The 57,671-nt window shown below is 32.0% G+C and carries 56 protein-coding genes and 1 pseudogene (2 of these 57 cut by a window edge); 43 read left to right on the top strand and 14 right to left on the bottom strand.

Features of this window, described 5'->3' with window-relative positions:
• The 6 genes from pta to KA926_RS02705 form a co-directional block, all read left to right on the top strand.
• On the top strand, positions 1-777 hold the 3' portion of the coding sequence (gene pta / locus KA926_RS02730) for a phosphate acetyltransferase (RefSeq protein WP_040030111.1). It extends 210 nt beyond the left edge of the window; the window shows 777 of its 987 coding nt (coding positions 211-987); its start codon lies beyond the left edge, outside the window; the stop codon is at positions 775-777.
• Positions 777-1,616: a lipoate--protein ligase family protein gene (locus tag KA926_RS02725; RefSeq protein WP_119535738.1), complete on the top strand. Its 840-nt coding sequence runs from the start codon at positions 777-779 to the stop codon at positions 1,614-1,616. Before pta ends, KA926_RS02725 begins: the two co-directional genes overlap by 1 nt.
• Positions 1,617-2,160: 544 nt before the next feature.
• On the top strand, positions 2,161-3,084 hold the full coding sequence (mvk, locus tag KA926_RS02720; RefSeq protein WP_119535737.1) for a mevalonate kinase: 924 nt from the start codon (positions 2,161-2,163) through the stop codon (positions 3,082-3,084).
• A gap of 4 nt (positions 3,085-3,088) precedes the next feature.
• On the top strand, positions 3,089-4,072 hold the full coding sequence (gene mvaD, locus KA926_RS02715; protein WP_192959396.1) for a diphosphomevalonate decarboxylase: 984 nt from the start codon (positions 3,089-3,091) through the stop codon (positions 4,070-4,072).
• Between the two features lie 12 nt (positions 4,073-4,084).
• A complete protein-coding gene (locus KA926_RS02710; RefSeq protein ID WP_107383643.1) occupies positions 4,085-5,161 on the top strand; it encodes a phosphomevalonate kinase in 1,077 nt (358 codons plus the stop codon).
• A gap of 440 nt (positions 5,162-5,601) precedes the next feature.
• Positions 5,602-5,940, top strand: a complete 339-nt coding sequence (locus KA926_RS02705) for a YuzB family protein (RefSeq protein WP_119535736.1) — start codon at positions 5,602-5,604, stop codon at positions 5,938-5,940.
• A gap of 171 nt (positions 5,941-6,111) precedes the next feature.
• Here the strand turns inward: KA926_RS02705 and KA926_RS02700 are convergent, their stop codons facing one another.
• From KA926_RS02700 to KA926_RS02690, 3 genes and pseudogenes are all read right to left on the bottom strand, one after another.
• Positions 6,112-6,894 (bottom strand): glucose 1-dehydrogenase, encoded by a 783-nt coding sequence (locus KA926_RS02700; protein ID WP_107383645.1) that lies wholly within the window; start codon positions 6,892-6,894, stop codon positions 6,112-6,114.
• A gap of 19 nt (positions 6,895-6,913) precedes the next feature.
• Positions 6,914-8,161 (bottom strand): MFS transporter, encoded by a 1,248-nt coding sequence (locus tag KA926_RS02695; RefSeq protein WP_192959397.1) that lies wholly within the window; start codon positions 8,159-8,161, stop codon positions 6,914-6,916.
• 49 nt (positions 8,162-8,210) lie between these two features.
• Positions 8,211-9,805: pseudogene (locus tag KA926_RS02690) on the bottom strand (xylulokinase).
• Between the two features lie 275 nt (positions 9,806-10,080).
• Between KA926_RS02690 and KA926_RS02685 the strand changes: the two are divergent.
• From KA926_RS02685 to KA926_RS02610, 16 genes are all read left to right on the top strand, one after another.
• Positions 10,081-11,061, top strand: a complete 981-nt coding sequence (locus KA926_RS02685) for a ketoacyl-ACP synthase III (protein WP_107383648.1) — start codon at positions 10,081-10,083, stop codon at positions 11,059-11,061.
• A 606-nt stretch (positions 11,062-11,667) separates the two neighbouring features.
• Positions 11,668-12,603 (top strand): aldo/keto reductase, encoded by a 936-nt coding sequence (locus KA926_RS02680; RefSeq protein ID WP_107383649.1) that lies wholly within the window; start codon positions 11,668-11,670, stop codon positions 12,601-12,603.
• A 403-nt stretch (positions 12,604-13,006) separates the two neighbouring features.
• Positions 13,007-13,549 carry a flavodoxin family protein gene (locus KA926_RS02675; protein ID WP_192959399.1) on the top strand — a complete coding sequence of 181 codons (543 nt, stop codon included), beginning with the start codon at positions 13,007-13,009 and terminating at the stop codon, positions 13,547-13,549.
• Between the two features lie 125 nt (positions 13,550-13,674).
• The gene (locus KA926_RS02670) at positions 13,675-14,154 is read left to right on the top strand and encodes a GNAT family N-acetyltransferase (RefSeq protein WP_107383651.1); all 480 of its coding nucleotides are present in this window, start codon (positions 13,675-13,677) and stop codon (positions 14,152-14,154) included.
• 17 nt (positions 14,155-14,171) lie between these two features.
• Entirely contained in the window at positions 14,172-15,488 is a 1,317-nt protein-coding gene (locus KA926_RS02665; protein ID WP_210143562.1) for an HD domain-containing protein, read from the top strand.
• A 125-nt stretch (positions 15,489-15,613) separates the two neighbouring features.
• Positions 15,614-16,126: a YwhD family protein gene (locus KA926_RS02660; RefSeq protein WP_107383653.1), complete on the top strand. Its 513-nt coding sequence runs from the start codon at positions 15,614-15,616 to the stop codon at positions 16,124-16,126.
• A 300-nt stretch (positions 16,127-16,426) separates the two neighbouring features.
• The gene (locus KA926_RS02655) at positions 16,427-16,840 is read left to right on the top strand and encodes a YwiB family protein (RefSeq protein ID WP_019468431.1); all 414 of its coding nucleotides are present in this window, start codon (positions 16,427-16,429) and stop codon (positions 16,838-16,840) included.
• Positions 16,841-18,508, top strand: a complete 1,668-nt coding sequence (argS, locus tag KA926_RS02650; protein ID WP_107383654.1) for an arginine--tRNA ligase — start codon at positions 16,841-16,843, stop codon at positions 18,506-18,508.
• Positions 18,509-18,661: 153 nt separating this feature from the next.
• Positions 18,662-19,297 carry an endonuclease III domain-containing protein gene (locus KA926_RS02645; RefSeq protein ID WP_107383655.1) on the top strand — a complete coding sequence of 212 codons (636 nt, stop codon included), beginning with the start codon at positions 18,662-18,664 and terminating at the stop codon, positions 19,295-19,297.
• 76 nt (positions 19,298-19,373) lie between these two features.
• Positions 19,374-20,255, top strand: coding sequence for an ABC transporter substrate-binding protein (locus KA926_RS02640; protein ID WP_107383656.1), 882 nt, complete (start codon positions 19,374-19,376; stop codon positions 20,253-20,255).
• A gap of 224 nt (positions 20,256-20,479) precedes the next feature.
• Positions 20,480-21,430 carry a FecCD family ABC transporter permease gene (locus KA926_RS02635; protein ID WP_107383657.1) on the top strand — a complete coding sequence of 317 codons (951 nt, stop codon included), beginning with the start codon at positions 20,480-20,482 and terminating at the stop codon, positions 21,428-21,430.
• Between the two features lie 102 nt (positions 21,431-21,532).
• Positions 21,533-22,231, top strand: coding sequence for an HAD family hydrolase (locus KA926_RS02630; RefSeq protein WP_107386216.1), 699 nt, complete (start codon positions 21,533-21,535; stop codon positions 22,229-22,231).
• Positions 22,232-22,234: 3 nt separating this feature from the next.
• Positions 22,235-23,032, top strand: a complete 798-nt coding sequence (locus KA926_RS02625; protein ID WP_192959401.1) for an alpha/beta fold hydrolase — start codon at positions 22,235-22,237, stop codon at positions 23,030-23,032.
• Between the two features lie 148 nt (positions 23,033-23,180).
• Positions 23,181-23,687 carry an SA0570 family protein gene (locus KA926_RS02620; RefSeq protein ID WP_107383660.1) on the top strand — a complete coding sequence of 169 codons (507 nt, stop codon included), beginning with the start codon at positions 23,181-23,183 and terminating at the stop codon, positions 23,685-23,687.
• Between the two features lie 140 nt (positions 23,688-23,827).
• A complete protein-coding gene (locus KA926_RS02615; RefSeq protein ID WP_192959402.1) occupies positions 23,828-24,538 on the top strand; it encodes a hypothetical protein in 711 nt (236 codons plus the stop codon).
• A 218-nt stretch (positions 24,539-24,756) separates the two neighbouring features.
• The gene (locus tag KA926_RS02610; RefSeq protein WP_107383661.1) at positions 24,757-25,560 is read left to right on the top strand and encodes an alpha/beta fold hydrolase; all 804 of its coding nucleotides are present in this window, start codon (positions 24,757-24,759) and stop codon (positions 25,558-25,560) included.
• Positions 25,561-25,774: 214 nt separating this feature from the next.
• On the opposite strand, the gene sarA is transcribed toward KA926_RS02610, so the two are convergent.
• The 3 genes from sarA to KA926_RS02595 all read right to left on the bottom strand — a co-directional run bounded on the left by sarA (position 25,775) and on the right by KA926_RS02595 (position 28,571).
• Positions 25,775-26,149, bottom strand: coding sequence for a global transcriptional regulator SarA (sarA, locus tag KA926_RS02605; protein ID WP_019468421.1), 375 nt, complete (start codon positions 26,147-26,149; stop codon positions 25,775-25,777).
• A gap of 362 nt (positions 26,150-26,511) precedes the next feature.
• Positions 26,512-27,435 carry an efflux RND transporter periplasmic adaptor subunit gene (locus tag KA926_RS02600; protein WP_192959403.1) on the bottom strand — a complete coding sequence of 308 codons (924 nt, stop codon included), beginning with the start codon at positions 27,433-27,435 and terminating at the stop codon, positions 26,512-26,514.
• Positions 27,436-27,641: 206 nt separating this feature from the next.
• Positions 27,642-28,571: a DMT family transporter gene (locus KA926_RS02595; RefSeq protein WP_107384661.1), complete on the bottom strand. Its 930-nt coding sequence runs from the start codon at positions 28,569-28,571 to the stop codon at positions 27,642-27,644.
• Between the two features lie 249 nt (positions 28,572-28,820).
• On the opposite strand from KA926_RS02595, the gene KA926_RS02590 reads away from it, so the two are divergent.
• Positions 28,821-29,069, top strand: a complete 249-nt coding sequence (locus KA926_RS02590; protein WP_107384662.1) for a hypothetical protein — start codon at positions 28,821-28,823, stop codon at positions 29,067-29,069.
• A gap of 194 nt (positions 29,070-29,263) precedes the next feature.
• On the opposite strand, the gene KA926_RS02585 is transcribed toward KA926_RS02590, so the two are convergent.
• Both KA926_RS02585 and sroA read right to left on the bottom strand, forming a co-directional pair.
• Positions 29,264-29,482: a DUF2922 domain-containing protein gene (locus KA926_RS02585; RefSeq protein WP_019468416.1), complete on the bottom strand. Its 219-nt coding sequence runs from the start codon at positions 29,480-29,482 to the stop codon at positions 29,264-29,266.
• A gap of 14 nt (positions 29,483-29,496) precedes the next feature.
• The gene (gene sroA, locus KA926_RS02580; protein WP_019468415.1) at positions 29,497-29,703 is read right to left on the bottom strand and encodes a sigS mRNA-stabilizing protein SroA; all 207 of its coding nucleotides are present in this window, start codon (positions 29,701-29,703) and stop codon (positions 29,497-29,499) included.
• A 146-nt stretch (positions 29,704-29,849) separates the two neighbouring features.
• Between sroA and KA926_RS02575 the strand changes: the two genes are divergently transcribed.
• From KA926_RS02575 to KA926_RS02535, 9 genes are all read left to right on the top strand, one after another.
• Positions 29,850-30,401, top strand: a complete 552-nt coding sequence (locus tag KA926_RS02575; RefSeq protein WP_107386496.1) for a tyrosine-type recombinase/integrase — start codon at positions 29,850-29,852, stop codon at positions 30,399-30,401.
• 23 nt (positions 30,402-30,424) lie between these two features.
• A complete protein-coding gene (locus KA926_RS02570) occupies positions 30,425-32,821 on the top strand; it encodes a DUF4040 family protein (RefSeq protein WP_107384664.1) in 2,397 nt (798 codons plus the stop codon).
• Positions 32,808-33,233, top strand: a complete 426-nt coding sequence (gene mnhB2, locus KA926_RS02565) for a Na+/H+ antiporter Mnh2 subunit B (protein WP_107384665.1) — start codon at positions 32,808-32,810, stop codon at positions 33,231-33,233. The genes KA926_RS02570 and mnhB2 overlap by 14 nt, the downstream gene beginning before the upstream one ends.
• The gene (gene mnhC2 / locus KA926_RS02560; RefSeq protein WP_019468411.1) at positions 33,230-33,577 is read left to right on the top strand and encodes a Na+/H+ antiporter Mnh2 subunit C; all 348 of its coding nucleotides are present in this window, start codon (positions 33,230-33,232) and stop codon (positions 33,575-33,577) included. The genes mnhB2 and mnhC2 overlap by 4 nt, the downstream gene beginning before the upstream one ends.
• A complete protein-coding gene (gene mnhD2 / locus KA926_RS02555; RefSeq protein WP_107386494.1) occupies positions 33,567-35,069 on the top strand; it encodes a Na+/H+ antiporter Mnh2 subunit D in 1,503 nt (500 codons plus the stop codon). Before mnhC2 ends, mnhD2 begins: the two co-directional genes overlap by 11 nt.
• Entirely contained in the window at positions 35,069-35,551 is a 483-nt protein-coding gene (gene mnhE2 / locus KA926_RS02550) for a Na+/H+ antiporter Mnh2 subunit E (protein WP_040029960.1), read from the top strand. The genes mnhD2 and mnhE2 overlap by 1 nt, the downstream gene beginning before the upstream one ends.
• Entirely contained in the window at positions 35,548-35,850 is a 303-nt protein-coding gene (gene mnhF2, locus KA926_RS02545; RefSeq protein WP_019468408.1) for a Na+/H+ antiporter Mnh2 subunit F, read from the top strand. The genes mnhE2 and mnhF2 overlap by 4 nt, the downstream gene beginning before the upstream one ends.
• The gene (locus KA926_RS02540) at positions 35,825-36,274 is read left to right on the top strand and encodes a Na+/H+ antiporter subunit G (protein ID WP_019468407.1); all 450 of its coding nucleotides are present in this window, start codon (positions 35,825-35,827) and stop codon (positions 36,272-36,274) included. Before mnhF2 ends, KA926_RS02540 begins: the two co-directional genes overlap by 26 nt.
• Positions 36,275-36,642: 368 nt before the next feature.
• Entirely contained in the window at positions 36,643-38,694 is a 2,052-nt protein-coding gene (locus KA926_RS02535) for a cation:proton antiporter (RefSeq protein ID WP_107384667.1), read from the top strand.
• A 387-nt stretch (positions 38,695-39,081) separates the two neighbouring features.
• Here the strand turns inward: KA926_RS02535 and mntC are convergent, their stop codons facing one another.
• From mntC to KA926_RS02520, 3 genes are read right to left on the bottom strand one after another with little or no spacing between them, the layout of a single operon-like run.
• Positions 39,082-40,014, bottom strand: coding sequence for a manganese ABC transporter substrate-binding lipoprotein MntC (gene mntC / locus KA926_RS02530; RefSeq protein ID WP_107385982.1), 933 nt, complete (start codon positions 40,012-40,014; stop codon positions 39,082-39,084).
• Positions 40,014-40,844 (bottom strand): metal ABC transporter permease, encoded by an 831-nt coding sequence (locus tag KA926_RS02525; RefSeq protein ID WP_107385981.1) that lies wholly within the window; start codon positions 40,842-40,844, stop codon positions 40,014-40,016. The genes mntC and KA926_RS02525 overlap by 1 nt, the downstream gene beginning before the upstream one ends.
• 21 nt (positions 40,845-40,865) lie before the next feature.
• On the bottom strand, positions 40,866-41,600 hold the full coding sequence (locus KA926_RS02520) for a metal ABC transporter ATP-binding protein (protein ID WP_107384670.1): 735 nt from the start codon (positions 41,598-41,600) through the stop codon (positions 40,866-40,868).
• Between the two features lie 121 nt (positions 41,601-41,721).
• On the opposite strand from KA926_RS02520, the gene KA926_RS02515 reads away from it, so the two are divergent.
• The gene (locus KA926_RS02515) at positions 41,722-42,366 is read left to right on the top strand and encodes a metal-dependent transcriptional regulator (protein ID WP_107504939.1); all 645 of its coding nucleotides are present in this window, start codon (positions 41,722-41,724) and stop codon (positions 42,364-42,366) included.
• A 173-nt stretch (positions 42,367-42,539) separates the two neighbouring features.
• On the opposite strand, the gene KA926_RS02510 is transcribed toward KA926_RS02515, so the two are convergent.
• Positions 42,540-43,289, bottom strand: coding sequence for a M50 family metallopeptidase (locus KA926_RS02510; protein WP_107504938.1), 750 nt, complete (start codon positions 43,287-43,289; stop codon positions 42,540-42,542).
• A 255-nt stretch (positions 43,290-43,544) separates the two neighbouring features.
• On the opposite strand from KA926_RS02510, the gene tarA reads away from it, so the two are divergent.
• A complete protein-coding gene (tarA, locus tag KA926_RS02505) occupies positions 43,545-44,291 on the top strand; it encodes an N-acetylglucosaminyldiphosphoundecaprenol N-acetyl-beta-D-mannosaminyltransferase TarA (RefSeq protein WP_107384673.1) in 747 nt (248 codons plus the stop codon).
• A gap of 160 nt (positions 44,292-44,451) precedes the next feature.
• On the opposite strand, the gene tagH is transcribed toward tarA, so the two are convergent.
• Positions 44,452-45,246 (bottom strand): teichoic acids export ABC transporter ATP-binding subunit TagH, encoded by a 795-nt coding sequence (tagH, locus tag KA926_RS02500; RefSeq protein ID WP_107384674.1) that lies wholly within the window; start codon positions 45,244-45,246, stop codon positions 44,452-44,454.
• A gap of 366 nt (positions 45,247-45,612) precedes the next feature.
• On the opposite strand from tagH, the gene KA926_RS02495 reads away from it, so the two are divergent.
• From KA926_RS02495 to tagD, 4 genes are all read left to right on the top strand, one after another.
• Complete coding sequence (locus tag KA926_RS02495; RefSeq protein ID WP_107385249.1) at positions 45,613-46,413, top strand: ABC transporter permease; 801 nt, start codon at positions 45,613-45,615, stop codon at positions 46,411-46,413.
• Between the two features lie 129 nt (positions 46,414-46,542).
• Positions 46,543-47,634 carry a teichoic acid glycerol-phosphate primase TarB gene (tarB, locus tag KA926_RS02490; RefSeq protein ID WP_107385250.1) on the top strand — a complete coding sequence of 364 codons (1,092 nt, stop codon included), beginning with the start codon at positions 46,543-46,545 and terminating at the stop codon, positions 47,632-47,634.
• Positions 47,631-48,689: a glycosyltransferase family 2 protein gene (locus KA926_RS02485; protein WP_192959404.1), complete on the top strand. Its 1,059-nt coding sequence runs from the start codon at positions 47,631-47,633 to the stop codon at positions 48,687-48,689. Before tarB ends, KA926_RS02485 begins: the two co-directional genes overlap by 4 nt.
• A gap of 91 nt (positions 48,690-48,780) precedes the next feature.
• The gene (tagD, locus tag KA926_RS02480; protein ID WP_019468395.1) at positions 48,781-49,179 is read left to right on the top strand and encodes a glycerol-3-phosphate cytidylyltransferase; all 399 of its coding nucleotides are present in this window, start codon (positions 48,781-48,783) and stop codon (positions 49,177-49,179) included.
• A gap of 202 nt (positions 49,180-49,381) precedes the next feature.
• Here the strand turns inward: tagD and pbp4 are convergent, their stop codons facing one another.
• Positions 49,382-50,674 (bottom strand): penicillin-binding protein PBP4, encoded by a 1,293-nt coding sequence (gene pbp4, locus KA926_RS02475; protein WP_107385252.1) that lies wholly within the window; start codon positions 50,672-50,674, stop codon positions 49,382-49,384.
• A gap of 241 nt (positions 50,675-50,915) precedes the next feature.
• Between pbp4 and KA926_RS02470 the strand changes: the two genes are divergently transcribed.
• The 5 genes from KA926_RS02470 to KA926_RS02450 all read left to right on the top strand — a co-directional run.
• Positions 50,916-52,634, top strand: a complete 1,719-nt coding sequence (locus KA926_RS02470) for an ABC transporter ATP-binding protein (protein WP_107385975.1) — start codon at positions 50,916-50,918, stop codon at positions 52,632-52,634.
• Positions 52,635-52,972: 338 nt separating this feature from the next.
• On the top strand, positions 52,973-54,202 hold the full coding sequence (locus tag KA926_RS02465; protein ID WP_107384948.1) for a NupC/NupG family nucleoside CNT transporter: 1,230 nt from the start codon (positions 52,973-52,975) through the stop codon (positions 54,200-54,202).
• Positions 54,203-54,801: 599 nt separating this feature from the next.
• Positions 54,802-55,638, top strand: coding sequence for a YitT family protein (locus KA926_RS02460; protein ID WP_107384949.1), 837 nt, complete (start codon positions 54,802-54,804; stop codon positions 55,636-55,638).
• 315 nt (positions 55,639-55,953) lie between these two features.
• Positions 55,954-56,757, top strand: a complete 804-nt coding sequence (locus KA926_RS02455; RefSeq protein ID WP_107384950.1) for an ABC transporter ATP-binding protein — start codon at positions 55,954-55,956, stop codon at positions 56,755-56,757.
• Positions 56,758-56,765: 8 nt separating this feature from the next.
• A protein-coding gene (locus KA926_RS02450) for a FecCD family ABC transporter permease (protein WP_107384951.1) crosses the window boundary here: on the top strand, positions 56,766-57,671 show its 5' portion. 96 nt of this gene lie beyond the right edge of the window; the window shows 906 of its 1,002 coding nt (coding positions 1-906); the start codon lies at positions 56,766-56,768; the stop codon falls past the right edge of the window.

Genomic DNA, 57,671 nt, shown 5'->3' with positions numbered 1-57,671 from the left:
CCTGAAACGAGTGAGTTGAAACAAGAGTTAGTGACAGCTTTTGTTGAACGTCGTAAAGGGAAAGCAACTGAAGCCCAAGCTCAAGAAATGTTAAAAGACGTAAATTACTTTGGTACGATGCTAGTATATACTGGTAAGGCTGAAGGTTTAGTAAGTGGTGCTGCACATTCTACAGGTGATACAGTTCGTCCGGCACTACAAATTATTAAAACAAAACCAGGTGTAACTAAAACATCAGGTATATTCTTTATGATTAAAGGTGAAGAACAATATATCTTTGGAGATTGTGCAATTAACCCTACATTAGAAGCGCAAGATTTAGCTGAGATTGCAGTAGAAAGTGCAAAATCTGCGCAAAGTTTTGGCATGTCACCACGTGTAGCAATGTTAAGTTTCTCAACAAAAGGTTCTGCAAAATCAGATGATGTTGAAAAAGTTTCAAATGCTGTAGCGTTAGCACAAGAAAAAGTTGAAACTGATCAACTTAAAGATGTAGTTATTGATGGAGAATTCCAATTTGATGCTGCAATTGTACCGGAAGTTGCTAAGAAAAAGGCACCAGATGCACAAATTCAAGGCGATGCAAATGTATTTATTTTCCCAAGTTTAGAAGCGGGTAATATTGGATACAAAATTGCGCAACGTCTTGGTGGTTATGATGCAGTAGGCCCAGTATTACAAGGTCTTAATTCACCAGTAAATGATTTATCTCGTGGTTGCTCAATAGAAGACGTGTATAATTTATCAATCATCACTGCTGCGCAAACATTACAATAATGGATCTAGCAAGTAAGTATTTTAATAGTGCCACTTGGCGTTATGTAGACCATTCTTCTGGATTAGCACCGATGCAGTCATTTGCATTTGATGATACTTTGTCAGAAAGTGTCGGAAAAGACTTATCAAGTAGTGTGGTACGTACTTGGATACACCAACATACAATCATTTTGGGTATCCATGACTCAAGGTTACCGCATTTGCAAGATGGTATTCGCTATTTAACCGAAGAACGAGGGTATAATGCGATTGTGAGAAACTCAGGTGGTCTAGGTGTCGTACTAGACCAAGGTGTGCTCAATATATCACTTATTTTTAAAGGCAAACATGACATTACGATTGATGAAGCATTTTCAGTCATGTACTTATTAGTGGCAAAAATGTTTGAAGATGATGATGTTGAAATTGAGACCTATGAGATTGAACAATCATATTGTCCAGGGAAATTTGATTTAAGTATTAACAGGAAGAAATTTGCCGGTATTTCACAAAGACGTGTTCGAGGTGGCATAGCTGTCCAAGTATATCTATGCGTTGAAGGAGATGGCAGTGAACGTGCTGCATTAATGAGAGCATTTTATGAACGCGCATTACAAGGTGAAAGTACTAAATTTGAATACCCTGATATTGATCCTCAATGTATGGCGTCTTTATCGCAATTATTAGGCAGAACGATAACAGTTCAAGACGTGATGTTCCAGTTGTTATATGCGTTAAAAGATTTAGGCGCTAATTTGACAATGGATGATATTACGGATGATGAGTGGCAGCGATATGAAGGTTATTTTGACAAGATGATTGAACGCAATGCTAAAGTTAATCAAAAAATGGACGAATGAGACAAAGACTAGAAACGATACATTGTATTCGTTTTTAGTCTTTTTATTTATAATTACATAATGGAAGATATTACTATTATTTGTTGAATTATAGTAATTAAATAAGTAATATAGTGAAAGTATACGTTAAAAATCAAAAATAAATTAATAAAATAAAGTGAAGTTTTTGAATAATAGTTCATCGCGTTTTATAATAAAAAAGTATTGTTTATAATTAGTAGCAGGTATTAACTTTTTGCTCATTTTGTTCAATTTTGATACAAATTTTAAAAAAACTATGGCTCGAGTCGTATGTCAATATATGAAATTTGTGAGATAATATAATTTGATTTGTGTAAAATTGATTGAGTTGTGTAAAAAATGCACGTAATTTCTTCTTGATTAAAAATGAAAAGATATGAATACGCTAGCTAAATACTATTAAACACAGAATTTCCTGGGAAATGTTAAGATAACTAGGAATGAAATTAAGATTAACAAAAAAATCGCGGTGCAAAGCATATATTATTTAAATTTAAAGAAAATACTAAAGGTGATTGAAAATATGGCACAACAAGGTTATGGGGAAGCGAATGGCAAGGTGATTTTAATAGGTGAGCACGCGGTGACATTTGGAGAGCCTGCAATTGCGATTCCATTTACGACAGGAAGAGTGAGTGCATTAATTGAATCTTTAAATGTGACTGAATCTTCCTATATCAAAAGTGAAGTTTATGACGGTGAATTGGCTTACGCACCGGAACACTTAAAATCAGTAATAATGAGATTTATTGATAAATATGATATTGAAACACCCATAAAAGTTTCTATAGATACGAACTTGCCACCATCGAGAGGTTTAGGATCTAGTGCAGCAATGGCAGTTGCATTTGTACGTGCGAGTTTTGATTATATAAATAAACCTTTAACAGATGCAGTATTGATAGAGGAAGCAAATTGGGCAGAACGTATAGCGCACGGCAAACCAAGTGGCATAGATACACAAACCATAGTATCTAACAAGCCAGTTTGGTTTCAAAAAGGTGAAGTTACTACCTTGAAACCATTAGACTTAAATGGATATATGGTTGTAATAGACACTGGTATTCGTGGTTCAACGAAACAAGCAGTAGAAGATGTACATAATTTATGTAAAGCAGATAGCGGGTATCTTAGCTTTGTCGAACATATCGGCAAATTGGTACATGAAGCTCGAGATTCTATAGAACACCATAACTTTGAACAACTTGCTACTGTCTTTAATTTGTGCCAAGAAAATTTAAGAACACTCACTGTTAGTCATGAAAAAATTGAACAGTTGTTAGAAGTTAGTGAAAAACAAGGCGCGATTGCTGGTAAATTAACTGGAGGAGGTAGAGGCGGAAGTATGATCGTTCTCGCTTCTACTTTAGAAACGGCTGAAAAAATTGTGGAAAGTGCGCAATCATTGGGTGCACATCATACTTGGATTGAATATTTAGGAGGTTAGTAAGGTGGTTAGTAGTGGCAAAGCACGTGCACATACAAATATTGCACTGATTAAATATTGGGGGAAAGCTGATGAAGCCTATATTATTCCGATGAATAATAGCTTGTCGGTAACATTAGATCGTTTTTATACAGAGACTAAGGTAACTTTTTCTGAACAATATACGAAAGATATATTGATTTTAAATGGACAAACAGTAGATGATTCTGAAGCAATTAAAATACGTCGTTTTATGGATATTGTTAGAGATCTGGGTAAAACATCTATGTACGCACACATCGAAAGTGATAATTTCGTACCAACAGCTGCAGGTTTAGCCTCATCAGCAAGTGCTTATGCCGCGTTAGCAGCAGCATGTAATGAAGCTTTAAAACTTGGTTTAACGGGTAAAGAATTATCTAGACTTGCCCGAAGAGGATCAGGATCAGCCTCTAGAAGTATTTATGGAGGTTTTGTAGAGTGGGAAAAAGGTTATGATGATACAACATCATACAGTTTCCCGATTGATGCAGATCACTGGGAAGATGATTTATCTATGATATTTGTAGTAATCAATAATAAAACAAAAAAAGTTTCCAGTCGTGCCGGTATGTCACATACGCGTGATACATCTCGTTTTTACCAATACTGGTTAGATCACGTAGATGAAGACATAGCGTCAGTTAAACATGCGATTGATGACAAAGATTTTAAGTATTTAGGAGAAGTTATCGAAGAGAATGGTTTGAGGATGCATGCAACAAATTTAGGTTCACAGCCTCCTTTTACATACATGGTAGAAGATAGTTATTTAGTTATGGATATTGTACATCAATGTCGTGAAGCTGGTTATCCTTGTTATTTTACAATGGATGCAGGGCCCAATGTTAAAATTTTAGTAGAAAAGAAAAATCAACAGGCAGTTATTGATGCACTACAAAAATCATTTAATGATGATCAAATTATTGCAAGTGACATTACACGTACAGGTGTTGAAATTATTGAGTAAGGAAGAGATAACATGATTCAAGTAAAAGCGCCAGGTAAGCTCTATATTGCAGGTGAATATGCTGTTACTGAACCTGGATATAAATCTGTATTAATAGCTGTTAATAGATTTGTAACAGCTTCAATTGAGGATTCTAATGCTCCAGAAGGTACAATCCATTCAAAAACGTTACATCATGAGCCAGTTACCTTTCAAAGAGAAGAAGATAAGATAGTCGTATCTGATTTACATGCAGCAAAACAATTAAAATACGTTATCACAGCTATAGAAGTTTTTGAGCAATTTGTGAGCAGCAATCACATTGACTTAAAACATTTTAATTTAACGATAGATAGTAATTTAGATGATGCTAATGGTCATAAATACGGTTTGGGTTCAAGTGCAGCGGTACTAGTATCTGTAGTAAAAGCTTTAAATGAATTTTATGAAATGCATTTATCAAATCTTTATATTTATAAACTTGCAGTGATTGCAAATATGAAATTACAAAGTTTGAGTTCTTGTGGGGATATCGCTGTCAGTGTATACACAGGTTGGCTTGCTTATAGTACATTTGATCATGAGTGGGTATCACAGCAAATTGAAGATACATCTGTTAATGAAGTATTAAATAAAAACTGGCCAGGTTTACATATTGAACCACTACAACCACCAGAAAATATGGAGGTTTTAATTGGATGGACAGGATCACCTGCGTCTTCGCATCATTTAGTTAGTGAAGTAAAACGTTTGAAATCCGATCCTACGTTTTACGGAAAATTTTTAGAACGTTCTCATGCTTGTGTAGAGAAATTGATTCATGCCTTTAAAACTAATCATATCAAAGGTGTACAGCAAATGATTCGTATGAATCGTGAAATTATTCAATCTATGGATAATGAGGCTACAATCGATATTGAAACTGCGCATTTGAAAGTGTTATGCTCTGTAGCTGAAAAATATGGTGGCGCTGCTAAAACATCAGGAGCAGGTGGCGGCGATTGCGGTATCACAATCATTAATAATGAAGTAGATAAACAATCTATTTATAAAGAATGGTTAGAAAATGAAGTGAAACCATTAGAGTTTAGTATTTATCATGGGCAATAAGCTTGAAGGAAAGGGATAAGACAGAAACCCAATTTTTAAATGGTTACGTTGTCTTAACGGACATGGATGGTTAGAGTTGATGCTTTACTGAGCTGAATCTCATGTACAAGACTTACTAAATCAATAAATTGAGAAGTGCAACGGCTGTGACAATTAATTTGTCCAGCCTCTTTTTGGTTTGATTTTTATAATAAATGACAGAAAAGCATATAGCAAAAGTAAGTATCATAAACGTTTAATTATATGCTTTCATGACCATGTTATATACTTTTGAGGAAGAACTTGAAAAAATTCCTAAATAGAGTAAAATAATTAAAGTTGTATTTATCATTATAAACGTATTAATGTGGCTTTGGATAGGCAATTAAGCGCATATTTTACATAGAATAATAAAAAAATGTGTTAATCATTTATGAATGGAAAGGTGAGGGTGATTGATTTTGCAAAATAAATTTTTAATCTGCGATGATTGTCAGGGCGTTAATTGTAAATCTTTGGAGAAAAAACTAACAAAATTAGATCCTAAGGCAGAAATAGAAATTGGTTGTCAATCGTATTGTGGACCTGGTCGACGTAAAACTTTTGCATTTGTTAATAATCGCCCATTAGCAGCCTTGTCTGAAGATGAGCTTATGGAAAAAATTGAAAAACAATTGCAAAAACCAAGGGATCCGGAAGAGGAAGAGCGTCTTAGAAAACGCAATGAGGAACGTAAAAGACGTAAAGAAGAACAAGATCGTAAGCTGAAAGAAAAATTAGCTAAGAAGAAAAGCAAATGATAGACACTCAAATTGTCACATATGAAATGATTGAACTGCGAGATGTAGTTCAATCTTTTTTTGTACTACTGAATAAAAAAACACTTTTGTTCATTTCACCATTAAATATGAGTATTGAACAAAAGTGTTTTTTGATTTTATTGAAATCAGGATCATATATGTTATTGATTTTTAAAGTGCTGTATAACCACCATCGATTGTGAAGACACTACCTTGGGCAAATGAAGAAGCGTCTGAAGCAAGATATACAACGATGCCACCGAGTTCATTTGGTGTGCCTGGTCTACCCATAGGTGTGAATCCCATCCAGTCTTCAATCATTTCTCCACCTTGATCAAAGAATGGTTTCGTAAGTTCTGTTTTCATATAACCTGGAGCTATTGTATTGACTTTAATATTATATTTTGACCATTCCATAGCTAAACTTTTCGTCAACATAATGACACCTGCTTTGGAAGCATTATACGAACATTGTTCTTGTGGTTTATTAGCAATTAGTCCTGACATAGAGGATGTATTAATGATAGAGCCATAGCCTTGTTTAATCATTACGCGACCAACAGATTGGGCAACTAAGAAAATGCCATTTAGATTTAAATTAATGACTTTATTCCAATCTTCAAATGACATTTCTTCAGCTTTTGCGTTAATTGTCATGCCAGCGTTATTAACTAAAATATCAATTTTATTAAATTGTTTTGTAACTTCTTCAACCATTTGATTTACAGCATCTGGATTTGTGACATCCACTTTTAGTGCAATCGCTTCTACATTTTCAGTTTCACTAATTTCTTTAGCGGTATTATCAGCTATCTCTTCATTAATATCTGCAATAACGATATTAGCACCAGCTTGAGCCAATGCGGTAGCCATAGCTTTGCCTAAACCCATAGCACCTCCTGTTACAATTGCTACTTTTCCATCTAATTTGAATTGTTCTAATATATTTGTCATGTTCAAACACCTGTCCTTTTTAATGATTTGGTTGGTTAACTTTCATAAAGAAAGTCAGTATAAATCCTATAAAATAAATGATTGCATAAGTCCAAATAGTTAGTACAGGGCCTCCTATTGGTACTGTTAAGGTTGCGATTGCTGGACCAACAAAGTTACTTAAGCCAGCGGATAAGTTATGAATAGAAACGGCGGCGCCTTTATGATTTGGTTCTAAAATAGGGAAAATGGCTGACATCGGGACAAATGCAGCGACAGCAAAACCGAATACAATCGCCACTGCACCCGCAACCCAAATGTTGGGGCCAGTCCATATTGGTAAATAGTAAAATGCTAATGTAGAAATCACCATTCCTATACAACCAAACCAACGAACTTGGCGTACCCATCCAATTTTATCTCCAACCACACCCCAAAATAGGTTAGTGAATATGGTTACGATATACATTAAGCCCCAAATTCTCAACCATTCTGATGTAGTGAATCCTACAGTATCAGTGAATACGATTGGTATGATAACTACAAGTCCAAACAATGCTAATTGGTTAATGATTCTAACCACACAAGCAATAGCAACTTGTGGGTTTTTTAAAATTGTTATACCTTTAGCGAATTCAAGCAATATCTCTTTTGGTGTTAGTTTATCAGTTTCTTTCTCAGAACCTTTCCTATCTTTAACTAAGAACATAGCCATTAAACCACCGATTAAAATGAATATTATGGATGACCATAATGTCCCCATAAATCCAATCCAAGGTATTGTAAAACTAGGTAGATAGGTTCCTAAAAACCCGATACCTACGGAATACATTGCCCAGAACCAACCCATAGCTGAAGCTAGGCGATGTTTTGGAGCTGAATATGTAATCCAGACGACAAAGCTATAGATAAACATCGGATAGGCAAACCCTCTAATACCATACATAATTAACATCATCGGATAACTATGTTGCTCTAGTCCTAAAGTTAAAAATCCTACATGAAAAACAATCCAAATGATAAACGCAAGCGCCATTATTTTTCTCGGACTAAATATTTCAGCTAAAATACCAGAAAGCCAAGATGCAACTGCAACAATAAGACCGTAAAGTGTTAAGACTGCAGATGCTTGCTGCGATTCAAATCCAATACTAACAATATATTTTGATAAAAAAGCTTGTTCAATACCATCGCCAGTCATGAAAATAGCAACTGCGATATAACCCCAAATTAAAGTTATCGGTAAGCCTAAAAATTGCTTAGAGTTATCTGTACTTAGTGTATTCACAAAAATCTCTCCTAATCTTTAAATATGATTTCTAAAATGTTAATCGTGTTTAAATATATTCATCTATCTGTCTTTGGAGAGGTAATAATGCTTTAAATCTTTGAATATAATTTCTAAAACTTTCAATATCCTGTGGTTTGGGATTTAAAGTGATTTGATCAGTGTTATCAAAAGCTTTAACGTTTAAGTAATTGGCCAAATTTGTATATTGGTTTTCTAATAAATAACGGGATAATATTGCGATACCCCATGCGCCTCCTTCACTAGCAGTCTTCATAACACTTACTGGCGATTCTAATGCTGCAGCTAAGAAGGATTGTGCGATTTTGTCTGTTTTAAAAATACCCCATGCCCTAACATGCTATCAATTTGAATATTCTCTTTTTCTTTTAATAAATCTATGCCAATTTTCAAAGTGCTAAAGGCACTGAAAATATGTGTCTTCATAAAGTTTTCAATATTAAATGCACTATCAACATGACGTAGAAACATCGGATAACCTTGATTGACATCTGTTATGAATTCTCCAGAAATATAGCCATAAGATAATAGTTTCCCTAAGTCTTCATCTCCGCTAAAAGCGCTTTCAAATAACTTAGTGAAAAGTTCATTTTTATCATATTTTACATTCATGGGTTGAAAAACTTCCTCAAACAAATGAATCCAAGCATTGATATCAGATGTACAGTTATTAGCATGTATCATTGCAACATCATAACCATCAGGTGTTGTTACAATATCAACTTCGGGATATACATTGACAATCGGTTTTTCTAGTACAATCATTGAAAATATGCTAGTTCCGGCTGAAATATTTCCTGTTTTTGGTGCTACACTATTGGTTGCTACCATGCCTGTAGCAGCATCTGATTCTGGTGCACACATTGGACATCCTGACTCCAATTCACCATTTGGATCGATGAGTTTAGCGCCTGTTTCTGTTAAATAACCGGCAATTTGTCCAGCTACAATAACATTTGGTAACATATCGCTAATGTCTTGTGTATAACCTAATTTTTGAAATAATGAATTAAAGCGTTTTAATAAATCTTGGCGAAAATACTTACGTTCGCTATCAATTGGGAACATGCCAGATGCATCTCCTATACCTAATACCTTTTTATCTGTTAAATACCAATGAACATATCCAGCAAGGGTAGTTAGATAACTAACTTGTTTGACATGCGCTTCGCCATCTATTGCTGATTGGAATAGCTGAGCGATGCTCCAACGTTCTGGTATATTAACTTTAAAATCTTCGCGTAATTGTTGTGCAGCTTTGTTCGCATTGTTATTACGCCAAGTTCTGAAAGGTACTAACAAATCATCGTTGTCATCAAAAGCTAAGTAACCATGCATCATACCACTAATGCCTAGAGAAGCTAAGGATTTAAGTTGAGTATGATAGTTGTCTTTAATTGATTGTGACATTTCAGAATAACTTTTTTGGATGCCTACCCATACATCATTAATGGAATAAGTCCAATAGCCATTTTCATATTTGTTCTCCCATTCAAAAGAACCTGTTGCAATTGTTTCACAATTAGGTGCGATAGCAATTGTTTTTATCCGCGTAGAGCCTAATTCAATGCCTACAGATAGTTGACCAGATTCAACCAAGTGCTTGATATCATCACTTTCCATTTTGTTGCTCCTTTATTTTAAATAATGTAAACGCTAACAGAAATGAATAATAATTCAAAAATTATGAAAAGTCAATTAAAGATTATTATATTTTTAGTTCATATGATAAATTATAAATGATTATTTAAAATGTTATTTATATTAATTTTACTTTGGAAGTTATTATAGTTTATATAGGTGTTGGATTGATTGTGTTATCATTCGTTGTAAGATGAGTATGATTAAAATAGGATTTTGAAATTTCAAGGTTACAGATTGATAAAAGGAGTTATGATATGAATTCATTTGCAAAAATTACTGCGCAAGGTGCTTATGTACCAGAGAAAATAATGGATAATCAGGATTTCGAGAAGATTGTTGATACTTCTGATGCATGGATCCAACAAAGAACTGGGATTGTTGAAAGAAGAATCGTAGCTGAAGATGAATATACGAGTGATATCAGTTATAAAGCAGTGTTGGATTTACAAGAGAAATATCAAGTGGAATTAAATGATGTTGATATGATCATCAATGCTACGTTGACACCAGACTATAAAACACCTAGTGTCGCATCTTATGTGCAAGCGAAATTAGGATTAAAAAATGCAGGGGCTATTGATATTAATGCAGCTTGTGCAGGTTTTGCCTATGGCTTGAATATCGCTAATGGTCTAATTACTTCTGGCCAAAATAAAAAAGTGTTAGTCATTGGCGCAGAAACATTATCACGAATTACAGATTACACAGACCGCAATACGTGTATATTGTTTGGAGATGGTGCAGGAGTATTTTTAGTAGAATACAGTGAAGATGAAACGAGCTTTATATCTAGTAGTGCTGGCTCGGATGGCGACAAAGGACATCATTTATATTGTTCGGAACTTTCTCATACAATGTTTGGCGAAGATTTACAAAATCCTGGCCATATTGTACAAAATGGCCGTGGGGTATATAAATGGGCTGTCGGCAATGTCCCAAATATTATTGATGATACAATGCGTGATACGAATTATAAAAAAGAAGATATAGATTGGTTTGCACCACACAGTGCCAATGCCAGAATGATAGAATCAATATGTGAAAAGGCAAATCTATCAAAAGATAAGGCGTTAATGAGTCTTAAATATTATGGTAATACGTCATCGGCAACGATACCGTTATCGATTGACTTAGCCGTTCAAGCACATCAACTCAAAAAAGGTGATCTCATGTTATTAGTTGGGTTTGGTGGTGGATTGTCATATGCGTCTACATTAATTAAATGGACACTTTAAAAATGTATCACAACAATCAAATAAACAATGATTCAAAAGTAGGATGTACATACATTGCATCCTGCTTTTTTCAATTGTAATCATTCTTATTAGGGAAGCGATGAAATCTTTTTAATAAAATTAGCTTTCTGTCCAATCTCAATAATGCTTAAATTTTTGCAACTTAATTTTCAAGCATTTTACTTCAAGGTTTCATCGAAAACATGCTAAATTTTGAGTAGAGGTTCAAAAGTTATTCAACAACTTAATGTAGTTATTTCACCACGACGTGTTAAATCATATATGTTTAGAATGAGTCATGTTAGCGATATTTGAAATAACTGAATTACAAGACGATAAATGATTTAGAGTCACTAGTTAACACAATAAATCGTCACGCTGACTTATGAAGTGAATCTGAATATTTAGGTTATGTACATTTATACTATGTGATAACCACGTTATTAAACTGAATGAAAAAGGGTAGAGATATATTATAGTATTCAGCAGTTCATACGTTTGTTGATTGTACGGTTTTACTCTCTTTCAAACAAATGTATACAAAAACACTTTGAGCCAGAGATTCTATAAATATTTCAAAATTAAAATATAAGGAGTTGGATTGTTTTGACGGAAAAAGTTCAATTAGGAAAATCAAATGTAACAGTATCACCGATTGCTTTAGGTACAAACGCTGTTGGTGGACATAATTTTTATAATGATTTAGATGAAGAAAAAGGTAAAGAAACAGTTCGTACTGCAGTGAGAAATGGTATTACATTGTTAGATACAGCATATATCTACGGTCCAGAACGTTCTGAAGAATTGGTTGGAGAAGCGGTTAAAGAATTTGCTAGAGACGAGTTTGCTATTGCCACAAAGGGTGCACATTATTTTGATGAAGATGGTAATGTGAAAATGTCTAATGACCCAGAATTTCTTAAAGATCAGGTAGAAAAAAGTTTAAAACGTCTTCAAGTAGATTATATTGATTTGTATTATATTCATTTTCCAGACGACACTACGCCTAAAGATCAAGCAGTTGCCGCATTAAAAGATTTAAAAGATGAAGGCAAGATTAAAGCTATCGGCGTTTCTAACTTTACATTAGATCAACTAAAAGAAGCGAATAAAGATGGCTATGTTGATGTTGTACAAATGGAATATAATTTGCTAAATCGTGAAAATGAAGATGTGTTTGAATATACAAAAGAAAATCAAATTACATTTATTCCATATTTTCCTTTAGTATCAGGTCTTTTAGCCGGTAAGTATACTGAAAATACACAATTTGATGATATTCGTGCTAAGAATCCAGAATTTCAAGGGGAAAAATTCAAAGAAAATTTAGCGAAAATTGATGAGTTAAGAGATATTGCAGATAATCATAATGTAGATGTTGCACATATTGTACTTGCATTCTATTTAACCCAGCCTTCTTTGGATGTCGTGATACCTGGTGCAAAACAACCACATCAAGTCGTGGATAATTTAACGACGTTAGAGGTTAATTTAACTAAAGAAGAAATTGAAAAAATAAACGAATTATTTCCTAGAAAATAATACAATGTGTCTAGGACGAATCAATGATGTCCAGACTGTTTCAAATTGTCAGTAGATGACTTAATTGAAAATTTTAGTCCCACTTCACAATTTATTGGTTTAGTGGGACTTATGCATGAGCTAGCTCAGGTAATGCCTTTATACGTTTTCAATTCTAGTCATCCTTGTCGGGAGTGGGATGACGAAATCTTTTTAAGAAAATTAGATTGCTATCCTACTCCCATTTTATAAAGTTTTAAAATTTAAATTGAAATATATAAATTTATAAATTTTCCTGCAAATCATTTAATGCTATAATATAATATTGTAAGCGCATGTTATATTTATGAACTTTTGTGTAAGATTATTAAGATGTCTCTAATGAAATATTTTAATATATGAAAAGGATTAAAAGGAGATTATTATGATTACAGTTTTGTTCGGGGGCAGTCGTCCGGAAGGGAATACTGCTCGATTGACTAAAATGGCTTTATCAGGACACGACTACAAATGGTTTGACTTAACACAGTATCAATTGAATCCAGTGAGAGATGTAAGGCATGATGGGACAACAATAGATGCTTATGAAGATGATTATAAAAAAATTATAGACCAAGTGTTAGCCAGTGATACAATTATCTTTGCATCACCTGTTTATTGGTATAGTTTGTCTGCTTCTTTGAAAGCTTTCATTGATCATTGGTCTGAAACTTTAATGGATCTTAATTATAAAGATTTCAAAGCGAAAATGGCTGAGAAAGATTTTCGACTCATTATTGTCGGTGGAGATTTTCCAAAAGTAAAAGCCAAACCATGTATCACCCAAATGAAATATAGCTTAGAATTTTTAGGTGCTACGCTATCTGGTTATATAATTGGAACTGCTGAAAAACCAGGAGATATTGATAAAGACTCATACGCATTAAACCGCGCACAAGAATGGCAAGATACATTAAATAATGTTTAGAGATAGTTTGGGCAATTGTTATCTATTGTCCAAGCTATTTTCATTTGAATAGATTAAGTATTTGGAACACTAAAATTATGTTATAATAAGAGTATTATTACCTACTATAAATAGGGGGAACCAACATGCACAAAGTTAGAAAAGCAGCGCCAGAGGATGTTGTAGGCATCAGAGATGTAGCAACAAAAGCTTGGTATAATACTTATTTAAATATCTATGCAGCTAAAACTGTAAATGAATTATTAGCTGCTTCATATAATGAACAACATTTACTTAAAAGATTAGAAGAACAATTATTCTTAGTCATTGAAGAAGATGATCAGATTATTGGTTTCGCTAATTTTATATATGGCACTGAATTATTCTTATCAGCCCATTATGTAAGACCCTCATGGCAACATCATGGGTATGGTTCTGATTTACTGAAAGAAGGCTTGGCGTATTTCCAAGATGAATATAATGAAGTATTTTTAGAAGTTGATAATAAGAATGATGAAGCTGTATCTTTTTATGAACAAAAAGGGTTTGAACGTGTGCGTTCATATATGCATGTGATGTATGGGGAAGAAATGGATTTGGCATTGATGCGAAAAACTTTAAAATAATTGCACATTAACAAGGTATGAATAGGAGGACGACATTGACTTTTACAACTTATGCTACACAAAAGTTACCTGAAGAAAAAGTATTTAAAGACCCCATTCATAGGTATATTCATGTAAGAGACCAAGTGATTTGGGACTTGATTAAAACGAAGGAATTTCAGCGTTTACGACGTATAAAGCAATTGGGTACATTATACTTATCATTTCATACCGCTGAACACAGTAGATTCGGACATTCTTTAGGTGTATATGAGATTGTTCGAAGATTAATTGATGATTCATTTGACGGTCGTGAAGCATGGAATAATGATGATCGTCCACTTGCATTATGTGCTGCATTATTACACGATTTAGGTCATGGACCATTTTCACATAGCTTTGAGAAGATTTTTAATACAGATCATGAGCAATTTACGCAAAAAATCATTACTGGTCCGACAGAAGTAAACAGTGTATTACGACGTGTTTCTGAAGATTTCCCGCAACAAGTAGCTGATGTTATTAATAAAACACATGAAAATAAATTGGTCATATCTATGATTTCTTCACAAATAGATGCTGATAGAATGGATTATTTGCAACGTGATGCTTATTTTACAGGTGTTAGTTATGGACAATTTGACATGGAACGTATTTTGAGATTAATGAGACCTTCAAAAGATGAAGTGCTTATTAAAGAAAGTGGTATGCATGCAGTAGAAAACTTCATTATGAGCCGTTATCAAATGTATTGGCAAGTATACTTCCATCCAGTTAGTCGGGGTGGAGAAGTGTTGCTTAACAATTGTTTGAAACGAGCAAAGCAACTTTATAATGAAGGCTACACATTTAAAAAATATCCTGCTGATTTTACTCCTTTCTTTGAAGAGTCTATGACGATTGAACAATATGTAGATTTAGATGAAGCGGTTGTAGTTTATTACTTAAAAGCATGGATTAATGAAGATGATGCTATATTGAGTGATTTGTCACGCAGATTTATTAATCGTGATTTGTTTAAATATATGCCATTTGATGGTTCTATCATTACAATTACAGAATTAACCGATTTGTTTATACAAGCAGGTATAGATCCGAATTATTACTTTGTAAGCGAATCATTTTCAGACTTGCCTTATGATTATGATCGTCCAGGATCAGACAGACAGCCGATTCATTTGTTGAGACGTAATGGTAAAATAAGAGAAATCAGTAGTCAATCCTTAGTTATTCATAGTATTACAGGCATTAATAGACAAGATTATAAATTATATTATCCAAAAGAATTTATTTCTGATATAGAAGATGACCAAGTTAGAAATGCTATTAATAGTATATTAGATGAATTGAATTAAACAATTAAAAATTGATTACTTTTATCGTATTGTTAAATATGGCAAAATTTTAATATAGACAACTTATGTATGATGAGAAAATAACGATTACATAACTACTTGTTTTAATATGGAGGTGGACACTGATGGCTGAAAATAATGGATTTAAATTTAATATTATTAAAAATGATCCACTGGATGGGCACAAAGGTACCAATATTGGCTCTATAAGTTTAGATAACGTAGCTCCTGTGTTTATCGATGTTGCAAATGAAGAGGCATTTATTGATATTGCAGGTATGCATGCACGTTCCAGTGTTGAAAAAGGTGTCAAATGGATTAAAGATAAAGCGACCGTTGAAGGTGAAGAAGCAAAAGAATATTGGTTGTGTTGGGTTACGACAGAACGTGGCGAAAATGGACCGTTTTATGCTGGATTGACAGCTTGCTATTTATTAGTAAATAGAAGTATTCGCAGAGGTTACAAAAGCATGCCAGAACATGTGAATATGATGGATAAATCAATGAAACATTATATTGAAATTGACCAAATTGGCGACCACAATAAAAAAATATTAGCAGCGTTTCTTAAATCACATGATATAGATATGTGGAATAACTCTGACGCTTCATTACGCGAATCTTTGGAGACGGAGTAACAACATTTAGTTTTTAATGATTATACGATATGAAGTGGATTTAAGGTGTTTTAATGGTCTTATAATACACAGTTTGATATTTGTGTGAATTGAAAAGAGTAGAAATACGAAATCAAATTGAAATTTTGATTTTGTTTTCTACTCTTTTATTATGTGTGATTTTAGAATAAAGTGAATGTGTTGTAATATTAACTATAAAAATATAGATAATGTATTTAAATTAATTTTAGCAACTGTTTTGCATATTTCAAGTATGCTATAATGGTTTGTATTATTTTAAAGATTAGGGTGAAACTTACATTGGAAAACAATGTTGAAATCCAAACGAAACAAGTTGTTAAGCAATTCGATAACAAAGAAAAATTCTCATTGTCTACTACAGGATCTTGGCAAAAGCGTAAAGCTGATTTTATTCGTTATCAAGAAGAGATAGACGGAGCAACAGTTAACGTGACGGTAAAAATTGAAACTTCAGGAGTAAAGATTATCCGCAATGGTGACATTAAGTTAAACCTTCATTTTGTAGAGGGCGAGGATACGATTACTTTGTATGAAATTAGTGGCGGGCGCATACCGCTTACCGTTTATACACATTCTATTTTACATTTTGTAAATGATAACGGTGGAAAATTGAAAGTGCATTATGATTTAATTCAAGATGAAGAGAAGATGGGGTCTTATCAATATGAAATTACTTACAAGGAGATGCCGTAAATGAACATAATCGAACAAGTCAAGCAAACGTTAGTTGAAGAAATTAAGAAAAGTATTCAACAAGCACAACTTGCTGATATGAACGAAATGCCTGAAATTAAAATTGAAATACCAAAAGATAATAAAAATGGTGATTATTCAACAAATATAGCAATGGTTTTAACAAAAATAGCGAAACGTAATCCACGCGAAATCGCAACAGCAATTGTTGATAATTTGGATACAACGGCTGCACAAGTTGAAAAAGTTGATATTGCAGGGCCTGGTTTTATCAATTTTTATTTAGATAGTGCTTATTTGACTGCGATTATTACTGAAGCAATAAATAAAGGCAATCAATTTGGCCATAAAGCAGAAAAAAATGGTGAAAACATTTTATTAGAATATGTATCTGCTAATCCTACGGGGGATTTACATATAGGCCATGCGCGTAATGCGGCAGTTGGCGACACGTTGGCTAATATATTAGAAGCAGCTGGTTATAATGTAACAAGAGAATATTATATTAATGATGCGGGTAATCAAATTACTAATTTAGCACGTTCAATAGAGGCGCGTTATTTTGAAGCGCTTGGTGATAATTCTTTTGAAATGCCAGAGGGTGGTTATCATGGAAAAGACATCATTAATATTGGTAAAGATTTGGCAGAGAAACAACCTGAGATAAAAGATTTAGACGAAGAAGAACGTATTAAAACATTTAGACAACTTGGTGTTGATTACGAAATGCAAAAACTAAGAAAAGACTTAGATGATTTTAATACACACTATGATAGTTGGTTTAGCGAAACAACACTTTATGAATCAGGTGAAATCAAACAAGTACTTAATAAAATGACTGAACTTGGTTATACTTATGAAGAAGACGGTGCAACATGGTTACGTACCACTGATTTCTCAGACGATAAAGACCGCGTATTAATTAAAAAAGATGGCAATTATACTTACTTTTTACCAGATATTGCTTACCATTTTGATAAAATTGAACGTGGTAATGATATATTAATAAACTTATTTGGTGCAGATCATCATGGTTATATACAGCGTTTGAAAGCATCGATGGCAACATTTGGTGTTGATAGTGAACGCCTTGAAATTCAAATTATGCAAATGGTCCGTTTAATGCAAGATGGCCAAGAAGTAAAAATGAGTAAACGTACCGGAAATGCAATTACTTTACGTGAAATCATGGATGAAGTAGGCGTGGATGCTGCGCGTTATTTCTTAACGATGCGTAGTCCTGATACCCATTTTGATTTTGACATGGAATTAGCAAAACAAGAATCGCAAGATAATCCGGTATATTATGCGCAATATGCACACGCACGTATTTGTTCAATATTAAAACAAGCTAAAGAAAAAGGTGTTGAACCTTCAACTGATGCAGATTATTCGTTTATCACAAACGGCAAAGCGATTGAACTCATGAAAAAAATTGCAGAATTTGAATCAACGATTGAAAATGCTGCAGCACACAGAGCACCACATAGAATGACAAACTATATTCAAGATTTGGCGGCGCATTTCCATAAATTTTACAACGATGAAAAAGTCTTAACAGATGATTTAGAAAAAACAAAAGCGTTAATTGCATTAATTGATGCAGTGAGAATTACGCTACATAATGCATTGAACCTTGTTGGCGTAACAGCGCCAGAGTCGATGTAATCATTATTTAATTAAAGTAAACGTTTATTTAAGAGCAAGTTTAGGTTTGTTAATCATAGTTTGATGTGATTTCATCAGTACTATCACCAAATCTTACTTGCTCTTTTTTGATATTTGTTATTTCATTGTGACCAATGGGAGGGTAGTGCTTACATGTTAGATACTCAGTCGTTATATAAAATATTATTTTCACATATGGGTTCGCAACATTGGTGGCCTGCTGAGTCGAAAATCGAAGTGATATTAGGGGCGATTTTAGTACAAAATACCAATTGGAGAAATGCAGCTTATGCGCTCGAACAATTAAAAGTGAAGACTGAATTTGATCCTGAGCAGATTTTAAATTTGAAGTTAGAATCTTTACAAACGATTATAAAATCTAGTGGGTTTTATAAAAATAAAGCTCGAACGATTTTGAATATACTTGCTTGGCTGGAATGTTTTGATTTTGATTATCAAGCTGTAAGATCATATTATCAACATCAGTTGCGTAATGCTTTATTAGAGGTTAAGGGTATTGGTAGTGAAACGGCAGATGTTTTATTAGTATATATTTTTGAAGAAGTCGCTTTTATTCCAGATAGTTATACTAGAAGGATTTATAAAAAATTAGGTTATGCAAATACAGAAAGTTATGAAAAATTGAAACAGCATATTCAACTGCCTGAAACTTTTACGAATACAGATGCTAACGAATTTCATGCATTATTAGATAACTTTGGAAAAAATTACTTTAATGGGAAAAATGAAAAGAAATATACATTTTTAGATACTTATTTTGAAAAATAAATTTCATAAAATAGACTTAACGATTGAGATAAGAGTTTGGTAATATAGAATAAAACAACTATTAGGAGATTAAGGTATGAAAAAAAGAACTAAATTGTTATGTCTGTTGCTTGTTTTTATAGTAATCTTAAGTGCTTGTGGCACTAAGTCAGACCAGAAGCATGATAGTCAATCTGAAGGTCACACTTATAAACGTATTATTTCTCTAATGCCAAGTAATACTGAAATATTATATGAACTCGGTTTGGGTGATGATGTGATAGGTGTTTCAACCGTAGATGATTATCCTAAAGAAGTGAAAGATAAAAAACAATTTGATGCGATGAAACTTAATAAGGAATCATTGATGAAAGCCAAACCAGATTTAATCTTGGCACATGAATCTCAAAAAGCGACGAATGATAAAGTACTTAAAGGATTAAAAGATAACGGTGTGAAAGTGGTTTATGTCAAAGATGCACAATCTATTGATGAAATGTATGAATCATTTATGCAAATTGGTAAGGTTACGCATAAAGAAAAAGCATCTAAAAAACTTGTTAAAGAAACAAAACAAAATATCGAACGTGTAAAAAATTCAGTGCCCGATGATGCAAAAGGGCAAAAAGTTTTCATGGAAATTTCATCTGAACCTGAAATATACACTGCAGGAAAACAAACATTTTTTGATGATATGTTGACACAATTAAAAGCAGAAAATAGTTTTTCTAATTTAAACGGTTGGCAAAAAGTCAGTAAAGAAGATATTATTAAGCAAAATCCAGATTTGATGATATCGACAATGGGCATTTCATCGTCTGAATATCAAAAAATGATTCGCAAACGCGGTGGTTTTAGTCAAATTAAAGCTGTACAGCATAATAAAGTTAAAGCTGTTAATGGTGATGAAATATCAAGACCAGGTCCCCGTATCGATGATGGGTTGAAAAAATTGAAAGAAGCTATTTATGAACAATAATACGTTAAAATACAGAGATAGATTAGCCTAAGTTCTAAATATTTTTGGCTAACAATTCAACGTCAATTACTATAGAAATTATATAGAATTGACGTTTTTTTATGAATAATTTGTAATGCAATATTTACTTTTATCTTAAAAATATATACCATTTTAGTAATGAACGATAATTATTTTTCTAATTCATAATTTCTGAACGATTTTATTGAAAGCGTGGCAAAGACATGAAATATAATAAAGCACTCATTATTTGTATCGTCATACTCACTATCAGTATGTTGCTAAGCATGCTTTGGAATATCGGAAATATTAACGAAACATTGTCACAATCCATTTTATTTCAAGTTAGAGTGCCTAGAACACTACAAGCATTATTAGCTGGGATAGGTTTAACATTAGCAGGTCATATGTTTCAAACATTATTAAATAATCCTTTAGCTGATAGTTTTACATTGGGCTTAGCAAGTGGGGCAACTTTTGGGTCTGGTATAGCGGTCGTATTAGGGTTATCATTTTTATGGTTACCGGTCTTTTCTGTCATTTTTAGTGTTATAACATTAATCACAGTGATTTCACTCACTACTGCTATGTCTAAAGGTTATCCGATAAGAACGCTCATCTTATCTGGAATTATGATAGGTGCGTTGTTTAACGCATTTCTTTATGTATTGATTATTTTTAATCAACAGAAGATGAATAATATTGTGAATTATATGTTTGGCGGTTTTTCATCTGCAGAGTATAACGAGGTAATCTATATAGGCATTACGTTATTAATTGGTATCATTATTTTATGTAGTGTAATATCAAAAATTAAGATATTACAGCTAGGCTATTTGAAAGGCACATCTCTAGGTTTAAATGTACAACTTTTAACATATGGCGTGTTATTGATTGCATCATTGATTACCGCAGTTATTGTTGCATATGTGGGAATAATTGGCTTTATAGGCATGATCATTCCTCAACTTGTACGTCGTCAGGGTCAACATTTCGATCTTGGACAACAAATGGTACTAAATATGTTGATTGGTGGTATAGTAATGGTAATGTCAGATTGGTTAGGGAGTACATTATTAAGCCCCTTTGAAATTCCAGCTAGTATTATCTTAGCATTATTAGGCATACCGGTATTATTTTACCTCATGATTACTCAACCACGGAGCATAGAATAAACTTAAAAATCCCTATCGTCTTGAAACAGTTTATACTATATAATGATATTTATTAATTAAGGTTAAGTAAAAGGTAAACCTAAGATTGAAGAGGTTATGATTATGGATTTAACTCAAGTAAAAGCAATTGTGTTTGATTTAGAAGGAACATTATTAGATAGAAAAAAATCTAGAGAAAAATTTATAGAAGAGCAGTTTGAAAGATTTCATGACTATTTTGTACGCATACAATTGGAAGACTTCAAACGTAAGTTTATAGCATTAGATGATGATGAAGATCATGACAAACCCGAATTATATAAGGCGCTCATTAAAGATTTTCACGTAGACCGCCTAACTTGGAAAGATTTGTTTAGTGATTTTGAAATGCATTTTTACAGATATGTATTCCCTTATTATGATACACAGTATACTTTAGAAAAATTAACTGAAAATGGTTATTTGACTGGTGTTATTGCAAATGGTAAGTCGAAAATCAAGCAATTCCGACTGCACGCACTAGGCATTGAAGATAGTATCAATTACTTATCTACATCTGAAACTGTAGGCTACCGCAAACCACACCCTAAAATTTTTGAAGATATGCTGTCACAATTAGGAACTAAACCTGAAGAAACAATTTATGTTGGTGATGATCCACTCAATGATGTAGCACCTGCAAGAGCAATGGGTATGATAAGCATTTGGTTTAACGAAGATAATGAAAATGATTTAACACCTTTACCAGAAGAAGTAGATTTTACGATTAAAACTACGGAAGAACTACTTTCCATTTTATCAATTAATAAGAAAGGGAGATAAAGGATGAACCTATTTACAACAAGTGATGGTATCGCATTAAATTACAAGACGAGTGGTGAAGGTAAAGCAATTGTCATGATTCATACTGCTTTTGATAACTTTACAGTGTTTAATGATTTAGAAACTAAATTTAATAAAGATTATCAGGTAGTACTTATCGATTTAAGAGGTCATGGCTATTCCGATAAACCGAATGAAATCAATTTCAGAACATATGCAAAAGACATTAAAGAATTATTAGATTATCTATACATTCATGAATGTTCTATCATAGCTCACGAATTAGGTGGTTCAATTGCTGCATTATTTGCAACACAATATCCGGAAACAGTGTCATCATTAACGATGGTGAATCCTACACTATTGAATGACATCACGCCTGAAGAGCGTTTATATAGAAAATATTCGGATAAAATTAGAAATTGGGATGATGAAACACAACAAAAATTTCTTGATAAACAATTGTATTATTCTAAAAGAAAAGCAAAAAAATTCTTAAAACAAGTTGAAAATACGAACAGTTTGTCTACGAAATCAGAAATTGAAGCGGTAAAACAATCATTTATTGATAATAATGTTATGCATTATTTAAAATCATTAGATTTACCTACATCAATTATTGTTGGACAACATGGAGAAAGAACAACAATATTTGAAGCAAAAGAAGTTGCGGATTATATCGGAAATACCCAATTTGAAGTTTTCGAAGAATCTGGATTATATCCGTTTGTAGAAGAAAGAGATAAATTTATCAACGATGTGAGCAGATTTATAGAACAACATCTTCAAGTAGCATCTTAATTTTAACGGAGTGATAGATTTCTTGAGATATTACAATATCACATTGTTTTGTAATCGTTTTGTAACATCACTGTTATTTTAGTAATGTTTATAGTACAATGTGAATAAGCACAATGAAGGTAAGTTAAATATAAAGGAGAGAGTGCTTATGAAAAAAATATGTGCAGCAGTTTTAGTTACAGGTTTGGCATTTTCTGGTATTTCTGCAGGAAGTGTTGAAGCAGCATCAGGGAACTCTATCCAAAGTGTTAATGAATTACAACATGGTGATCAATCATTAGAAGGTGCGAAATTAGGAAGTTCTATTCAATCAGTATTAAAAAATAATAAAAAACCAGTTTATTCATATAAACCTGATGGCTCAGAACATTATTATGAATTTAAAAAAGATAATGGTGTCCTTGTGGTAACTGCAGATGGCAAGAAAAATAATGGTAAGATCATACGTGTATCAATGAGTTACAACGACACAAATGGACCATCATATAAAGAAGTGAAAAATGCTGTAAGCAGCGATGCAGTTGCTCGGGAACATTATAATAAAGTAACAGGCAACTTTGGATATGTTCAAGACAATCAAGTATCTTATCAATTTAGTTCTCCATCACCTAGTGATAAAAATATTAAACTTTATCGCATTGATATTGGTAAATAATCTTCACTTGTAATTATTAAAATGAATAATAACCGACAAGTTTAAAGCTATATACTTGTCGGTTATTTTATTGTTACAATAAGTGAAAGTCTAATTTTATTAATAAATAAAATACTTATTTAACAAAAAAGGAGCCTATCATGAGAGTCAATGACAAAGTATTAATAGAAAATATCAATGATTATTTCACTCATAAAGGTCTTTCTCCCAATCTTATAGATGATATTAAAGGAAAATTGAAAAAAGAGTTAAAGAAATCAGAAGCACAAGATTTGGATTATATAGAATACAGAAAGAAATCACCAGCTGAAATAATTTTAACGATTCAACGCAATTTATTTACATTACAATTAAATCCAATTGTATTTTTTATTATCAATTTTATTTTATTATCTTACTTGTATGATAAACAGTATGTGCCGTTCCAAGCAGCGACGGGCTTATCCATTTTTTATTGTTTAATTATTTTACCTATTTCAATCTTCATTTATTTAAGGATTGATTGGAAAAATTATCTCTATAGTAATAAATTTGAAAGAGTGATAGGGCTCAGTGTTGCAGCAGCAGCGCTTATCTTGGTATTTGCGCACGCTTTTGGGTTTAATTTAGGTATCGTTGCTATATCATTATATGCGCATCAATTTATCTTTTTTGTAGGTATTATATTTAGTATTTCAGGTGTCTACTTTAAAAGATTAGAATTTACCGGAATTGGCTTATTATTTTGCCAAAAAACAATCGATGCGATGGTTAGCAATCCAGTGATTACACAAATTGCATCTATTGTTATTTGGGTATTATTATTAATTGTCATAATTTATTACACAATTAGAATATCTTCAAGAAATTAAAGTTTCTTAATTACTTGGTGGTGTTGTAACACAATAAGTTGCATATACTCAACTTACATTTAATGTGCAAAAACATTAAGTGTAGGTTGGGTATTTTTATCTTTAAAGCCCAATACTATAAGGTCATAGTAAAAAGAAATGTTGCAGTTAAATATTTAAAATTGAGCATATGCATCATAAATCGAGGGTATATAAACCATATAAGGAGGTGGCCCACAATGGAAAAAGTAGAAATTAGTTGTAACACTAAATTGGCATACATCCGTGAGGGTCTAGGCTTTCCTATAATTTTAATTCATGGTTTAGATGGCAATCTAGCTTCCCTATGTAGATTAAAAGATGAATTAAAACATAATTATGATGTCATTACTTATGACGTTAGAGGACATGGTAAGTCCTCAAAACCTAATGCGTATCATTTAAAAGACCACGTAGAAGATTTGAAATTATTAATGAAAAAGTTAAATATTGAAAAAGCGCATTTAATTGGTCATGATATGGGCGGACTTATTGCTAAACATTTTGTTGATAAATATGAATATATGGTTGAGTCATTAACTTTAATCGCATGTAATCTTATTGATAGTGTATTGGAGTTAAACAAATTAATGATTGAACATGACGACGAAATAGAAGGATTTGATAAATCTGAATCTCTGATTTTATTATTACCTTATATGTATAAAGACCAAGAAAAAGCTAAAAAATGGTTTCAATCACAGTTGATTTATAATAGACAATCAGCTGAAGAAAGTGCGATAGCTACAAGAGCATTAATGGAATTTCCTGTATATAATCAAAACATTGTACTTGAACAAACTAGCATTCCTACACTAATTGTAAATGGTAATTATGATCCATTAATTACTAAAGAAATGAAGCGCGAATACAATCAGGTATTTCATAATTTAGAAATAGTTGATTTTAACCAATCAGGACACGCACCTCATATTGAAGAGCCAAACCACTTTTTAGACGTTTTTTTAGCGTTTATAAAAACAAATGAATACTCAGAAGGATAAAATTGTTAAAATATGTGATGTTTATTTTTGATTTCAAATGCTAAATGTTAAGTATGAAAAGAACGAATACATTCAAAAACATAAAAGATGCAAAAGGGAGGTAAGATAAAACATTAAAGTTTTTTCGGTATATATAAAAAACCACTTCACCAAATTAATTCGGCGAAGTGGTTTTTTATGTTGATAGATATTTTATGTGGGAAGCTAAAGTTAGTTATACTTCTTTTTCATCATTTGCTTCTTGAATACGCTTGTTAACACGTGATAATAATTCATTGATTTTTTTACGTTGTTTAGAATCAACTAATATTAAAACTGTTCTTTCATCATGTTCATTACGCTTTTTATCAAAATAATCTTCTTGAGATAAGTTTTTAACCGCTTTAACAACTTGAGGTTGTTTATAATTTAAATGATTGATAATATCTTTTAGATAATATTCTTCGCTTTCATGTTCACTAATATATGTTAATACAGCGAATTCTTCGAAACTTACTGAAAACTCTTTTTTGATAATACTTTTTAATTTATCAGCGTACGTTACCATTGCTAATAGTTCAAAACAGTCATTTATTTTGGTGATAGCCATTTTTAATTCCTCCCTAATTTATATGCCCAATCTAATATACATATTAAAAATGTTTTTGTATAATAATTTGTCTTAATTCAAAGTTGAATACAAAGTTTTTATCATAATTTACAGCTCTGATATATTTGGGTAAAATATATTAAAACTAGCATTATTTAGTTTATTATAACTAAATTAAAATAGCAAGTAAACATAAAACTGATTAAACGGTATGGTAATGTTTAAATTTATTAATTCAATTATTTAAACACCAATCATTTAATTATAATAATTGCTCTAAATTTACAATTTACCACTATTTGATAAAAACTGTAAAAAACAAATTATATTTTAAAGATTTATTGTATTTATACTGTGCACATCTAATTTTTGGACCGCACAGTGTCAACATTTCTAGCTATGATATCTCCAGGTTTTAAACCTTCAATGATAAGCATAGTTTTTTTATTACCCGATTTTTCTGATTTAATAACCTTTTTAATAAATTTTTTATTTCTTAGTAAATAAACAAATTGTCCATTATCTATTGCAGTACGTGGTATTTCTATCAGAGTAGTTGGTTTTTCGATTTTTACATGTTCACCAAAAATGTGATCAGAGTTTGGTGAAATTTCAAGCAAATATTTAGATGGTTTAGATAAATTTGTTTGATTGATTGGAAGTTTAGATATATGCGTAATCTTACCAAAACTATTATTTGTAATATCACTACTTATCTTTACTTTGTCCTTGATATGTAAGTCGTTTTTTTCTTTCTCAGATATCTCTGCTCTTATGACAGGCTTAGGATCATAGATTTGGATTAAGGGTAGGTTTTGTGAAAGCATATGCGAGGGGGTTATGATGACGGTACCGGAAATGGGTGAGAAAATTGTAGTACGTAGTTTAGATTGTAAGTGGGAAATTTCAGTTTTTAAGTTAATAAGTTCAGCTGAAGTAGATTTATTAGTTTTAATAAGTTGAGCTAATAACTTTTGTTTTTGAGCGATGCGTTGTTCAATGTGAGGATTATAATACTCAAAAAGTGGTTGGTTTTGTGTTACTTTTGTTTCGGTTTGTACGAACCAGTCGTGGATAGCACCTTGAGAAGTATCATAATTGATCGATACTAACTGAGAAGGCTCTTGTCTTCCTATAAAGAATGGTGATTTTTTATAAGAAATTTTAACTGTTTCGATGTGCTCTTCAAAGTTATTACTATGTGTTTTTAAATAAAACCATAAGGATAGGGCGATTGTGCTAAAAAGGGTTAGTAACGTGGTTAATATGATAAAGATACGTTTCAAAATTTGTCACCTCTAGATGTATTATTGTACTGATTATACTGCTTTTATAACTACTGTGCCACAGAAAAAAAGAAGCTAAGACATATTAATTGTCTTAGCTTCTTATCATTAAAACAAACCCCAGGACTGTTATTATTAGTGAGGTAGGAGGACATAATTTTTTTGAATAAATTTAAATTGTATTTTACATTCTAGGCTATCATTACTTAAAACAATCTTAAAAGTACGATGCCAATCATCATAGCGACGATACCAACGATTTTTCGCTTCGTAATTTTATTAACATAAGTACCTAATAATCCAAAGTGATCAATAATTATGCCCATTAACATCTGACCTAACATCACAATAATTGTAGTTAAAGCAGCACCTAGGTGTGGCATCAATATAATATTTGTAGTGACAAAAATCACTCCAAGTATGCCACCAATGAAATAAATTGGTTTTAATTTGCCTTTTTGCTGATCATAAGCCTTCATCTTAAGTGTTCTATTGAAGATTAAAGTTAGAATGAATAATGCTATGGTACCAATCGTAAATGAAATTAAAGACGCTAAAATTGATGAATGTAACTGTTGTCCTAATGCGCTATTAATCGCAGTTTGTATTGGTGGACAAAAGCCGAATACAAAACCGATGATCAACCAAATATATACCTGAGCATTCATGTTTTTATCTTTGGGATTGCTACGTACATAATTCATAAGTATAATGCCAAGCATTAAAAAGAGAATACCCAATACTTTAAACATAGTAAAAGGCTCTACATCCGCGCCAAACCAACCAAAAGTATCAATTGTAACGCCCATAATAATTTGGCCAGCAACTGTCATTACGACGGTTAAAGATGCACCTAATCTCGGCAGTAATAATAAATTCCCCGTAAGAAAAATAACACCTAATATACCGCCGACAAACCATAGGTAACTCAATGATTGATTACTATAGAAATCAGTAGTAAAAACATGTGGATTGGTAATTAAATTGATTAAGATTAAAAAGGTAGTTCCAGTAGCAAAAGAAATTGTAGATGCATAGAATGAAGACTTCGTATAAAGACTTAATCTTGAATTTATCGAAGTTTGAAAAGGAACAACCATCCCAGCAACAATTCCTACTAAATATAAAAAAATCATTAAATCACGCTTTCTTCAGAGATAATTATATTATATAGGAAAGGAGTGGATTTTCCTATGCTCGTTTCTATTTATAAAAGAGGAAAGTATAAAATAATGTACACAACTAATGAAATATAATAAAATACTTATGTTGATGTTATAATTAAAGGGAAATTATTAGATTTAAATTGAAAATCAAGACCTATAAAAATTAGTAAGATGAATTTTTGGTGGTTTAAAAATATATAGAAGTGGTGACAATTTACATTGAAACAACTTTCAATCGTACGCTTATTAGATGAAGAAACTTTTTTTATAGGTGCAGGAAGTAATGAAGGAATTCAAAAAGAACAATTTATTGAAGTATTAAATCCTAGGAAATCATATAAAAATCTTGCTCAAGTGACAGAAGTTTTCGGACAATATGCAATGTGTAAAAAATTAGGAAAAAGTAAGATTTTTTTCGGTGATACAGTTAGATTAAGACCGATTAGAAACAAAAAATATCATAAATAATATCGTATATGTGATAAAAAGCGAATGCAATTTGATTCGTTGTTTTGTCACTTTTTTTATTTAAAACAAGGTAGCAGCCTAATGCTTAAGTGCATCGGGCTGCTACGATTGTTTATATAATTTGTTTACTTCAGCTTTCAGTGACTATACAAATACACTAGAAAAATGATACATGTGTTTAAAATTTTATTGATTTAACTTTCAAAAATTAATTTTGTAGATTTATCTATGATTTGTGCTGCACGCACTGTAGTAGGAATCCCCGCCTTAGGACGTAAGATATCTAGAGCAACTAATTTGTTCATTCCGTCTTTTACTGTACTTTCATTGATGAAGTGCTCTATTTTGGGTAATTGTAATTTAATGTCTTTGTTAACAGCATCATTGAATATAAGTTCTAAAGTTTGACTCATAATATTTAACCTCCTTAATTAACTGTTTCAGTTTTAATGATTTCCACTGTTTCAAATTTTTCTCCAGTGATTTGTTCGATGATAGATTTGAAACTTTTAATTTGATCAGTTGTTGCTTGGGTATTCAGATTTGCAAAGTGACGTTTAAATTGTGTAGCTTTTCCATCTTTGTCATATGTTATTCGTGACATAGTGACGGCTAAGTGACTGATTTGGTTCATTTGCCTAACCTCCTTTCACTATATATATCGTTATTAAATTTCAAATGGGTCAAAAAAATTTGAAAAAATTAGACAAAATACTTTCATGTGACAAAAACATGATATATCATTAAATATGCAACATTAATTAATTCAGAGGTGAATTTATGAATCAAGTAGACCCTATTAGGAATACTAATGAGATAAAAGCGATGTATGAGGTTTTAAAAGCCAAATCCATGCGTGATTATCTGTTGTTTAAGTTTGCTATACATACTGGTGTGAAGCTTTCCTCATTATTAAATTTAAATGTAAGTGATGTGAAAATAGAGGACGATGATATAAAACACTATTGGATAGAGACGCATGCACCTAAAATTCAGATTAGATTACCAGAAACTTTGAGAAATGAATTAATGACATATATATCAGAACAACAATTGAAGAATGATGAGTTGTTATTTCAGTCTAATAGGACATTAAAAGGTCTATCGCGACAGCAAGCTTATCGCATTATTCATCTTGCTGCAGAAGATTTAGGAATGTTACATATTGGTTTGACGACGTTGCGTAAAACATTTGCCTATCATGCTTATCAATCAGGTATTTCAATATCGATTATTCAAAAGTACTTAGGACATCAAACAACCTTTGAAACAATGAAGTTTATAGGTATTTCTACAAAATCTAGCAAAACAACGATAGCTTTAAATTTGTAAATTATAGTTAAAGGGGGTATAGGATGAGTTTAGTTTATTTACTGAGTGCGATCATTTTAATTATGATGGTACTTTTGCTCACAATGACGAAACGAAAATTTCATAAATTTGCTGGGCCAATCGCTTTAATCGCTCCAATCATTTCTTCTGTTTACTTTCTATGGCAATTGCCACAAGTAATGAAGGGGCAATTTGTATCAATTAAAATCCCTTGGCTCACATTATTGGATATAAATATAGATTTTAGACTAGATGGATTAAGTTTATTTTTTAGTTTGTTAATATCGCTCATTGGACTAGCGGTGTTTTATTATGCTACACAATACTTATCAAAAGAACATGATCATTTACCGCGTTTTTATATATACTTATTGTTATTTATGTTCAGTATGCTTGGTATTGTTACAGCAAATAATACAATTTTGATGTATGTATTCTGGGAATTGACGAGTGTATCATCTTTCTTACTTATTGCTTACTGGTACAGTAAAGGTGCAAGTCAATTTGGTGCTATCCAATCGTTTATGATCACAGTTTTTGGTGGTCTTGCACTATTAACAGGTTTTATCATGATTTATATTGTTACGGGTACAAATTCTATTACATCGATCATTGCGCAAAGTGACAAAATAGCTGATAGTCAGTTGTTTATACCAATTATTATCTTGTTGCTTTTAGGTGCATTTACTAAATCAGCGCAATTTCCTTTCCATATTTGGTTACCAAAAGCCATGGAAGCACCGACACCCGTGAGTGCTTATTTACACTCTGCCACAATGGTAAAAGCAGGTATATTTTTACTATTTAGATTTACGCCTGTTTTAGGGCTAAGTGATTTTTATATTTATTGTGTCACTTTTGTTGGATTGATAACAATGATTTTTGGGGCGGTTAATGCCACTCGACAATATGATTTAAAAGGTATCTTAGCTTATTCTACAATCAGTCAACTAGGTATGATTGTTTCTATGGTCGGTCTCGGTGGAGGATTTGCACAACATACTACTGGTGAACTATCTAAAGTTTACAGCCTTATTCTCTTCGCAGGTCTTTTCCATTTGATGAATCATGCGTTATTTAAAGGTGCTTTGTTTATGGGCGTTGGTATCATTGATCATGAAACAGGTACGAGGGATATACGTAAATTGTCTGGATTAAGAAAAGTACTGCCAATTACACATGTAGTTATGTTACTTTCAGCTTTATCTATGGCTGGCATCCCATTTCTTAATGGTTTCTTAAGTAAAGAAATGTTTTTTGATGGTTTGGTAAGTTCATACCAATTACCTCAATTTAATATCATTTTAACAATCATTATTGCAGTGATAGGTGTTGTTGCTAGTATTTTCACGCTTATTTATGCAGTTTACATGATTAAGGAAGTTTTCTGGGGAGACTTTAAACATAATGATTCACCAGTACAAAGTCCTCATGAACCATTTTTATTTACACTACCTTCTGCAATTATGATGATTTTGTTGCCTATTGTGTTTTTTGTGCCAAATATATTTGGACATCATATTATTTTACCGGCATTACGAAGTATCACAATTGGAGAAAAAGTAGATAATATTGCACCGCATATATCACAATGGCATGGATTTAATTTACCGCTGTTGTTAAGTTTCATTGTGATTGTTGTAGGTTTTATAGCAGCGCTTAAAATTGATTGGAAAAAACAATCCGAAAAAATTAGAGTCAAATCTATAACAGATGTTTATTTAGACTCATATAAACAGTTTGAAAATTATTCAGGTTATAGTATTCGTACATTGATGAATAATCGTTTGAATCATTATATTATATTAACGTTAGCGGTTTTCATCATAGTAGTTGTTTATGGGATCATCCAAGCTGGATTTCCCGACGTTAAACAGATACATGTCAGTGAATTTGGTCCATTAGAAATCATCACGTTAATTGTTGTATTTATTCTAGGTATTGCTTTAACGTTTATTCGTCAACGTTTAACGATGGTAATATTAAACGGTATTATTGGTTATTGTGTAACGATATTCTTCATTTTAATGAAAGCACCAGACTTAGCGCTGACGCAATTAGTGGTAGAAACAATAACTACAATATTGTTTATTGTAAGTTTTTCACGCTTACCAAACGTACCACGTTCAAAAGTTCATAAGAAACGAGAAGCTGTTAAGATTATTGTTTCATTAATGATGGCGATTACTGTAGTTACACTTGTTTTCATTGCTCAGCAGGGTCAAACTATGCCAACGATTTCAACTTTTTATCACGATGCATATAAACTTGCAGGCGGTAAAAATATTGTAAATGCTATTCTTGGTGATTTTCGTGCTATGGATACCTTATTTGAAGGTATGGTATTAATCATCGCTGGTTTGGGTATTTATACATTACTTAACTTTAAAGAACGGAGGGGTCAAGATGAAAGAGAATGATGTAGTCTTACGAACAATTACTAAAATTGTTGTATTTATATTGTTAACATTCGGGTTCTACTTATTTTTAGCAGGACATAATAATCCTGGCGGTGGATTTATCGGTGGACTTGTATTCAGTTCTGCATTTTTACTTATGTTCTTGGCCTTCGACGTTAAACAAGTATTAGTCGCTTTACCACTTGATTTTAGAATATTAATGATCACCGGGTCTTTAGTATCATTTGCTACTGCTGTCATACCAATGTTCTTTGGTAAACCGTTCCTTTACCAAACAGATGCATACGTTCAATTACCGATATTAGGTGAAGTACATTTAACAACTGTTACGCTTTTTGAAGCTGGCATTGTTTTAGCGGTCGTAGGCGTTGTAGTAACAGTTATGCTATCCATAAGTGGTGGTCGCTCATGAATTTGATATTGTTAATGGTGATTGGCTTCTTAATATTTATAGGAACGTATATGATATTATCAGTCAATTTAATCCGTATCGTCATAGGTATTTCAATTTATACACACGCAGGAAATTTAATTATCATGAGTATGGGTCGCTATGGTAAGAATATGGTAGAACCACTTATTGGTGAAGGTAGTAAAAATTTCGTAGATCCATTGTTGCAAGCTATTGTATTGACTGCTATAGTGATAGGTTTTGCCATGACCGCGTTTTTACTTGTGCTCGTATATAGAACATATCGAGTTACTAAAGAAGATGAAATTGATGTGTTAAGAGGTGATGACGATAATGATGAGTAATTTGTTAATTCTGCCATTACTTCTGCCAGCAATTTGTGCGCTTGTACTGGTATTTATCCGTACACATAGCAGATTATCAAGAATTTTTTCAATTGGCACAATGTCTATTACGACAATCATATCTTTATTGTTATTGATTTATGTTATGCAACATAAGCCAATCGCTTTAGATTTTGGTGGCTGGAAAGCACCTTATGGAATTCAATTTGTTGGTGATTCATTGAGTTTACTCATGGTCACGACATCGAGTTTTGTCGTTACGTTAATTATGGCATATGGTTTTGGTAGCAGAGAAAAAAGAGCAATTCGTTATTACTTACCGAGTTTTATTCTGTTTTTAACAGTAGGCGTTATTGGTTCGTTTTTAACTGCAGATTTATTTAATATATATGTCATGTTTGAGGTAATGTTGCTTGCGTCGTTTGTGTTAATTACGTTAGGACAATCAGTTGAACAGTTACGTGCAGCTATTATTTACGTTGTACTTAATATTTTAGGTTCTTGGTTGTTATTATTAGGCATCGGTTTATTATACAAACTTACTGGCACCTTAAACTTTGCTTTAGTAGCGCAAAGACTAACTGAGATGCAAGGAGAAAGTTCAGTAGTAATTATTTCAATGGTGTTTTTAATTGCATTTGGTGCCAAAGCTGCGCTTGTATTATTCATGTGGCTTCCGAAAGCATATGCTGTTTTAAACACTGAGTTAGCAGCATTATTTGCAGCATTAATGACAAAAGTAGGCGCTTATGCCTTGATTCGTTTCTTCACACTGTTATTTGATAATTATAGTGGTATTACACATCCACTATTGGTTGTCTTATCTTGTATAACGATGTTAATTGGTGCATTTGGCGTCTTAGCTTATCGAGATATTAAAAAAATAGCAGCATATCAAGTTATTCTTTCTATTGGTTTTATAATTTTAGGTCTAGGATCAAATACAATTTCAGGTGTCAATGGTGCTATTTTTTATCTGACAAATGATATTGTTGTGAAAACATTGCTATTCTTTATCATTGGTAGCTTAGTATATATTACTGGTTATCGACAATATAAAAATTTATATGGTTTAGCTAAAAGAGAACCATTCTTTGGTGTAGCATTTGTGGTAATGATTTTAGCAATTGGTGGTGTGCCACCATTTAGTGGTTTCCCTGGAAAAGTATTTATTTTTAAAGGTGCTGTTGAAAATGGTAATTATATTGGTTTAACTTTGATGATTTTAACTAGTCTAATTGGTATGTTTAGCTTGTTTAGAATTTTCTTCACAATGTATTTAGGTAATTCTGATAAAGGTGAACATATAGACTTCAAACCAATTCCTAGATATCGTAAAGGCTTAATCGGCATTCTTGTAGCAGCAATTATTGGTATGGGACTAGCGGCACCATTGATTTTCAAAGTAACTGATAATGCTACCCATTTAAATATGGATGATGGATTATATGAAAAAATGGTCAATCCTCATTTAGTGAAGGAGGAGAAATAATGAGACAAGTCTTACTTAATATGGTCATTGCATTTTTATGGGTGCTATTTCAAGATGAAGAATCATTTAAAGCTTCTACCTTCTTCTCAGGTTATCTAATTGGTTTAGTAGTTATTTATATACTACATCGTTTTTTTGGCCAACAATTTTATTTAAAAAAAGTTTGGGTAGCATTTAAATTTTTAACGGTATACTTATATCAGTTAATTACATCAAGTATGACCACAATCAACTACATTTTATTTAAAACGAAAGACTTAAATCCTGGTTTAGTTAGATATGAAACGACTTTAGAAACAGATTGGGAAGTTTCATTTTTAACGATTCTAATTATAATTACACCTGGTTCCACAGTTATTAGAATTTCAAAGGAAAGAAAAAAGATTTTTATACATGCAATTGATATCTCTGAAAAGGAAAAACAGAAACTGCTTAAAAGTATTAGACAATATGAAGGTCTCATATTGGAGGTGGCAGAATGATCGAATCACTGATAAATTTCTTTATAACAAGTTCAATTATTTTGTTTGGTATCGCACTTATTTTAACGTTGTTTAGGTTAGTAAAAGGACCAACGACGGCTGATAGGGTGGTTGCATTTGATACTGCTAGTGCCATATTAATGTCAACGGTTGGTGTGTTAAGTATTGTTTTTGGTACTTTTTCTTTCTTAGATTCTATCTTGTTGATTGCGATCATTTCCTTTGTAAGCACCGTTTCTATTTCAAGATTTATAGAGGGGGGGCATGTCTTTAATGCAAATAACAAGCGAAATCGTTAATTTAATTGCAGCGTTTATGATGTTCTTGGGCAGTATTATAGCTTTGATTAGTGCAATTGGTCTTATTAAGTTCCAAGACGTATTTTTAAGAAGTCATGCCTCTACGAAAAGTTCTACATTATCGGTATTGTTAACGCTGGTAGGTGTTGTCATTTATTTCATTTCTTCACAAGGTTATTTAAGTGTTAGGATGATTTTAGCATTGGTATTTATCAATTTGACTTCTCCAGTAGGTGGGCACTTAATATCTAGAGCAGCATACCGAACAGGCGCTTATATGTATAGGAAAAGTGATGCACCTAAACAAACAAGTATCTTATTAAGCGCTTCGGAAAATGACACATTTGAACAATTGAAAAAACGTGCTCAAATACGTGAAGAGCGTAGACATAAAATTAATGAAAAAGAACAAGATAAGTATTAATTTAAATACAACCTACTTGTAGGTTATATACTAGACTAGGCGGGTTAGAAATCAAAATTAAGTTTGATCTCTAATCCGCTATTTATATATAACGTTATAAATGTTTTGTTAGTATTGATGTTTGTGAAATAACAAAATTTTATCATGGTTGAAGTGCAATACATTTTAGTGGCTACTAAAAAAATGATAAAATTATATATATTTGTAATTGTGTTAATGTAAAAAAATACATATCTGGTAAACATCATTGTTCATATAAACAAGGATATGTAAGAGTTTGAGACACAATATGTTCATAAATAAACGATTGTATTTTTGTTTCAACCTCAACAATTATGAAAGTTTAAATGTTGAAAAGAGGTGAAACCATGCAAATATTCGAAACGATACTTATATTTTTAGCGGTAGTAATCGCAAGTTCTTTAGTGCATATACTATTACCTAAAATTCCTTTAGCTTTTATTCAAATTATCCTCGGTATGTTACTGTATATTACACCAGTTCCCGTCGAGTTCCATTTTGATTCGGAATTATTTATGGTTGCCTTGATAGCACCGCTATTATTTGTTGAAGGTGTAAAAGTCTCTCGTGTGCATTTAAGGCGTTATATCAAACCGGTTTTAATGATGGCATTAGGTCTTGTAGTAACTACTGTAATCGTAGTTGGCTTATTTGTACATTGGATTTGGCCTGAGCTTCCATTAGCTGCCGCGTTTGCGCTAGCTGCAATCTTATGTCCAACTGATGCTGTTGCTGTTCAAGCAATTACGAATGGTAAAGTACTACCCAAAGGCTCTATGACAATTTTAGAGGGTGAATCATTATTAAATGATGCTGCTGGTATCATATCTTTTAAAATTGCTGTAGCTGCATTGATTACGGGTGGCTTTTCAATGGTGAATGCAGTTGAACAATTTTTAGTATCCTCAATTGGTGGATTTATTGTCGGTTTAATTATTGGCGTAGCACTCGTTAGGTTTAGAGTATCACTTTCCAGAAGAGGTATAGAAAATATAAATATGTTTACATTTATACAGCTTGTGACGCCTTTTATTACATATCTCGTTGCTGAAATGTTTCATTCTTCAGGTATTATTGCAGCTGTAGTAGCAGGTTTGGTACATGGTTTTGAACGCGACCGAATTGCACAAGCACGTACTAGATTACAAATGAGTTATAACCATACCTGGAATATATTGGGCTATGCATTAAATGGTTTTGTTTTTTCTATTTTAGGATTTTTAGTTCCAGAACTTGTTGGTCGAATTATAGAAAATGAACCCCATAATTTTATTTTTCTAATTGTAGTTACAGTTTTAATTGCTTTAGCAATATATTTATTTAGATTTTTATGGGTTTTTGTTTTATATCCTTATTTTTATTTACCAATCAGTCCATTCCAAAAAATACTTACGAATTATGAAGACAATACGAAAGTCACTGAGAAACCACCGAAACGTGGTATGTATGCTTTTATTATGACGTTGTGTGGTGTACATGGGACAATTTCTTTAGCGATTGCCTTAACATTACCTTATATGTTGGCAGATCATCATTCGTTTGTATTTAGAGATGACTTATTATTTATCGCATCCGGTATGGTCATTATAAGTTTAATTATTGCACAATTTGTGCTACCTATTGTGACACCTAATGCGGTTCAACCAAAACAACACGGTATGAGCTTTAAAAAAGCAAGGGTATATATTTTAGAAAATGTTATAGAACACTTAAATAAATTATCTTCTGAAGAATCTAGTTATCTATATGGTAATGTTATTAAAGAATATCATGATAAATTAGCATTTCTTAAAACCGTTGAGAACGAAGATGAAAATACCAAAGAGTTAGAACGGTTACAAAAAATCGCTTTTGATGTTGAAAATAATACGTTGAATAGTTTGGTATCTAATGGTGATATAACAACAAATATCTTAGATAACTATATGCGCTATGCGGAACGTACTCAGGTTTATAAACAATCTTCTCTAATTCAACGTATTAAAGTAGAATTAAAAACATTTATTTTAAAAAGTAGAATTAAAACAAAAGTGAGAACGAATGCAGCATCCTCGTTATCAGTGATTGAAAACTTGAGAGAAATTTCTAATGTTATGAGGACCGTGCATTATCGTGTAGTTAGTCGTTTAGGTAAAGAAACGACTGAAGAAAATAAATTAGAAGTAGGCATGATTTGTGATAGTTATTTAATGAGAATTGAAAACTTAACGCCTTCTAATTTCTTTAATCCAAAAAGTGAAACTTCTATCACTAAAATTAAATTGGGTGCACTTAGAGAACAGCGTCGTGTTCTGAATCAACTTACTGAAGACGAAGAAATTAGTGAAGTTACTGCGCTAAAATTACGTGAAGCGATTAATTATGATGAGATGATTATCGTTGATAGTTTAACAGATTAAAGTAAATGGTTGGCAACTTTACTTCATGCTCAGATGAAAGAAGTTGTGAGATGCAACTTCTTTTAAAAAATTAGGACTAATCCATTTTGGTGGATTAGTCTTTTTTTATTATGATTTTAGTTGTGCATCAATCTTACTAATTCAGCAAAGCTGAAAAGTATAAATGGAGAACGCCTGAGCAAAGCGCATGCATAAGTCTTACTAATTCAGCAAAGCTGAAAAGTAAGACTAAAAAAATCTCCATCAATGGGGGGGAGGAGCCAACCATTGATGGAGTTAAGGGAGATAGATGATTTAAGGCTTGAATACCACCATACCGTACGTCATTAGGAGGGAAACGTACGGTATGGGGCTACTCACCTACAATGTAGGTTAAATAGCCTTATTTTATTCCATACTTCCGTGAACAGTATTGATATTTTCTTGCATCATATTAAAATATGAATCACCTTTAGAACCTTTCTTACCTATAGAATCGGTATAAACCTCTCCATAAATATCTAAGTTTGTTTCTTCACTTAGACTTTGCATACTTTTCTTATCCACACTCGTTTCTACAAGTAAATGTTTAAGGTTATTGTCTTGCACAAATTTTACAGCTTGTTTCATTTGTTCAGGTGTACCTTGTTTCTCGGTATTGATTTCCCAAATGTAACCAGGTTTAATATCAAACTGTTTTGAGAAATATTTAAAAGCACCTTCACTTGTTATCATCGCACGTTGTTCTTTCGGTATATCATTAAATTTATCGTGACTTTCTTTTTTCAAATCTTCTAATTTAGCTATGTAATCTTTGGTATTGCTTTGGATATCATCTTTATATTTGTCATTCTTCTTAATCAAGGCTTTGCTTATTTCTTCTACATACTTAATACCATTATCTAAACTTAACCAAGCATGAGGATCTTGTTTTGATTCATCGCCTTCTTTAGCCCCGTTTAAGTATAAAGGTTTAACATTTTTTGAAACTTTAACAACAGAGCCATCTTCATATGACTTATTAGCTTGTGATAATGCGTTTTCAAACCAACCGTTACCTGTTTCTAAGTTTAGACCGTTATAGAATACAACGTCAGCATCAGTTAATGCCTTAATATCTTTTGGTTTTACTTCATATTCATGTGGATCTTGACCGATTGGAACGATGCTATGAATTTCTACGTTATCGCCACCAACGTTTTTGACCATGTCATAAAGGATTGAGTTTGTTGTTACTACCTTTATTTTTTCATTGGATTGCGAAGTAGAATCGTTGTTTCCTTTGCCACATGCACTTAAAAATAATATAAGAATCATTGTAATTGTTAATAATTTTTTCATTAAATTGCTCCTTTTTTTGAGAAAAATTGCATTTTATTACAAGTGAAAATAATGATATAAATGATAAACGCACATAAGACGATAGTTGCACCACTTGGAATATTATAAATGTAACTAAAGTACATTCCGACGATTGAACTTATAACACTAATAAGACTGGAAATGATCATCATCGTATGTAGTTTTTTAGCGATTAAAAATGCAGCTGAAGCAGGCGTAATCAATAATGCAACAACTAATATAATACCTACTGTTTGTATGCTTGCTACTGTAACGAGTGAGAGCAATAACATAACAAAATAGTGTAAGAATGTAGTGTTTAAACCACTCATTCTACTGAAAATTGGATCGAATGTAGAAATCATTAATGGTCTATAGAAAGTTATGATTAAAACCATAACAATCAAACCAACTATGACAGTGGACCAAAAAGTAGCGTGTGTAACTGCTAATAGATTTCCAAAAAGAATATGATATAGGTCGGTGGTACTATTAATTAAACTAATTAAAATGACCCCGGTAGCTAAAAATGCTGTAAAACTAATACCTATAGCTGCATCAGGCTTGGTCTTGCTACTTTTAGTAATGAATCCGATAAAGATACTTGCAATCATACCTGTCACTAACGCTCCAATAAACATAGGAACGCCGAATAAAAACGATAACGCAACACCAGGTAAAACTGCATGACTCATTGCATCTCCCATAAGGGAAAGACCTCTTAGTACAATGAGGCAACCTACTGTACCACAAACGATTCCTACAATAATTGAAATAATCAATGCATTGCTTAAAAATTTGTATTCAAATAGGTGTTGAAAAAATTCCATATCGTGTTACTTCCTTTCTATTTATGCCGATTCTGACTTTTCTTGATCTTCTTGTGTGGGATTTAAGAAAGTTTCGTTTAAATGCTCTGGTTGCATAGCAACATGACTTTCTCCAAAGAAACGAATTGTTTTGTTTAAAAGAATAACACGATTAAAATACTTTTCTGCTTTAGATAAATCATGATGAACAATTAAAAGTAATTTCCCGGCTTTTTTAAGCTCGTTTAATTGAGACATTATGATTTGTTCACTGTGGAAATCGATACCTACAAAGGGTTCGTCTAAAAGATAGAGCGTACTTTCTGTCATGAGTGCTCTCGCTACTAAAACCCTTTGTAATTGACCACCACTGAGTGCAGAAATTTGTCGATTTCTTAAATCTTGCAATTCTAATGTTGTTAGCAGCTGATTAAGTCTAGCTCGCGTTTTAGGGGTAACAAACCTAAACCAACCAATATCTTTGTAAGCACCCGAAAGTACAACATCTTCTACCTTAATTGGGAAGTCTAAGTCAATATGCGCTTTTTGTGGGATATATGTAACATTTTTAAGTGTTTGTTGTATAGCAATGTTATGTAAGTTAGCAATGCCTGTTGACTTGAATTCACCAATAATTGATTTGAGTAAGGAAGATTTACCAGCTCCATTGGGTCCCATAATACCTATAATTTCACCTTTTATGGGAATTTCTAAATTGATATTATCTAAGACATGTTTATTCCCCAAAGTGAGATTTAAGTTATTAATTTCTAACATTTTTCTACCTCCTTAAATTAAATTTTAGGCTAACCTAATTTAATTTATAATATAACATTAACTTTTAGCGTGTCAAGTAGATTCGTGATACAATAAAGTGAATGACTTGAGAGGTGAAACCATGCTAACTGAAGAAAAAGAAGATTATTTAAAGGCAATTTTAACCCATAATGGCGATCATTCTTTCGTTTCAAACAAGACATTATCCCAGTATTTAAATATCAAACCACCATCTGTAAGTGAAATGGTGAATCGTTTAGAGAAATCAGGATTTGTAGAAACGAAGCCATATAAAGGTGTGCAGCTATCAGAAGAAGGATTGACATATACCTTAGATATCATAAAAAGACATCGATTATTAGAGTTATTTTTAATTAAGATATTAGAATATAATTGGGAAGAGGTACATCAGGAAGCTGAGGTACTAGAACATAAAGTTTCACACTTATTTGTTGAACGGTTAGATAAATTATTAGATTATCCAGTAACCTGTCCACACGGTGGTGTTATCCCTAGAGACAATAAATACAAAGAGATATATACTACAGATTTATTGTCGTTTGAAGCGGGTGATCTAGTGACGATAAAACGTGTGCGAGATAGAACGGAATTATTAGTTTATTTAACGAGTAAATCCATATTGATTGGTGAACAAATAAAAATATTAGATAAAGATGATACGAATAAAGTGATGATGGTGCAGAAAGAAGAAAAAGTGACTGTACTGAGTTATGACAATGCTAAACATATTTATGCGGAAAAATAAAAAATTGAATACTAGCATTTTTTAAGTTGATATTTAGACTGATCTAGTAAAATTATTTGTTTAAAGTATGTGAAAAAGCGTGGCATTGCAATCATATTTAAAAGTTAACAATTTATTTGAAACGAAAAAGCGAAATCTAAATAAAAATTAGATTTCGCTTTTTTTGAAGCGGTCTAAGGAATAAAATACACTCGGAATAATTGATAAACTGTAAATAAATTGATGGCTATCCAAATAAAGCTATAGATAAAAGTTGGAATATGAGTCAATGTTTTTAAAGTACTACCATCCCAAGTGATTTCATCTGTCGAGATAGTTAATTTGAATATTGTCCAAGAAGATTGAAGTACTTCTCCTAGTAAAACACCTAATATAAAATGTTGTGTGATAGTTACAACATAAAGTATCGCCAATTGGTTTTCACTTTTGAATAAGCAATATAATAAAAAAACCAAAAGTATTACGATGAACATTGGTAACAACTTTCTAGAAGTTAAGCATACAAAATATATAAATATTAATAGGTAGGCAGTGATAAATAAACTTGGATATTGATATTGCGTTGATAGAAAACCTATATATAACATAAGTGGGGGCATAACGTAGCCACCAAATGTGGTGATGGACTGCCCGAGGCCATTTTTTGATTGTGTTATGGCGAAGCCTTGTTGAGATGTTGCTAGACGTTCTGATGGTCTTGCGACAATCACTAAGTCTCTTGCTTTGCCTCCGCTTAATTTATTAAATAATATATGGCCGAACTCATGTGTTAATACAGGAATATAATTGAAATAGATATCTAAAAGTTGGTTTATGGATTTATTTCGATAAGTATGTATAATGATATAGATTATGGCAACCAAAATAATCCAGTAAAGATGTAATTGAATAGACGAGCTGAAAAATGCATGTAGTTTAGACATGAAATACCTCATTTGTATAATACGATTATTTGATGTTTTACGAGATACGGTATTGGTAAAACAGCATCTCACATATAACAGTATAAAGTAAGAACACCCATAAAGCATTTGGACTTTTGTCGTATATTATCGCTTAACACTGTTTGACCTAGGTTTTATGGATATTGTAATATATGCGAGAGTGACTGTATTCATATTACAAGAAAAATATTATAGCGTATCGAGAAAAAGAGTTGAGTTAGGAGATAACCAATCATGACAAGAGCTAATCAATTAGAAAAGGTAAACGTATTATCTGTTTTATTTGATAATGTAACACTGACAGAAATGCGTGACCGCGTAAAACTTTTTTTTGAATCAGAAACTGACAAAAATTTATTTATTGTAACTGCTAATCCTGAAATTGTTGATTTTGCTACCGAAAATGCAATTTATCGTAAGTTGATCAACAGCGCAAACTATGTAATTCCAGATGGTACAGGTGTAGTTATGGCTTCAAAATTGCTTAAAAAACCATTGAAAGAGCGTGTACCAGGTATAGAATTAATGGAAGCATGTTTAAAGATTGCTAATGCTAATTATCAAAAAGTTTTTTTATTAGGTGCAAAAGACGAGGTTGTAGTGAAAGCTGTAAGTCAATTAAGTGAAAAATACCCCAATATTAATTTTGATTATCATCATGGTTATTTTAACTTAGAAGATGAAACAGTATTGAAACACGTTAGTTCATTTAATCCAGATTATGTTTTCGTTGGTATGGGTTATCCAAAGCAGGAACAATGGATTGAACGTCATGATAATCATTTTAAACAGACGTTACTGATGGGTGTCGGTGGATCTATTGAAGTTTTTAGTGGAACGAAAAAAAGAGCACCAAAAATATTTCGCAAATTAAATATAGAATGGGTTTATCGTTTTATCATTGATTGGAAGCGGTTTGGCAGAATGAAAGCAATACCGAAATTTGTATTTAAAGTGATTAAGCAAAAAACCAAGCAATAATAAAAACCGGTTATAGCGTCGTTTGAGCTATAGCCGGTTTTTTTACTAAAATGAGCTTGATATGTTTTACAATTACTAGTTTAACGAGATGATTATCAGTCCATTAAAATTGCTATGCAATTGGACAGTCGTTATCTATTACATTTAATACGTAATAACATTATTTAACTTCAAATCTTGAATTATCTAATTTATTTCTAAATGCTTTTTGTTCCTCTTTGGAATATTTTTTAAAACCATTCAGAAATTTTTCATATTCAGGTAGGACTTCGTCTAATTCTCCAAATTCTTTTAATTTCCCAGCTTCTATCCATGCGATTTTAGTGCAAAATTCACGCACTTGTTTCATATTATGACTAACGAAGAAGATGGTTTTACCTTGCTTTTTATACTCATAAATTTTATCTAAACATTTTTGAGCAAAAGTTTGGTCTCCAACAGATAATGCTTCATCTATGACAAGAATGTCTGGATTTGTCGTGATATTAATTGAGAAACCTAACTTGGCACGCATACCACTAGAATATTTTTTAACAGGTTGATAAATGAATTCTCCTAATTCACTGAATTCAATAATATCAGGTGTTAATTCTTTAATTTGTTTTCTTGTGAATCCCATGCATAACATTTTGAATTCTATGTTTTCAATACCTGTTAACTGTCCATTTAAACCAGCATTAATTGCAATTACGCTAACTTCACCGTGGCGATCAACATCTCCAGCAGTAGGAGATAGGGATCCACCAATAATATTACTAAGCGTAGATTTGCCTGACCCATTGATGCCTACGAGACCTATAACATCACCTTCGTATGCAGTTAGTGATAAATCATTCAGCGCATAAAAGGTTTTATTTTTATTAAAAGGGACTAAAGCATCCTTTAAACGCTCTTTATTATTGCGATAGATACGGTATTCTTTAGTTACATGTTCAATGTTAACCGATACATTCATAATTTTACCTTCCTTATTTGCAGATAGTATATAGTATATTATATTATATATTAGTTGTTAAATTTATTAACCTATTGTAAAGTAAGTGAGTACAAATTTTAAGATAACGTTCTTATACAATTGTTAAAGTTTACTGAATTTAAGTTATAAAATCAACTAAAATGAAGTCATTTTAGCATAGTTGTTTTTCTATTATACAACAATCATATGTGTAAGCACATCCGCTTTCACCACATAAAATATTTAATTTACTTAATTAAATATAGGTTGTTAAGATTAATAACAAAGCGTATATTAGATTTGAATGAAGTCTTTTTTATAGCATAATTATGATTAGCAAATTGATTGAAAGTGTGGTTTATTTAAATGAGTGCAGTGTGGGTAGTCTTAAAAGAGCATTTTAAAAATTTCTATCTAATTCAAAGGTTAGCACAGTTCCAAGTTAAAATTACTAACACCAATAATTACCTTGGTATGGCTTGGGAATTAATTAATCCAGCAATGCAAATTATGGTTTATTGGTTTGTATTCGGTCTTGGAATTAGAACTAATAATCCAATCGAGGGTGTGCCATTTATTTATTGGTTACTCGTTGGTATTAGTATGTGGTTCTTTGTGAACCAAGGTATTTTAGAAGGTACGAAATCCATCGCAAGTAAATATAATCATGTCGCTAAGATGAATTTCCCATTATCAATTATACCATCATATATAGTGATGAGTAGGTTCTATGGGCATATCGCACTATTAGTTGCTGTTATTTTATTATGTATGCTAGGCGGATATTATCCATCAATCTATACATTACAATTATTTTTATATGTGCCGTTTGCACTAATTTTCACTACAACAGTAGCGCTGTTTACTTCTACGTTAGGTGTACTAGTAAAAGATACACAACCAGCAATACAAGCATTAATGAGAATGGTATTCTTTGCTTCATCTATTTTAATTGTACCGCCAGAAGGTATCGTTAAAGATGTTATGCAACTAAATCCAATATATTATCTTGCTGAGGCGTATCGTGCATCTGTTCTATACAATGAATGGTATTTTATTACACATTGGGAATTAACATTCTATAACTTCTTTATCATCGTATTTTTATTTGTTATAGGATCAATTTTGCATATGCGTTATAGAGATCATTTTGCAGACTTTATGTAATGGAATTTAGACAAAAACGTGTTATATTAAATCCTTTGATGGCTTAAATGTCGTTAAAGGATTTTTCTATAATTTTAAATATAAAATAGCTATAATAAAAGAGAATAAATAATAACCGGCGGTGGAAATTTGAGACAGTTAATAAAAAAGCTTTATATGACAATCATTAGCTTTTTAAATTTGATATATGTAAAGAAAAAAATAGATCCACAGCATATTGTGGTCATGATGACATTTGTTGAAGATGTAATTCCAATTATTGAAGCATTAAATCGAAAATCTTATAAAGTGACAGTGATTGCTAAGGAAATAAATAGAAAACATGTTGAACGATTAGACAATGTGACATTTATACCTGCAGGCAATAAACAAGTCTTCAAACATATAAAGGCGATGAGTACGGCAAAAATCATAGTGATAGATACATATTATTTATTATTTGGTGGTTTCAAAAAGAAATCACAACAGACAATGATTCAAACCTGGCACGCTGTTGGCGCTTTGAAAAATTTTGGACTTACTGACCACCAAGTAGATTTAAATAATAAAAAAATGGTGAAGCAATATAAAAAAGTTTATCAGGCTACTGATAAATATTTAGTGGGGGGCGAGCCAATGGCGGATTGCTTTAAAGTCTCATTTGGCGCACGCGATAATCAGTTTTTAAGAACTGGATTGCCACGGCTTGTTCCATATACGAATTTAGACATCAAACAAAAGCAACAAGCATTAAAATCACAATATGGTATCAAGGATAAATTAGCACTTTATGTACCAACGTACCGCGAACATCATCAAGCCAATCAAGTTATTGATAAAGTGCGTTTTGAAACAGCGTTGCCTTCATATACATTGATTAGTAAATTGCATCCGTCTTTACCTCAAGATAAGCAAAATCATATAAATCTACAATCACTAATGATTATGGCGGACGTTATTATCACAGATTACAGTTCATTAGCAATAGAGGCAAGTTTATTAAATAAGCCAACGCTATTTTATGTCTACGATGAAGCAAATTATGAAAAAGTACGGGGGCTAAATTCATATTATTATGAAATTCCAGAACTTTATAAAGCATATAGTGAAGAAGGCATCGTTCATATACTTCAAGCACATGCAAGTGAATTAAAGCCGTTATTTAAAAATTGGCATGACTATAATGATCAAAATAGTTTGAATCAGGTTATAAATCATATAGAGAAAATGGTGAAAACATGAAAATATCAATTATCATACCCGTTTATAATGCAGCAAATACAATTCAAAGAGCGATAAGTTCTGTAGATACAAAGCAAGATTATGAAATTATTTGTATCAATGATGGTTCAACAGATGAGAGTAAACAAGTTTTAGAAAGATTACAAAAAGCATACAAAAACATTCGGATTATTAATCAGGAAAATCAAGGTGCAGCGATGAGTAGAAATAGTGCATTGGCCTACGTCACAGGTGATGCTTTTATGTTTTTAGATGCAGACGATGTGTTTTTGCCTAATAGTATAGATGCTATGGCCGATTACTTTCAACAGGATGAACATGTAGATATTGTATTAGGACAAATTGGTAGGTTAAATAATGGCACATGGCAAAGTTTTTATACGCATCAGCCAATACAAAAATTTGATAAAGTAAATTTAGCACAATGTCCTGAAATGATGCAGTCTATCGGACCTGGAGGTAAGTTATTCAGTGCCACATTCAAAGACTTACGATTTGATGAAGATGTAGTGTTTTGCGAAGAACATACATTTATGATAAAAGCGTATAAGAAAGCGCGGGATGTACAATTATTACCATTTATTGTGTATGGTTATCATGAAGAAAAAGGGTCAGTCACAGCTCAAAGGGCAGATCGATTTGTAAATTACATGAGTGATGCGATTAAAGTAAGACATAGAGTGATGGATACATTGTTGTTAAGAGAAGAAAGGATTTATTATAGTTATCGTATGGATGAGCTCATTGTCAGTTATTTGCTTCAAGCATATCTCACAAATAATAAAAAACTAACAGACTCATTTTTAGATGTTGTAACGACTTATATGCATAATATGCAGGAAGCAGATTATGCAGGAGAGGCAATGTTTAGAATAATTAAGGTTGTTGAACAATGTGGTAAGAACTGGAATAAATCATTATATAAAAAATGGCAAGAAGCATTACTTAATGTTGGCATTGGTAGACCGAACTATTACCGTTTTCAAATTGAAGTGTTACCGAAACGTGTAAAATTCAGGGGCAAGTTGAAATTAAAACAAATACTAAAAAAATGAATTTTGGGTATAGTTCGTAAACTTTAAATCAGTGTGCTATACTTTTAAAAAATGTAAATTTTAATTAAATTTTGTTAAGGAGTATGAGCGTATGAAACGTGTTATTACTTATGGAACGTATGATTTATTACATTATGGTCACATTGAATTATTAAGAAGAGCTAGAGAAATGGGCGATTATTTAGTAGTTGCATTATCTACAGATGAATTTAATCGCATTAAAAATAAAAAGTCTTATTACAATTATGAACAACGAAAAATGATGTTAGAGTCTATTCGTTATGTTGATCTTGTAATCCCTGAAAGTGGATGGGGACAAAAAGAGATCGACGTTGATCGTTATGAAATCGATACTTTTGTAATGGGGCATGACTGGGAAGGTGAATTTGACTTCTTGAAAGATAAATGTGAAGTGATTTACCTTAACCGTACAGAAGGCATTTCCACTACTAAAATCAAAAAAGAACTTTATGGTGATGCAGAAAAATAAATTGACAATGATTTGTCGATAATGAATTGTAATTTTAATAAATCATATGTTTAGTAAATATATTAAGCGAGGCTGGGACTTTATAATGTCCCAGCCTCAATTTGTTTAGTCATCGAATTATCAACAGAGTAAAAGCCCCGAGAAGATTGCTAAGTTAAAGCATCTTTTCGGGACTGAATTTTGGTACTGATATTCGGGTACTTTATTTATGATTTTTTCTATTTTTGAAAGTTTCGATAATAAGATAAATAATAATTGCGATTGCAGCTATGATTAAAATCGTTCCTAATAAAGTGAGAATTGGATGTTCATCCCACGTCGTTTTCACAACTGTAGTAGTTTGATGTAGGATTGGTTTACTTACATTAACTGTTGGAGGACCGTATTTTTCAGAAATGAATTTACGGTCATACTCAATATGTAATTTACCATCCTCGATTACATATTTATAATCATTTTTATCAAAATCTTTTGGAAGCACATCGTATAAGTCTTTTTCTACATAATATGTTTTCCCATTAATTTCGTGATTGCCTTTAGAAATAATTTTTTGGTATTTAAATTGATCAAAAGACATGTTCATTAAGGCATTTCCCATCATATTACGTTGTTTTTCGCCGCCTAAGTTGTCATAGTTACCGGCACCCATAATTGTCTGATTAATTCTAAAGTTACCTCTTTTTGTAGTGATAGTATGATTGTAATCTGCAATATCACTAGAACCAGTTTTCAAACCATCAGTACCTTCTAAGCTCATATCCGCACCTTCTAAAGAATGATTGAATGTATAATATGTAACACCGTGTTGGGTTGGAGCTAATTGTTTAGTGAAATAAATAATTTTCGGTGTATCTTGAATGGTACGTTGAGCTAAAATTGTAAAATCTTTAGCTGTTGATGTATTATTTTCTTCATTTTTATATTTTTTAGGTGCGAAGTCTTTTAATTGTTTGTTTTCCGCGCCTGTTGGATTAACAAAATGTGTATCTTTCATACCTATTGATTTTGCTTTTTTGTTCATTGCATCTGTAAAATCTGACAGGTTTCCGGATACTTCTTGTCCAAGTATAAGTGCTGCGGCATTGCTTGAATTTGAAACTGTGATTTGGAGTAACTCTTTAATCGTGTATGTTTCTCCAGGATAAAGCTTGGTATTACTTAATTCAGGTAAAGTAGACATTCTGTAGTGTTTGTCTGTGATTTTAACTTTATCATCTAAAGATAAATCCCCGTTATTAACTGCTTCGAGTGTTAAATACATGGTCATTAATTTACTCATCGAAGCAGGATACCACTCTTTATCAGCATTATATTGATAAAGAATTTGACCAGTTTGAGCGATATTTACTGCACCTTCAGGTTGATAATTATCAGTAACGTTATAACCATATTGATTTGCCGCCTGTGTAGGTGTTACTGTTTCAGCTTTGGCAAAAGGTGTTATAATTGAACCGACGAAGAGTACAGTTACAATTGCCAGAATTAACTTTCTCATAATTACATTCCCTCTTAACATGTTCTGTTTTATTGCAATAGAAGTATTTTAGCATATTGTATGTAGTTTATAAAATGTTACACAGAAGAATATTTTTAATAACTAATTAATTGAAAATTATTGTGTAAAACATGATAAAATAAGTTGAAATTAATTTAACTTATTACTTCGAAATTCATCTGCTCATAATTAATATAAGTAAGAGGTAATTTAAAATATTTTTAGAAGAGGTAAATTAGACATGAATCAAGAGAATCCATTATTCTACTTATTTAAAAAATTATCATGGCCTGTTGGTCTGATTATCATAGCTGTTTTAATTTCTTCATTAGGTAGTATTACAGGACTAGTAGTTCCGTTTTTTACAGGTAAACTTGTAGATAAATTTTCTTTTGAAAATATTAATTGGATGTTTATCACTGCATTTATTTCAATATTTATTATCAATGCTTTACTTAGTGGTATAGGACTGTATTTATTGAGTAAAATCGGTGAGAAAATCATATACGCGATTCGATCTGTTTTATGGAAACACATAATTCACTTAAAAATGCCTTTTTTTGATAAAAATGAAAGTGGACAATTAATGAGTCGTTTAACAGACGATACAAAAGTAATCAATGAATTTATTTCACAAAAATTGCCAAACTTATTACCTTCTGTGTTGACTATTATTGGGTCTTTAATAATGCTATTTGTGATGGATTGGCAAATGACCTTGCTAACTTTTATCACGATACCTATATTTGTATTAATAATGATTCCATTAGGTAAAATCATGCAAAATATTTCTAAAAAAACTCAGACCGAGATTGCGAATTTCAGTGGTTTACTAGGCCGTGTATTAACAGAAATGCGCCTAGTAAAAGTTTCACGTACAGAAAAAACAGAGTTAAACAATGCGCATAAAAATTTACAAGAAATATACTTTTTAGGACTAAAGCAAGCTAAGATTACAGCTATCATACAACCTATATCAGGTGTGATTATGTTATTAACAATTGCAGTTATCTTAGGATTTGGTGCAATTCGAATTTCTACTGGGGCAATTACAGCTGGAACCTTAATTGCAATGATTTTTTATGTTATACAACTCACACAACCTATCATCAATTTATCAACTTTGGTTACAGATTATAAAAAGGCTGTGGGGGCAAGTAGTCGTATATATGAAATAATGGAAGAACCTACTGAAGTATTTGAATTAGAACAAGCTAAACCAATCATCGATGGTAACTTATCATTTGAAAATGTACATTTTAAATACGGTAATAAACCAATTCTTACAAATGTGAATTTTGATATACCTTCTGGTAGCATTACTGCTTTTGTGGGGCCTTCAGGTTCAGGTAAGAGTACAATTTTTAATATTATAGAGAGAATGTATGACATAGAACAAGGTGATATCACTTATGGTAGCCAATCGATTTATAATATAGATCTGGGTGATTGGCGTGAAAAAATTGGTTATGTTATGCAATCTAATTCAATGATGAATGGTACAATCAGAGATAACATTTTATATGGAATTAATCGTGAAGTTTCAAATGAGGAATTAATTTACTATGCAAAATTAGCAAATTGTCATGAATTTATTATAGCGTTTGAAGATGGTTATGACACAATCGTTGGTGAGCGAGGCTTAAAATTGTCAGGGGGCCAACGTCAACGAATAGATATTGCGAGAAGTTTTGTTAAAAACCCAGACATCTTATTATTGGATGAGGCAACTGCTAATTTAGATAGCGAAAGTGAACGAAAGATTCAAGATGCTTTAGAAGAATTGATGGAAAACAGAACAACTATCGTGATTGCCCATAGACTATCTACAATTAAAAAAGCAGAACAAATTATTTTTATTGATAATGGTAGTGTTACAGGTGTAGGTACTCATCAGGATTTGATTGCTAGCCATGAAAAATATCAACAATTTGTTCATACACAAAATTTAACAAAGTAATATTAAAAACACGTATAATTTGTTGTTAGATAAATATGTTTTTTGACTATAAACGAACCATAAAATTTTTACTTTATATAATGTACATACATGGTATAATTATTGTGAATTCATAAGTAACAATCATTTGGGGAATGATAGATTTTTATCAAGAATGAAATTAAATAAATGGGTAACAAAATTCAAGATGAGTATATTTACCACTGTGTAATTAATCTTTACAACTTTTTTAATGAGTGAGAGAAAATGTACTCATCTTAATAATTCTTATACATAATCGAGTGTTGCTTTTAAATATTCAATTAATTATTTATTTAATAGGAAATGGTGGGTGTATGATGTTTTTACTAATTAATATTATTGGGTTAATTGTGTTTTTAGGTATTGCTGTCCTTTTTTCTAGAAAGAAATCAGCTATCCAATGGAAATCAATTGGTATTTTAGTCGTGATTAACTTGTTCTTAGCGTGGTTCTTTATGTATTTCCCTTGGGGGAAAGCAGGCGTTCAATTATTAGCAAATGGTATTTCATGGGTCATTGATTCAGCACATGTAGGTACAGGGTTTGCATTTGCCAGTTGGACAAATACTGAAATGATGGATATGGCTGTGAGTGCACTATTTCCAATACTATTAGTAGTGCCATTATTTGATATCTTGATGTATTTTAATGTATTACCCAAAGTTATAGGTGGTATTGGTTGGGTTTTAGCTAAAATTACACGTCAGCCAAAATTCGAGTCTTTCTTTGGTATTGAAATGATGTTTTTAGGAAATACAGAAGCATTAGCAGTTTCAAATGAACAATTGAAACGCATGAAAGAAACACGTGTCTTAACGGTAGCGATGATGTCGATGAGTTCGATTTCTGGTGCAATTGTTGGCGCATATGTATCAATGATACCTGGTGATTTAGTGTTAACAGCTATTCCATTAAATATCATTAATGCAATTATTGTTTCTTCTATTTTAAATCCTGTTACTGTAGAAGAAAAAGAAGATATTATTTATAGTATTCGCAATGAAGAAATTGAGAAACAACCATTTTTCTCATTTTTAGGTGATTCAGTATTAAATGCGGGTAAATTGATTTTAATCATCATTGCTTTTGTAATTAGTTTTGTTGCACTTTCTGATTTAATTGATCGTTTTATTAATTTAATCACAGGTATCGTCGGCAGTTGGGCTGGTATTAAAGGAAGCTTTGGTCTAGATCAAATACTTGGTACATTTATGTATCCATTTGCTTTATTGTTAGGTTTACCGTTTGACGAGGCGTGGATAGTTGCGCAACAAATGGCTAAGAAAATTGTAACGAACGAATTTGTGGTGATGGGCCAAATTAAAGATGTCATTGATTCATACTCACCACACAGACGTGCAGTTATTGCAACATTTTTAGTATCATTTGCTAACTTCTCAACAATAGGAATGATTATTGGAACATTAAAAGGAATTGTAGATAAGAAAACATCTGATTTTGTTTCGCAATATGTGCCAATGATGTTACTTGCGGGTATTTTAGTATCGCTAATGACTGCTGGATTTGTTGGTTTGTTTGCTTGGTAAAGCATTTTTTAATGAGTGGATCATTATAAAATGATAGATGCTGAAACAGCCTCAGGGTATGTCAATCGAGTGAAAAGTTGTAATAAGGTATTTATTCATATTAATAAACATGTAAAAGGAGCGTGTGAGATCAATTAATGATTGATATCAATAGCGCTCCTTTTTTGCACTAGTAGTTGTGAGTTAGGTAACATGATGTTTTGAAAATAAAAATAAAGCCAAGTAATTGAAGTGAGGAGACACATTCAATATTACTTGGCTTTTACGGGAAATGAATTAATTGTATATTAATAGTAAGGACTAGGTACTAAAAATATACTCGAGCAAAAATTGTTTTGTATGTTACTATAAACAACACAAAGGAGATGGCTTCTTATTGGCAATCAATAAGAAGATAGATTTTATTATAGCAAAGGAAAGTGTATAAGTAAACCGAAAATTCAGAATTTTTGAACTTTTAAAATAATATTAAAAACAAACCTTATAAAATCAAGCTTTTGTAAGTATGTGGTTCAGAATTTTTTTCGAATGATGTTGTGGTAAGTTCTATAGTTTGCTAATATTCAATTGATTGAAGTTAATTTGAGGGGGTCATGTGGGTGAATAAAACAGTACGAGATTTGTTATTTGTTGTAATTGGGTCATTTATATTTTCAGCAGGCGTTAATACTTTTATCATATCTGCTGATTTAGGCGAAGGAGGCGTGACCGGTATAGCTATCGTACTCTATTATGCCTTTCACATTTCTCCTGGTGTAACAAACTTTGTATTCAATGCAGTACTTATTGCTATCGGTTACAAGTTTTTAAGTAAGAGAAGCATGTATTTAACGATAGTAGCGACAATATTGATCTCACTATTTTTGGAATTAACAGTGAGTTGGAAAATTGAGACAGGTAACATATTAGTTAATGCAGTTTTTGGTGGTATGTCTGTAGGTCTAGGTATTGGTGTTATCGTTCTTGCAGGAGGGACAACTGCTGGAACAACGATATTAGCTAGAATAGCTAATAAATATTTAGATGTTAGTACACCATATGCGCTGTTGTTCTTTGATTTAATTGTTGTTGCAATATCATTAACAGTAATTCCTGTTCCGAGTGCGTTAGTCACAGTGATTTCACTTTATATCGGTACAAAAGTAATGGATTATGTTATAGAAGGTTTAAATACGAAAAAAGCAATGACGATTATTTCTAGTAAACCAGATGAAATAGCGAAAGTGATTGATGAACAGGTTGGACGTGGTTTAACAATATTAAATGGTAGAGGTTATTTCTCTAAACAAGAAAAAGACATATTGTATGTTGTTATTACTAAAACACAAGTTAGTAAAGCGAAACGTTTAATCAAACGCATCGATAATGAGGCATTTTTAGTTATACATGATGTTCGTGATGTTTACGGTAATGGTTTCTTAATTGATGAACATTAATAATGAAAAAAATCCAAATTAAAACCTTGATGCATGGATAATACCCATGCATCAAGGTTTTAATTTAGATACAGTTACAATAATTCGACAAATAAGAAATTAATCATACGGTTTAAAATGCAATATGGCAAACCTAAACATATTTATAGAGCATACATATTGCATATTATCATAGAACATTTATTAGTCATCATATCTAAAAAATGATATAATATCATCTGTGATAATGATTATCATTTAAATAACAAATTAGATTAAAGTGGTATAGATATAGATTGTTTTTTGATACATTTTGTATTAGGAAGAAGGGAAATTATGACTCGATTAGAAGGAGAGCAAGTTACGATAGGTTACGGGGATAATGTTATCGTAGATAATTTGGATGTTCATATTCCGACTGGTAAAATTACATCCATTATAGGACCAAATGGTTGTGGAAAGTCTACATTACTAAAAGCATTGTCACGTCTTTTACCAATTAAAGATGGTGAAATCAAATTAGATGGTGAAAACCTGCATACACAATCAACAAAAGAAGTCGCAAAAAAAATTGCTATTTTACCACAATCGCCAGAGGTCGCTGATGGACTTACGGTTGGAGAGCTTGTTTCTTATGGTCGCTTTCCACATCAAAAAGGATTTGGAAGACTTTCTGCTGAAGATAAAAAAGAGATTGACTGGGCAATGAATGTAACAGGGACTTATGAATTCCGACTACGTTCTATCAATGATTTAAGTGGTGGTCAACGTCAAAGAGTATGGATTGCTATGGCATTAGCACAACGAACAGATATTATTTTCTTAGACGAGCCTACAACATATTTAGATATTTCACACCAATTAGAAATCTTAGAATTAATTACTCAATTAAACCAGGAACAAGGTTGCACTATTATTATGGTGTTACATGATATTAATCAAGCAGTCCGTTTCTCAGATCATCTAATTACGATGAAACATGGAGACATTGTTGCTTCTGGTGATACGGAAGATGTTTTAACTAAAGAAAACTTAGAAAAAGTATTCAATATAGACGTAGAAATTAGTACAGATCCTAGAACAGGGAAACCAATGCTAGTTACCTATGATTTATGTAGAAAAAGCTATTCAGAAATTTAGGTGTAAACATGGCTACGCAAAAAAAAGGAAAATTAAGCTTCACAACAACATTTATAATTAGTTTGATTCTGTTAGTCATTGCTTTGACGGTATCAATATTGATTGGAGATGCTAAAATTCATATTTCAACAATATTTGATGCTATATTCAATTATGATAATAAGAATCAGCAACATAATATCATTAGCGAAATACGCATACCAAGAGATATAGGAGCAATGCTCGTAGGTGTAGCATTGGCGACTTCAGGTGCAGTCATTCAAGGCGTTACTAAAAATGGTTTAGCAGACCCGAGTTTAATCGGATTAAATTCAGGTGCTTCATTTATGTTAGCGCTAACTTTTGCATTTTATCCGACAGCACCATTTATAGTGCTGATGATTGCAGGATTTATCGGTGCTATCATGGGCGGATTTATTGTACTGATGATTGGCAGATCAAGAAGTGATGGTTTTAATCCAATGAGGATTATATTGGCTGGGGCTGCCGTAAGTGCTTTGCTAACAGCTTTAAGTCAAGGTGTAGCGTTATTGTTTAGATTAAATCAAAGTTTAACGTTTTGGAGCGCCGGCGGTGTTTCTGGTACGACTTGGGGACAGCTCGTTTGGGCAGCGCCATTTATCATTATTGCATTGGTTATCATCATTGCGATGAGTAAACATTTAACAATTTTAAATTTAGGTGAAACTTTAGCGATTGGATTGGGACAAAATGTTGCATTAACGCGAGCGATTGCTTTAATTATATCCATGGTTATGGCGGGTATTGCTGTAGCGATGGTTGGTCAAATAGCCTTTGTAGGACTAATGGTCCCGCATATTGTACGTTATTTAGTAGGTACAGACTATGCTCGTGTTCTGCCATTAACTGCTGTTGTTGGTGGCTTATTGCTACTCGTTGCAGATACGTTAGCA

The organism is Staphylococcus sp. GDY8P94P (genome assembly GCF_017892255.1).
Taxonomy (GTDB): Bacteria; Bacillota; Bacilli; order Staphylococcales; family Staphylococcaceae; genus Staphylococcus; species Staphylococcus cohnii.
This window is presented reverse-complemented; position numbering and strand designations above follow the sequence as displayed.

Bases quoted from the DNA above. Each gene is read 5' to 3' on its own strand.
- KA926_RS02520 (WP_107384670.1), bottom strand. From the start codon at position 41,600: ATGTTAGAAATTAATAACTTAAATCTCACTTTGGGGAATAAACATGTC.
- KA926_RS02470 (WP_107385975.1), top strand. From the start codon at position 50,916: ATGAATCAAGAGAATCCATTATTCTACTTATTTAAAAAATTATCATGG.
- tagD (WP_019468395.1), top strand. From the start codon at position 48,781: ATGAAACGTGTTATTACTTATGGAACGTATGATTTATTACATTATGGT.
- KA926_RS02570 (WP_107384664.1), top strand. From the start codon at position 30,425: ATGAGTTTAGTTTATTTACTGAGTGCGATCATTTTAATTATGATGGTA.
- pbp4 (WP_107385252.1), bottom strand. From the start codon at position 50,674: ATGAGAAAGTTAATTCTGGCAATTGTAACTGTACTCTTCGTCGGTTCA.
- mnhC2 (WP_019468411.1), top strand. From the start codon at position 33,230: ATGAATTTGATATTGTTAATGGTGATTGGCTTCTTAATATTTATAGGA.
- KA926_RS02485 (WP_192959404.1), top strand. From the start codon at position 47,631: ATGAAAATATCAATTATCATACCCGTTTATAATGCAGCAAATACAATT.
- KA926_RS02465 (WP_107384948.1), top strand. From the start codon at position 52,973: ATGTTTTTACTAATTAATATTATTGGGTTAATTGTGTTTTTAGGTATT.
- KA926_RS02630 (WP_107386216.1), top strand. From the start codon at position 21,533: ATGGATTTAACTCAAGTAAAAGCAATTGTGTTTGATTTAGAAGGAACA.
- KA926_RS02540 (WP_019468407.1), top strand. From the start codon at position 35,825: ATGCAAATAACAAGCGAAATCGTTAATTTAATTGCAGCGTTTATGATG.
- tagH (WP_107384674.1), bottom strand. From the start codon at position 45,246: ATGAATGTATCGGTTAACATTGAACATGTAACTAAAGAATACCGTATC.
- mnhE2 (WP_040029960.1), top strand. From the start codon at position 35,069: ATGAGACAAGTCTTACTTAATATGGTCATTGCATTTTTATGGGTGCTA.
- KA926_RS02710 (WP_107383643.1), top strand. From the start codon at position 4,085: ATGATTCAAGTAAAAGCGCCAGGTAAGCTCTATATTGCAGGTGAATAT.
- KA926_RS02700 (WP_107383645.1), bottom strand. From the start codon at position 6,894: ATGACAAATATATTAGAACAATTCAAATTAGATGGAAAAGTAGCAATT.
- KA926_RS02725 (WP_119535738.1), top strand. From the start codon at position 777: ATGGATCTAGCAAGTAAGTATTTTAATAGTGCCACTTGGCGTTATGTA.
- KA926_RS02635 (WP_107383657.1), top strand. From the start codon at position 20,480: ATGAAATATAATAAAGCACTCATTATTTGTATCGTCATACTCACTATC.
- KA926_RS02665 (WP_210143562.1), top strand. From the start codon at position 14,172: ATGAATAGGAGGACGACATTGACTTTTACAACTTATGCTACACAAAAG.
- sarA (WP_019468421.1), bottom strand. From the start codon at position 26,149: ATGGCTATCACCAAAATAAATGACTGTTTTGAACTATTAGCAATGGTA.
- mnhB2 (WP_107384665.1), top strand. From the start codon at position 32,808: ATGAAAGAGAATGATGTAGTCTTACGAACAATTACTAAAATTGTTGTA.
- KA926_RS02510 (WP_107504938.1), bottom strand. From the start codon at position 43,289: ATGTCTAAACTACATGCATTTTTCAGCTCGTCTATTCAATTACATCTT.
- KA926_RS02640 (WP_107383656.1), top strand. From the start codon at position 19,374: ATGAAAAAAAGAACTAAATTGTTATGTCTGTTGCTTGTTTTTATAGTA.
- KA926_RS02645 (WP_107383655.1), top strand. From the start codon at position 18,662: ATGTTAGATACTCAGTCGTTATATAAAATATTATTTTCACATATGGGT.
- KA926_RS02595 (WP_107384661.1), bottom strand. From the start codon at position 28,571: ATGATTTTTTTATATTTAGTAGGAATTGTTGCTGGGATGGTTGTTCCT.
- KA926_RS02525 (WP_107385981.1), bottom strand. From the start codon at position 40,844: ATGGAATTTTTTCAACACCTATTTGAATACAAATTTTTAAGCAATGCA.
- KA926_RS02575 (WP_107386496.1), top strand. From the start codon at position 29,850: ATGAATCAAGTAGACCCTATTAGGAATACTAATGAGATAAAAGCGATG.
- mvk (WP_119535737.1), top strand. From the start codon at position 2,161: ATGGCACAACAAGGTTATGGGGAAGCGAATGGCAAGGTGATTTTAATA.
- KA926_RS02535 (WP_107384667.1), top strand. From the start codon at position 36,643: ATGCAAATATTCGAAACGATACTTATATTTTTAGCGGTAGTAATCGCA.
- tarA (WP_107384673.1), top strand. From the start codon at position 43,545: ATGACAAGAGCTAATCAATTAGAAAAGGTAAACGTATTATCTGTTTTA.
- KA926_RS02660 (WP_107383653.1), top strand. From the start codon at position 15,614: ATGGCTGAAAATAATGGATTTAAATTTAATATTATTAAAAATGATCCA.
- mnhF2 (WP_019468408.1), top strand. From the start codon at position 35,548: ATGATCGAATCACTGATAAATTTCTTTATAACAAGTTCAATTATTTTG.
- mnhD2 (WP_107386494.1), top strand. From the start codon at position 33,567: ATGATGAGTAATTTGTTAATTCTGCCATTACTTCTGCCAGCAATTTGT.
- KA926_RS02495 (WP_107385249.1), top strand. From the start codon at position 45,613: ATGAGTGCAGTGTGGGTAGTCTTAAAAGAGCATTTTAAAAATTTCTAT.
- KA926_RS02620 (WP_107383660.1), top strand. From the start codon at position 23,181: ATGAAAAAAATATGTGCAGCAGTTTTAGTTACAGGTTTGGCATTTTCT.
- argS (WP_107383654.1), top strand. From the start codon at position 16,841: ATGAACATAATCGAACAAGTCAAGCAAACGTTAGTTGAAGAAATTAAG.
- KA926_RS02675 (WP_192959399.1), top strand. From the start codon at position 13,007: ATGATTACAGTTTTGTTCGGGGGCAGTCGTCCGGAAGGGAATACTGCT.
- KA926_RS02515 (WP_107504939.1), top strand. From the start codon at position 41,722: ATGCTAACTGAAGAAAAAGAAGATTATTTAAAGGCAATTTTAACCCAT.
- KA926_RS02585 (WP_019468416.1), bottom strand. From the start codon at position 29,482: ATGAGTCAAACTTTAGAACTTATATTCAATGATGCTGTTAACAAAGAC.
- KA926_RS02685 (WP_107383648.1), top strand. From the start codon at position 10,081: ATGAATTCATTTGCAAAAATTACTGCGCAAGGTGCTTATGTACCAGAG.
- KA926_RS02610 (WP_107383661.1), top strand. From the start codon at position 24,757: ATGGAAAAAGTAGAAATTAGTTGTAACACTAAATTGGCATACATCCGT.
- KA926_RS02455 (WP_107384950.1), top strand. From the start codon at position 55,954: ATGACTCGATTAGAAGGAGAGCAAGTTACGATAGGTTACGGGGATAAT.
- KA926_RS02615 (WP_192959402.1), top strand. From the start codon at position 23,828: ATGAGAGTCAATGACAAAGTATTAATAGAAAATATCAATGATTATTTC.
- KA926_RS02670 (WP_107383651.1), top strand. From the start codon at position 13,675: ATGCACAAAGTTAGAAAAGCAGCGCCAGAGGATGTTGTAGGCATCAGA.
- KA926_RS02625 (WP_192959401.1), top strand. From the start codon at position 22,235: ATGAACCTATTTACAACAAGTGATGGTATCGCATTAAATTACAAGACG.
- sroA (WP_019468415.1), bottom strand. From the start codon at position 29,703: ATGAACCAAATCAGTCACTTAGCCGTCACTATGTCACGAATAACATAT.
- mntC (WP_107385982.1), bottom strand. From the start codon at position 40,014: ATGAAAAAATTATTAACAATTACAATGATTCTTATATTATTTTTAAGT.